The sequence below is a fragment of the Mycobacterium sp. OAS707 genome (assembly GCF_014873705.1).
Classification (GTDB): Bacteria; Actinomycetota; Actinomycetes; order Mycobacteriales; family Mycobacteriaceae; genus Mycobacterium.
The window spans coordinates 1-57671 of the sequence record NZ_JADBDS010000005.1; the positions used below are offsets into that span (position 1 = coordinate 1).

Consider the following 57671-nt stretch of genomic DNA (forward strand, 5'->3'; position numbering starts at 1 on the left):
GACCTGATCCCGTACCGCACGCTGACCACTCAGGGCCCCGTCGGCGTGATGGTCGGCCACATCGAGGTGCCAGGGCTGACCGGCAGCGACCCGGCGAGCCTAAGTCCGGCGGCGTATGCGTTTCTGCGCTCGGGAGACTTCGGCGGCCCGCCGTTTAACGGCCCGGTGTTCACGGACGATCTGTCCAACGTCCAGGCGAGGATGGGGATCGCCGAGGCGGCTCTGCGCGCGCTGCAGGCCGGTGCGGACAACGTCGTGTGGGTGAGCGCCGACGAGCTCCCGGCGGTGCTGGATCGGCTGGAGCGCGCTCTCGCCGCGGGCGAGTTAACAATGCCGCAGGTCGATGCTTCGGTGCTGCGGATGGCGGCGGTGAAGGGACCGAACCCACGCTGTGGTGGCTGACAGTCCTTCCGTCGTGACGTCGACCAACTCCGCTGCCCCACTTCGATTTTCAGACGAATGGAATTGTCGCCAGATCCAAGACACGACATGGCTCAGGCGAGCCTATCCGGCTGTTTGGCAGTCGGGCCCGATATCTCGAGGATTATGAATCGCGGTCATCCCCATATACCGGGTCGTGTTCGCCGGTAGATACTTCGGCGGCGGCAGACTCTGCGGAAACGCCAAGACGATGTCGGTGTAGAAGAGAAGATTGCCGGGGCAACGCGCGTCTGGCGCCGGCTTCGCGTCGGTGGCGTGGACGACGATTGGGTTCTTGATGTATGGCCCGTCTGCACAATCGTTTTCGCACGTGTTGAGGACAGCGGTGCCCGTGCCGTCGGCTCCTTGCGACCCCCACGAACTCCAGGACATGTTTTCCAGTGAAAGGGTGTTCCACATGCAACCCCGGAGCGCCACCTCGGTAGGAGGCTCTGGTTCGCCTGGTCGCCAGCAACCTGGAAGTGCATACGTTGTCTTGGTCAGTGGTTGGGCTGACGTGGGCACGGGCGCCGACGGCGGGGGCTGACTGCTACCTTGCGATGATGCGGCGGTGGATGCCGCTGTCGATAGGGTCACGCTGGCGGTAGGCGCACCTGTTTGGTGTGCGCAGCTCGCGACGATGAGCAGTGATGTCGCGCCTAGGGCGATAGTAATTCGCGAGACCCGTGGGTGGTCGAGCTCGGGCATGATCCTCCTGCCGATGGACTGATCACGAGTGCAGCCCCAAAGTGACTGACGCACAACGCTTGCGACGTGGATGGGCATGAGCACGACCAGACGCGGAATGCACGGCTAACGCGGCCTGTCTACTTCGTAGGTGCCGCTGTAGTCTTGGAAGACAGCAGTGACAACATGTTTCGTGCCGGCGATGACAACTTCACACGTGAAGGTACCGCCGGGCACTATGGGCGGGTTCTGTCCGTTGTTGCACTCGATGTCGTCAATGTCGCTGACGCCGTAGCCGTCCGTGGGGTCTGCTAAGACCGCTTTCACATCCGCCTGCGCCTTGGACACGTCGAGCGTTTTGTCCTCGCGGACGTCCAGTTTGGACACCACCAGCCACAGCGCGGCCAACTCAAATAGAACGACAGCGACGCCCGATGCGATCAGGAATTTCAACAGCGGCCCTCTAGCCTTCGTCGAGGAACGCTGCTGCTCCTGGCCTCGGGGTCTCGTCGCTGGGCGCACTGCGGCCTGACGGGAGTTGCGTGGCGGCGCTGAGGAATCCGCAGCGCGACCCTCGACCGGAGCTGTAGGTGGGGGTCGGCGGGTGAGGCGCCGGGACGGCATCGGCACCTCCTGGTTCACATTTCGCCACCAGGGTTCTTCGTTACGTGCGGGGTCAGAAGTGCGCTGTGCCAGGCCGTCTCGAACTAGTCGCGGTGTGCCCGACGGGGATCTCGACGAGTCGGTCGCCTCGGGATGATCGTTGGTCGGGGTCTGCCAGGTGGCGGACGTGGGGTCTGCGCCTTGCGATCCCCGTGAGGGCCCGGGCGAGAAGGAGGGCGGCGGTGGACCTGTCATGGGGCCATCCCGCGGGGGGTAGCACGGCCTGCCGGCACGTGCGGTGTCGGTGACCCTGCTGCATCGACGGGCCCGCCTAGGCAGCCCGGCGATGTCCTACTCGCCTCGCAACGAGTAGTGCTCATGACTGCCGCACCGGCACTAGGGGAATCGCCTGTAGCAGCCATCGGCATCGCCAAGCAGGCCCGTGCGGAATGCAGTGATTCGGGTGAAGCCTGACGGGACGACGGTTCCATTGGCATCGCTAGCCGCCATGCCATTGGTGAGCAATCCTGAGACGGCTTCGTCAAGGTCGCCGGCTCCGAGGACGAGCTGTCGTCCCGATGGCGTGACGACCGGATCTGCCATTCTGCGCTGAGCGACTCCGGTGAGGCAGGCGGTACGCATCGCGGCCACTGGCGAGTCGACTGGCCGTCCTCGCTCATGTTGTAGCGCAAGCACGTAACGCGATGTCACGACCGATAACGCTGTGTTGTCCCCTTGTAGCAGAACGTTTTGGTGTTCGTCGGCGGGCGTTCCAATCTGCTGCAACAGCGGTACGTTCACAGTGATCGTGTTCGTTGCGGCGCAATAGGCGGCCGGTGGCGGCTGCGCGCTGCCGCCGCACCCCGTGCCTGAGCTCGACAGGGTTGGGGGTTGTGCGGGCGCGAAGATTTGACCGAGCAACTCCAGGAGCGTCGATAAGGTATCGGCGTCGATTGTCATATCGCTTTGCGGGCTCGCCGGATCGAACAACGAATTCGGGAGGTTGCCGCGGCGCTGGGCGATCTCGGAGTCGTCTATGGCGGCGCAACTGGATGCGCCGACATCGAACCCCATCTGAAAGGCGCTGACCCGATCGAGTGCGGTGCCATGCGATGGAACCTCTACTGACAGGTCTGCCAGCGTGGAGATCGGGTCACGTACGGCGATCGCACCGGCGATCACCTGATCGAGTGCGCGGGTGGTGTTGATGGTAAAGCGAGGCGAGTGTCCTTCGGCCACCCACCGCATGTATGTGCCCGCGAAGCAGTCGGCCTGCTGTTCTCGAACCAGCGTGCTCGGGTTGTCTTCACCGACCAGTTTTGCCATCCACTGCACGGCGTGGCCGTACTCATGGGCGAGCAGCCCGTTGATGGCCATGTCGCCGAAGTATTTCTTGGCTACCGGCATTAGATCGGTTCGGTCCCAGGCGATTACGTTATCGGTGCGGCAATAGAGTGCGTTGAAGTCGAATTCTGCTGCCTGTGCGCCGCAGATGTCGGGGCTATCCTGATCGGTCGGGTCCACAGAGATCAGCCAGGAGACGGGCGTGAACTGGCCCGTGAACGAGTTCGAATACTGGTCTTCCCAGAAGTTCTCGATGTCTTGTACGGCTAATAGGGCCGCGCGGTCGATGTCGCCGCCATCAGTATTGCGCACCTTGTTCGCGACGGCTGGTAGTGGCTGGCGCGGTCCGCTGGGACCGTCAGACGCCGGCAAGCCGGCGACTCGCATTGGGTCATAGCGCATGGAAAGGGCGCGTCCGTCGAGCACAGTGTGATGGCTGCATCCAGCGAGCACGATCGCCCAGGAAGCCACGGCGAGCGCCAGCCGAACTGCGTGGGTTATGCCGAACCGCTTGGCGCACAGGCGAGAAGGGTGATGCCTGTCGTTAGCGCCGGTGCCCGGTTGGCAGCCGTGGGTCATTGCACAGCATTCATCAGTTGTACGCGGTACTTCCAGCGACTCCATGGGTGGTGCTGATGAGCTTCGCGAAGCAATGATTCCGGTCGTAGCCCTGCTCCCGACACCATTGCAGCGCGCCGCTGGAATCTGTGAAGAGAAGCGGCGCGATGGTGACCCACCAGTCCCCGTCGCTGAACGTCGACCAGTCCCCTGACCACAGCAACTTAGCGCCGTACTGCTGCCTCAGTCGAAGGTGTTCCTGCAAGGTGCGGACGTTGTCCCACACCACACCTTGATCGAAGACCCCGGGCCGCTTGGAACTCAGTTGCGGGACCCATTGATCATTGGCGTTAGCAAGGATGGAAGCGTGATCGCCGGCGGCTATTTGGCGTAACTGTTCGAGGCTGGCCGCCTCGGGATCGGGCGCGGCTGTATTGGCAGACCGCGGCGGCGGGGATGCTGAGGAGGTCGGCGCGGGAACGGTTTGATAGACGGTCGGTCCGGGCACTGTTACTCCGGTTGTCGGCGCGGCCGTCGGTGCGGCAGTTGTTGTGGTGCCGGAGTTCTTCGATACGAGCAAGCCGATGACAACGCCGATCGCGCCGAGCAGCAGCGCAACCACAAGTCCGACGACCGCCAGCGGTAAGAGCAGCTGGCGCGATCGCCCGTCGGAATCTTGGGGGTTCAGCACCACGGTGGGGCCGGTGAACGGACCCGTGTGCGCCGCGTCTGACGAAGAATCGGCGCCACCTGCAGATGAGGTGTGCGGCCTTTCTCTGGTCTCGGCGTTAGACACTGAGGCAGACGCTCCCAATCGAAGTGCACGTTGCGCGGCGCGCCCCAAGGCGCCGGCGCTGCCGTAGCGGTCGTCGGGCTCCTTGGCCATCCCGCGGGCGATGACCTCGTCTACAGACGCGGGTAGGCGCGGGTTGACGGCACTCGCGCGTGGCGGAGGCGCGGAGATGTGCGAGGCGATGAGACGCTCATAGCTGTTGGTTGCGAAAGGTGTATCACCAGTGAGTGACTCGTAGAGGACGCAAGCCAAAGAATAGATGTCGGCTGCGGGACCGCACGGTTCATCATCGAACCGCTCCGGGGCCATGTAGGCGAATGATCCGATCTGAGTCCCCGCCATGGTCAACCGAGTGTCGCCTTGAGTCTCGGCGATTCCGAAATCCACCAGATAGGCGAAGTCGGCCGGTGTGACGATGATGTTCTGCGGTTTGACGTCTCGGTGGATCAGTCGCTCGGCGTGAGCGGCGTCGAGGGCGTCGGCGATCTGCTGAATGATTGACACAGCGCGTTCTGGTTCCAGGGGCCCGTTCGACAGCATGTCGTGCAGAGTCTGGCCCTGCACCAGACGCATATCGATGAACAGCTTGCCGTCTATCTCGCCCCAGTCGTGGATGGGCACGACGTGGGGCTCCTGCAGAACGGCGGCAGCGCGGGACTCGCGTAGGAAACGAGCCCTGAAACGTTCGTCCTCGGCGTATTGGTCGAGCAGGATTTTGAGCGCGATCGTTCGGCCCTTTTCCTTGTCGTAGGCCTCGTAGACCTCTCCCATCCCGCCCTTGCCGAGGAGGGCGGTCAGTTCGTACTTGCCGAAGCTCGACCCGACGCGCGAGTCGGTTGTGGTCACCCTCGAAGTCCCTGCCTTGCAAAATGTTTGTTCAAAGCGAAGTTGCCGTTGCTGTATCTGTCCTGCGTTGAAGCGCTCACCCCGGGTGAGCAGCATAACTCCTGTGGAGAGCTAGCCACCATCGCTTTGCGAGCATAGCTGAAGCGGCCTTGGGTCTGGAGCCAGATTTGCTGTCCAATTAGCGAATGTCGACGGAGGAAAGGCCACGTCACCGGCGGAGCCACAAGCGAAGTGTCGCCGAATGCCATCTGGGGTGAGCGCCGATGGTTTCAGCGTCGCCACTGACCTGGAGACGCTCAGGCCGTTCATCAACGGAGTAGGCACCACCGTCATGAAACCTGCCGGCAGTTGGTGCCCGGTTCCGGCGGCGGTGGTGGCAGCGCGGTCACGGTAGGCGCGGGTGCAGTCGCCGTCGTGGGGGCCCCCGGCGCAGGAGATTCACCACTGACTTCCGGGATGCCCGGATTGACCGATTCGGCGCTGCCCCACCGCGAGTCCGTTGTAGGGAGTGTGCTGGCGGCGCAGATCGGCAGCACCGAGCTGCGTGCCAGCTCCTCGATCTGAGCGATGCTGTCATCCAGTGAGCCGGAAGGAAGACCCGCGGCCACCTGTGCCCGCTCGGAGGGCCGCATGTCGTTGATCCCCAGCGGGCGGCAGTCCAAGTTGTCCTGCGAAGTTCCGGCGCTGATGAGGGACAACTCATTTCGAGCGTTGAGGCAGCCCAATAAATATGGCTCCTGCAGGGTGACGCCGAGGAAGGACCCCTGAACGCCGCGCATGATCGAAACTATTCCGTCATGTTCGGTGACGTAATAATTACTGCGTACGATCTCCCGGCCGATCGCCAACCCTGCCAGGATTAACAAGACAGGCAACACCGCGGCGATGATGACGGTTCGACGCCGCCAACGTGTTTTCCGGCCGCCGGTATTCCGTGGCAATACCTTCGCCGAACTGCCATGCGCTTCAGACTCTTTCGGAGTGTTGTCGGCAGATCGTCGCCGTTGAGTGGGTTTCGAGGTGAAGGGATCGGGCGTCGGTTGCGGCCGCTCATGGTGGGGCACGGCGGCTGCGGTGCGCGCAGCAGCCGCCTGCTCCGTGGGGGTTTGTCGGGGCGGCTGCGCAGTCACGGCGTCGCGGGCGTCGCGCCCTAACTCCAATGCTGTCGCGTATCGCTTGTCGGGGTTCTTCGCCATCCCCTTGGCGATGACAGGGTCGAGCTCGGCTGGCACACCAGCGCGAATAGTTGACGGTCTTGGCGGTGGAGTCGTCAAGTGTGCTGCCACTTGGCTTTCCAGACTGTCACCCGGAAATGGCCTCTTGCCGGTGAGGCACTCGTGTAAGACGCAAGCCAATGCGTAGATGTCAGAGCGGGCGTCCGCCTCGCGTGCGCTCAACCGCTCGGGCGCCATGTAGTGCCACGTGCCGATGACGCCGCCTGTGCTCGTCAAACTCGTCTGGTCCGCGCCACGAGCGATCCCGAAGTCGATCAGATAGGCGAAGTCGTCCTCGTCGAGCAAGATGTTGGACGGTTTGACGTCGCGATGCACCAACCCAATTCGGTGCGCGGCGTGCAGCGCGTTGGCGACCTGTTCGACGACCCGAACCGACCGCTCCGGTCCTAGCGGTCCGTCGGCCAGCACCTCCTGCAGATCGCGGCCCTCAACGAGTCGCATGTCGACATACAGTCGCCCGTCGATCTCCCCATAGTTGTGGATCGGAATCACATGCGGATTGCTCAGCTGCGCGGCCGCCTCCGCTTCCCGGCGGAACCGCTGCACAAACGTGTCGTCGTGCGCCAGATAGGGCGGAAGCAGTTTAATTGCAACCGTACGGTTGGTCGCCGTGTCGTAAGCACGCCACACCTCGCCCATACCGCCACGGCCCAACAATGTAATGAGTCGGTACCGCCCGAACGAAGTCCCCTCCACCTACCCTCCCCAAGGCCGACCAGCACGGACGGCCAACTCACCATAAACTGCGGCCCGTAAGCGGCGCAGCCACTCGGCCGTCGCTGGGCGGGCTAACTAGCAGCCACTTTCACCGCGCCAGAGACCTGTGAGACCGATTGCTTGAAATGTGATCTTGAGCGAGAAGGTCAATTCCCGCGACTGCAATCTGTAGCCGCTCGAGCTCGCGATCGATGATGGCGACCATAGGCAACCGCCTCGCGCGCTGCTTCTGCGGCCACCACCACTGCGACGACTAACGACGACGGCTACGAAAACCCGACTTATCGCTCATACCCACGATCTCCGCCCGCGCCGACGACACTCGTGCGGCTCACCGACAGAAGAACTCACCGACACTTCGGATGTCTCACCGTTTTGTCTAATTTGATATCAAGTGGACATCTAAGTTTTGCCATTAGCGGTGCCGGTAATAGTCCTCGCACAGGCAGCCAGACGGTGCCATGCATGGCCTGCTGGGTCGCAGCAAAGCGGAATACGTAAACCACTCTGCGATCGCCCGTTGAGCGCGGGTTGACTTCCCGTCCGCGTCATCAATGTGGAGCGCGAAGGCCTTGACAATCGTCCGCGCGAGGTCGGCCTCCTGATGGTCGAACAGGACCCGAGGTGAGGTCCCAGCGCCACCTCGCACCTTCAGCGGCGGCGCCTCCTCGGTTCTAGCCGATGTTGGTGCCGTGTTCCTCGTCGATGCGGGTGGTGACGCCGGTGGCAACGACAGTGCGGTCAGCATCAACGGATGCATAGGTCCAGAAGATGTGCAGTTCTTCGCTGTCGGAGGCATTTTGGAAGAAATGTGGGATTCCGGCAGGAATGAATGAAGTGTCTCCGGTGCTCACCGAGAACGTCTCGCCGTCGATATGCGCTATTGCGGAGCCGTGAAGGACGAGTACTGACTCGTCACAGTTGTGGAAGTGCTCGGGGATGGCCGTACCTGGTCCGAAAATGGTGATGCCGTTGAGGAAGTCCTTGGCGCCGACTCGTTGAGAAACCATCGGAATGGTGCGGGCGCCGCCACCTCGTTGACGGGGCGTGATCTCGGCGGGGCGCAGGATCGCGGCGGTTCGGCCGTCTCGCAACTGTGTCGATCGCTGCGCGGCAGCAAGATTGGTCATGACGAGCTCCTATCGTGGCGGCTGAGTTGTCAATGTCGCCTATTCCGATGCCGGCGGTTGGCGCGGTGGCTCGCTCATCGCCCACCAGGTGCGGACGTTGACGAATTCCCGTATTCCGTGCGCGGCCAATTCACGGCCATATCCGCTGCGTTTCGTCCCTCCGAAGGGCATTCGCGGGTCCGAGGCCACCACCGAGTTGATGAAACACGCGCCCGAGGTGATCCGGCGTCCGACTGCGATTGCGGCTTCGACGTCTCGGCTCCAGACGCTCGCGCCCAGCCCGAATGGGGTGTCGTTTGCTACGTCGACTGCTTCGCCGGCGTCGGCTACGGAGATGATGCTGGCCACGGGGCCGAAGACTTCTTCGTCGTACACACTCATTCCAGGGCGGACGCCGATCAAAACCGTGGGCTCATAGAAGAATCCACCTAGGTCATCGCGCGACCGTCCGCCGCATAAGATGGTTGCACCCGCGTGGGCAGCGGCACGGACCTGCGCGGCGACGCCGTCACGCAGGTCCCGGCGAGCCATCGGGCCGACATCGGTACCGCGTTGTTCGGGGTCGCCGACGGTCAGCGCTACCGTGCGTTCGACAACAAGCTTGGTGAACTCCTCGACCACCGACTCCTCGACGATGAGTCGCTTCGGCGAAATGCAGCTTTGTCCCGCATTGAGGAATCTGCCGTTGACGGCCAGCGCTGCCACTCGAGGCAGATCGGCATCTGCCAGCACTACGAATGGATCCGAACCACCCAATTCGAGCACGGACTTCTTAATCTCTCGCCCGGCGATTGCACCCACAGCACTGCCAGCGCGTTCGCTTCCGGTGATGGTGACCGCACCGATCCGGGAATCTGCTATGAGCCTCTCGGTCGTGGAGGGCACATCGGCCTCGGCGACCAGCAGCGTGGTGAACAACCCGTCCGGCAACCCTGCGGAGGACAACACCTCTTGGCATGCAAGTGCTGATCCAGTGGTGTTCGGCGAGTGCTTGAGCAGCGCCGCATTACCGGCCATTAGGGCGGGGCCTGCGAACCGAAAGACCTGCCATAGTGGGAAATTCCACGGCATTACGGCCAGGACCACCCCGACGGGCTCGTAGCTGACCCAGCTGCGATCGGCCGAGGTTTCGTAGACCTCATCCGCCAGGAAATCACCTGCGTGGTCGGCGTAATACTCCAGGCCACTTGCGCACTTGCGCACCTCGGCGATCGCTTCCGGCAACGGTTTGCCCATCTCCCGTGTGACCAACCGGGCGAGCTCATCGCCGCGGTGGCGCAAGATGTCTGCCGCCGCCCGGAGAACGTCGGAACGCCGCTCGAAATCGTCGTCGGCCCAACGACACTGAGCATCGGCCGCCGCGTCGAGCACTTCATCGATCTGCTGTGGCGACATCGCAGCGTAGGTCGCCAACTGCGCGCCAGTGGCGGGGTTGGTGGTGACGATCGTTGTAGTCATCGCCTCTCCTGTTCCGACGCTCCTTTGACCAGGCGCGGCATTCTTTATAGTATTCCATTAAGTATTCCATACGGTACAACTCGCAATTCGGAACAGGTGCGCACATGCTGCAAGACCGCGTGAAACCCGAAGTCCTCATGGACTATGGGTGCGAGATTCTGCGGGCTCTCGGCGTGCCCCCCGAGCACGCAGATCTGGTTCTGGACAGTCTGGTTCAGGCAGATCTGTGGGGCCACCAGTCCCACGGCGTGCTGCGGCTGCCGTGGTACGCCGCGCGCATAGCCAGTGGCGCGATGACCGCGCGCACCGAGCCCGAAACGATCATCGATGCGGGGGCGCTGTTGCTTCTGGACGGCCGAGCTGGGGTCGGGCAAGTCCTCACCGATCTAGCGCGCCGGGAGGCTGTGACGCGTGCGCGGACGTATGGAGTCGGCGTGGTGGGTGTGCGCAACTCCAACCACTTCGGCACCGCCATGTATTACACGCGGGCCGCCGCACGCGATGGATGTGTGGCCATCTTGACTACCAACGCCAGTCCGGCGATCGCTCCGTGGGGTGGCCGCACAAAGGTTCTTGGCACGAACCCGTGGTCGATCGCAGCCCCCGCGCCAAACGGCGTTGTCGCCGTGGATATCGCGAATACGGCAGTGGCCCGCGGCAAGATCTACCTGGCACGCAACCGCGGTGAATCAATCCCCGATGACTGGGCCATGGACGCCGAAGGGCACACCACCACCGATCCCGATGCGGCCATCGCCGGGGTCATCCTGCCGATGGCAGGCCACAAAGGCTATGCCATCACGTTCATGATGGACGTGGTGTCCGGCGCACTCACCGGCTCTAACACCGCCACTCGCGTCGGTGGCCCATACGAGGCTGATAAGCCAAGCGGCGCAGGACATTTGTTCATTGCTATCAATGTCGCCGCCATGGCCGACGTTGACGATTACCTCGACGCCGTCGGCCAGCTCATCGACGAAGTCAAAACCGCACCATTGGCCGCAGGCAGCACCGAGATCTACTACCCGGGCGAGCTCGAGGACCGCAATGAACAAGCCTGCTTCGATGCCGGCGGCATCCTCTTACCCGATCAGACCCGCGCCGATCTGGAAGCGCTCGGACGCCAGGTCGGCATCGCGTCGAGATTGTGAGGACCGGCTAGCCGCGGCCGCGGATCACGTGCTGACGATGTCTAGCGGTAGCGCGGCGTCGTCGGAATTGAGGACGGCGTCGAGAATGGTTTTCTGGGTGTTGACGAGATGCTCTGCGCAGGCGCCAGCGGCAGCGTCGGGGTCGCGGTTGACGATGGCCCGACACATGGCGAGGTGCTCGTCGAGGGATACCCCAAGACGCTGCGGCGAGTGCGCGATGACGCGTAGTCGCGCGCTGTGCGGTCGCATCTCTGCAATCATTCGCGAGAGGTGCTGATTGCGTGTGTTGGCGATGATCGCTTGATCGTAAGCTTCCGCCAGCTCGTAGAACTTTTCCCGCCGGGCGGGTGAATCTTTCTGTCTCGCAACCTTCTTGAACTGATCCGTGAGGTCGGTGAAGACCTCCCGAATCTTTTCGTCTGAATCTGCCGCCTCGGCGACATGCCGTGTGGCGGCGGTTTCGAGGAGGGTCCGCATCTCGAACAGATCACGCACCCCCCGGAATGTGATTGGTGATACCCGCGCGCCCTGGCGGTCAATGAGCGACACGAGGCCGTCAGATTCCAGACGCACGAACGCATCTCGTACCGGGGTGCGCGAGGCTCCGAAGCGGTCGGCCATCTTGAGGACGCTCAGCGACTGCCCCGGTCGCAGTTGACCGGTCACGATCTCGTCGCGCAGCGCCGTGTAGACCTGGTCGGCTTTGCTATCGCCCGCCATGACATTCATCATAACGCACCACTTGGAATGCGCTAAAGCATGCGCTATGGTATACCATGATGCACATCACCCAGCGGAGGGAAAGCGATGCTCGTCATACTCGGTTTTTCCATGGTCACGGCGTTCATGTACCTGATCATGACCAAACGCGTGACCCCCGTTGCGGCACTGATCTTGGTACCCACCATCTTCGGATTGTTCGCCGGTGCGGGCCTCGGACTCTCGGACATGATCAAGGAGGCATTGCTCAAACTCGCGCCCACCGCGGCCCTGTTGTTCTTCGCGATAACCTTCTTCGGGATCATGATCGACGTCGGGTTGTTCGATCCGCTGATCAGGTTGATCCTGCGCTTCGTCAAGAACGATCCCATGCGGCTCGTCGTGGGCACGGCGCTGCTGACATCCATTGTGTCCCTCGACGGTGACGGTTCGACCACATTCATCATCGTCACGTCCGCGTTTCTGCCGATCTACCTCAAGTTGCGGATGAGCCCGGTCGTGTTGACTGTGGTCACAGCGACGGCCAACGGCGTGCTCAATACGGTGCCCTGGGGCGGCTCTACCGCGCGCGCTGCCGCTGCTCTGAACATCTCGCCCATCGACATCTTCGTGCCGATGATTCCGGCGATTCTTGCCGGCATCGTGGCGGTCTTGGTCTTGGCGTATTTCCTTGGGCGCAGAGAACGTAAACGTGTCGGCCGGCTGTCGTTGAGCGGCACAGAAGCCAAAGGTGTTGAGGTCGAATCGATCCGGATGCAGGCCGAGCAGTTGGCCACCGTCGCGACGACGGCATCGACGGCGTCATCCGCGCCGACTGCTAGCGGCGAGGTGGGCACGGGCGGGAGCAGCGACTCCCATGAGGACAGAGGGGACTTCGCCGAATTGCCGAGTGACGCCCAGGCGGGTCTACACCGCCCCAAGGCGCGACCGAAGCTGGTATGGCTGAACTTCGCGCTGACCGCTGCGGTGATGACCGCGCTGGTGTGGGGCATCGTCGAGCCGCCACTGATTCTCATGCTTGGCGTCGCGATCGCCTTGGTGGTCAACTTTCCCCGGGTAGCCGAACAGGCCGAGCAACTCAAGGCCCACGCCTCGAGCGTCGTGTCGGTGGTGGCCATGGTGTTCGCCGCGTCGGTGCTCACCGGCGTGCTCAACGGCACTGGCATGGTCGACGCCATGGCCGCCTGGATGGTTCACATCATCCCCAGCAGTTTCGGCCCGCATCTCGCCATCGTCGCGGGTCTGCTGAGCCTTCCGCTGACCTTCTTCATGAGCAATGATGCCTTCTTCTTCGGAGTTCTACCGGTGCTGACCGAAGCGGCGTCGCACTATGGCATCAGCTCTGAAGAGATGGCCCGCGCGTCGATCATCGGACAGCCACTGCACACCTCCAGCCCCTTGGTGGCGTCCTTCCTCCTGCTCGTCGGACTAGCCAAAGTCGAATTGGGCGACCATCACAAGAAGGCCATTTGGCGCGCCAGCGTCGTCGGCTTGGTCATGCTCACCGTCGGTGTCCTTACGACCGCGTATCCGTTCTAGGTCGCAGTCGTAAAAGCTTGTCCCTGACCCCAAAAAGATTGGAATGCAATGCGAATCGCTCTGCTGCCCGGTGACGACATCGGTCCCGAGATATGCGACGCCACGCGTCTTGTGCTGGAAGCGGTCGACAGCCGGTTCAGCCTTGGGCTCGACTTCGATGTCCACGAAGTCGGCATGGACCGTCATCACCGCAGCGGGACCACCCTGCCAGAGTCGGTGGTGGCAGCCTGCCTTGCCGCCGACGGAGTCGTTCTGGGACCAGGCGGCATGTCGGCCTATCCCCCTGTCAGCGAGGGTGGCATCAACATTCCTGGAACCATCCGCAAGCGTCTGGACCTCTACGCCAATCTGCGCCCGTCGCGTTACCGCGCTGCGGTACCACTGAGCCGCTCGGGTCTCGATGTGCTGATCGTGCGCGAGAACACCGAGGGGTTCTACGCCGACCGCTCACTGTTCGAAGGCTATGGCGAATTTCGCCCCACTGTCGACAGCGCGCTGTCACTTCGGCTGATCACCGCGGCAGCCTCGCGCCGTATCGCGCGGGTGGCGTTCGAACACGCGCGTATGCGACGGGCAAGCGTCACCGTCGTGGGTAAACGGCACGTCTTGAAGGTCACCGATGGACTGTTCATGTCCGCGGTTGCTGAAGTCGCCGAGCAGTATCCCGACGTTGACGTACGCGAGATGGATGTCGACGCGATGGCCGCCGAGCTCTACCTTCGACCTGAGCGATTCGACGTCTTGTTGACCACCAATATGTTTGGCGACATCTTGTCGAACGAGGCCGCCGCACTGGCCGGCGGCCTGGGCCTGGCCGGGGCACTCAATGTCGGCGACCACCACGCCGCGGCGAATGCCGGGCACGGATCGGCACCCGACATCGCCGGACTCGGGGTCGCCAACCCGGCCAGCCTGATGATCTCCTCCGCCCTACTGCTGGACTGGTGGGGAACCCGCACCGCTGACACGGCGTATTCGATGGCCGCCCAAGCAATCGAGATGGCGATCGACCACACGCTATTGAAATCTGGAACGCGCACCAGAGATCTCGGTGGTTCGGCCACCACGATGCAATTCGCTGCCGCCGTGAGCGACACCGTTTCCCAGGGTGTCATCGAGATTGCCGAGCGCTGACAGCGCCCCACATAGAAAGCGATCCCCGCCGATGTACACCGTCCTTGTCCGTCTCGAGATCCATCCCGACACACTTGACGAATTCACCGCCGGAATCCATGCCAATGCAAAGGCCACCTTGCGCGACGAGCCTGGATGCATCCGCTTCGACGTCCACCAGGACCTAGCCACGCCAACGACCTTCTACTTCTACGAGATATACGCAGACCGGAAGGCATTCGAGGTTGCGCACCGCCAGGCCCCCCATTACACGCGGTGGCGTGAAGTCGTTGCCCGTTGCGTCGTACCAGGCTCGCGACACAACACCTACGCCGAACCTCTGTTCCCGCAGGACATCCCGGAAAATCTGACGCGGTCCAATGCCTAGCAACCGGCCGCTTATCGCACTGATCAGTGCCGTTGCCGCGGCCATCCCGCCGGCTAGGCTCGCGTTCGACGAACTATTCCCCGCAGCCACCGTCTGGAATCTTCTCGACGACCGACTGTTGACTGACGCAGCCGAGAATGGGACGGTCACCGCCGGTCTGGCCGCGCGGATGAATCGGCTGATCGAGCACGCCATCCTTGAAGGCTCCGATGCTGTGTTGCTGACGTGCTCGTTGTATTCACCTGTCGCCCATCGAGTCGCCGCCACTGTCGACATCCCAATTCTCGGACCTGATGACGCCCTATTCGACGCCGCCGCGCAGGCTGGCTACCGTCGCTTGGCCGTCGTCTCGTCGGCCGCCGACCCGCTCGCCGACTCGCTTGCGCGCATCCGCCAGGTCCTGGACCCGGAAGTCGTCGTCACCGGCGTCATCGCCGACGCAGGCGCGGTGGACCGCGGCGACCTAACCGGACTGGCACACTCGGTCGGTCAAGCAGTGGCTGGATTAGATTGCGCGACAGAGGCCGTCGTGCTCGGCCAATACTCATTGGCGGCATCGGCCGCAGCGGTGCAGGACGCGACCGGCCTTCCCACCCTTGCAGGCCCGCAGTTCGCGGTACGCAGCCTGCGCGCGCTCACCACTGGAGGAGCCGCGTGATCGGCGTCATCGCAGACGACTTCACTGGTGCGACCGACTGCGCGGTGGCGTTCCGCCGCGCCGGACTGCGTACGGTGATCCTGTTCCACGCCGATCACACCACCGCACTGCCCGACAACGACGTCACCGTCATCGCCCTCAAAAACCGCACGATCAATCCGGACGCCGCCATCGAGCAGTCGCTGGCCGCGCTGGCCTGGTTGAGCGCCCATGGCGCCACCCAGATCTTCTTCAAGTACTGCTCCACGTTCGACTCTCACGCGCGGGGGAACATCGGGCCAGTCGCTGATGCGCTGCACGCTGCCCTCGGTGCGTCGCGCGCTGTGTTCGTCCCGGCCTCGCCAGAGCATCTGCGCACCCAATACATGGGCCACCTCTTCGTCGACCGGGTGCTGCTATCTGAATCGCCGATGCGGCATCACCCACTGACTCCCATGACGGAGTCATACCTGCCGAAAATTCTCGCCCCCCAGACCCGTCATAACGTCGCTCTTATAGAGCACGTCGATGTGCGACTGGGAGCAGACCGGATCGGCGAGCGGCTCTCCGATGCTGAACAACATGGGGAGCCTTATGTTTTCGTGGACGCGATTTCTAACCACGACCTTGACGCGATTGCCTGTGCCTGCGCTGACGATGTACTCGTCACGGGCGCTGCCGGGTTGGCCGGTGCGCTCGGGGTCGCGCACGCCCGTCGGCTCGGGGTGCGGCCAGTCACCGAGCGTGCCGCCCGTACCGGCCGTTCCGGGTCCTCCAGTGTGGTACTCGCCGGGAGTTGCTCGCGCCGCACTCTCGAGCAGATCGATCACATGAAACGCCGCGGGCATCCCTCGTTTCGGTTGGATGCGCTACAGAGTCCTGATTCGGCGGTGCTCGCCGAGCAGGCGCTGGGCTGGTTCGACCGGCAGCAATTCGAAATGGGGCCGCTCATCTACTCCTCGCTATCGCCACACGAGTTGGGCCACGCCCAGAAGACGCTGGGCAGCGAACACGCTTCGCGGATCCTCGAGTCGGCCATGGGCCGAATTGCATCTGGACTGGTCGAGCGCGGCGTGAACGCCCTCGTAGTGGCCGGCGGCGAAACGTCGGGTGCGGTTGTGACCGCACTGCAGGTGCAAGGCGGAGTCATCGGGGAAGAAGCCGCCCCGGGAGTGCCGTGGATACTGACCACAGGAGCACGCCCCATGGCTCTGCTGCTGAAGTCGGGCAATTTCGGTGACCGCGAGTTACTCAGCGAAGCGGCCATGGGACAGCGATGAGCGCACCATTCGAGGCAACCGCACGCGCACAGGTCGTCGACGTAGCGCGATCGATCTTCACGCGCGGCCTGACTCATGGACGCACCGGCAATGTCAGTCTCCGCATCGGCGACCGCATCCTCGTTACGCCGACCGGCAGCAGCCTAGGAACCGTAGCGCCTGAGGACCTCTCGGTAATCGGGCGGTGCGGAGAACACCTCGATGGTCCGTCTCCGTCCAAGGAGGCGTTCCTGCACGCTGCGATGTTGCGAGCCCGCCCCGACGCTACCGCTGTGGTGCACACACACTCGACGTATTCCGCAGCGGTATCGTGCCTGGCCGGCCTCGACCCGGCGAGCGCCCTTCCCCCGTTGACCGCCTACTTCGTCATGCGTGTCGGCACACTGCCGTTGTTGGCTTACCACGCACCAGGTGACGCCACACTCGAGCCACTCGCCGAAGCGACCGCGCGAAATCATCACGCCATACTGTTGCGCAACCACGGCCCAGTAGTCGCCGGCCCGAACCTCAGCGCCGCCCTGGACGCTCTCGAAGAACTAGAACAGACGGCGAAACTCTTCCTACTTCTCCGCGGTCGCGCAACACAACCACTCGGCCCAGTGGAAGTCCAAGAGCTACAAACCATTTCATGATGGCTGTCAATGTGGACTGTTACGACCACGCAATCTCTCCAACGGAGGCTCGATGAATGGCATCTGGAAGCCAGTCGACCTGATCCTGCCCGAAACACTGTCACCCAGGCAGGTGCTGGACCAGATCCACGCCCAAATACGCATAAACGCAACTGAATCCGGTGATTTCGTACACCAGATCCAGGTCGGGGTCGGGCAAGCGCACTCACACGGGTGGACGAGATGGTGCGCGTCCTACCTTGCTGGCCCTCCAGCACCATTCCCCGTCGACTCGAATTCATGCTGACCAATTGACAGCGAGTGGTGGGCGGACGAGATACGCGTTATCGACACCGGAGAACGAACACCGAACCCGTGGGGCGAGAACGGGATCGTGTCGGTGACCGGCGGCTCGGGGGTATCCAGTCACAAGTTCCGTCAGTCGACCGGCTGTTGGTCGTGAAAGAGTCCACCGCTCGGTCCGTTGCGATCAAGCGTTGCCGCCCATACGATCCCGCGTGCGCTCTCTGCGGCGGTGCGGTCACCGTCATCGTCGCCGCGTTCGGGATGCGTGGCGGTGTCGCCCGGATCGACGGCGTTGACCAGGATGGCAGTGCCGTCGAGTTCACGCGCCAGGATGGTAGTGAGAGCGTTGAGCATGTACTTGCCAACTGAGTAGGCAGGAGCCCGCAACGGCGCGCCCAGGTCGAGCCCGGTGGCGATTTGTTGGGCGGATCTACTGGAAATGTTGACGATGCGGGCGGCCGGAGCCTGCAGGAGAAGTGGAAGCAGGGCCCGGACGAGGCCCCACGGTCCGATGAGGTCGACTTCGAGTTCTGCGCGTACGGTATCCAGGTCGGCATCGAGGGCGGACAAGATCGTGAAATCGGGTCCTGGCGTTGCATTGTTGATGAGGACGTCGAGGTGGCCGAACTTCTGAGCGATATGGGCCGCGGCGTTGTCGAAGGTGATCGGGTCCGTGAGATCGAGCGGTAGTGCGCTGGTTGGGAGGTTGTCACGGCGCAGTCGCTCGGCGAGGCGGTTCGCGCTAGCAGCATCTCTGGCAGAAAGGATCACATGGTGGTCCTTCTCCGCGAGTTGTCGAGCGACGGCGAAGCCGATCCCTTCGGGCCGACTGGCGCCGGTGATGAGTGCAACCTTCGTTGGCATAGTTGATCTTTCAGTGTGTTGGCTCTGGCTCAGTTGTGTGCTTCTCGTGGCTGCCTCGGTAGGAGCCTGACTAGTAGCAGGGTGAAGAAAAACAGTGCCGCCGCGAGCCCGCTGACGAGTACGCCCGCGTAGCCGTAGGACCCGGCTCCGCCGTGGTCAGCTCGGGCGAGGAACACGGTGCCCAGGGCGGCAAAGCCAATCGCCGAGGCGAATTGCTGAACGGCGTTGAGCATCCCCGACCCCGTCCCGGCTTCCTCGGTCGTGGCATCGCCGAGGACGTATTCGAAGAGGGGAACGCCCACCAAGCCGGTCCCGAAACCGATAACAAGCAGCGCCGGGGTCAGCGTCGCCGGGCTGAGATGGGCGCCTGAGCGAATGATGGTCCAGGACAGTGCAACCAAACCGATTGCGGCGCCGCCGAGGCCGAGTTGCAATGTGGCACGACCAAGTTTGGTGACTACTACGGCGGCGGCCAGTCCGACACCGACGGCGCTGCCCAACGCCCAAGGAACCAGGGAAAGGCCGGACTTCAAAGGCGTCCAACCCATTCCAAGTTGCAGTAGCAGATTCAACGCCAACAGAAAGCCGCTTTGGGCCGCAAAGAAGCCGGCGACGATGACTAGACCTACGACAAAGCTGCGCTTGCCAAATAAGGACTGCGCGATAACCGGATGGACGCTGCGGCGCTCGGAGACCACGAACAGCCCCAACGCGGCAACTGAGGCCGCCATCATGGCATAGGTCCACAGCGGCCAACCCAACTCGCGGCCTTCCACAACCGGAATGATGAGCAGCCCAGACGCGAGGGTGAGCAGGGCTACCCCGACGAGATCCAGTCGCGCACTGCGGTCTTCGCCGGTGTGGCGAGGCAGAAATCGCCAGCCCATCACGCCGGCGACAACCCCGATAGGGACGTTGATGAGAAAGATCGAACGCCACTGGCTACCAAAGAGATTCAAGTGCAGCAGCCAGCCGGCCAGGATTGGCCCCCCGACCGATGCCAATCCCATGATCGGACCGAACGGCACGAACGCATGTCGCAGTTTCTCCGGCGGGAAGACCACCGTGAGTAAAGCGAATCCCTGCGGAATCATCAACGCTCCGAAGAGTCCCTGTAACGCGCGGGCGACCACCAGCCACCACACACCGGGAGCCAACCCACAGGCAAGCGACGACACGGTGAAACCTGTCATCCCGATCAGAAACAATCGGCGGCGACCCGCAAGGTCGCCGAGTCGACCGGCGGTGACCAATCCCAACGCGAAGGTCACGGTGTAGGCCGCCAAGACCCATTGCAACGTCGTCTCGTTACCGCCGAGGTCAGCGCGAATGGACGGGCCGGCCAGGTTGGCGATAGTGGAGTCGAGCATGTCCATCAGGTCGGCGATGAACACGACGACTAGTACCTGGTACGCGCGGCTCAGGGGTATCGACGCTGTCTCGGGCACAGCCGGAGAACAAAGATCGTCCTGCACGAACTAAGTTCTAAATAACGAACAGCGTTCGTGTCAAGGTATGCTTGCCCACATGCCCCGTGTAGATCCGAAATCGCGCCGCGCCGCCCGCCACGCGCAGCGCGACGCACCCGCCGCGCCAGCCCAACCGACGAAAGCCCCGATCACTGTCGACCGGATCGTCGACGCGGCGCTTCAAGTCGTGGCGACCCAGGGCTATGACGCTTTGACGATGCGTAGCGTGGCCGCCGTGCTCGGCACTGGACCCGCGTCGCTCTATGCCCACGTCGTCAACAAGGCCGACATCGACGAACTGATCATCGGCCGGCTGTGCTCGGAAATCGATATTCCCGAACCCGACCCAGCGACCTGGCGCGAACAAATTCGCAAGGTGTGCACACAAATGCGCGAGCAATATCTGAAATACCCCGGCATTTCGCGCGCCGCGATCGCCACTGCCTCCACCAACCTTGACACCTTGCGTATCGCCGAAGGCATGCTGGCAATCCTGCTCGCCGGAGGGGTGAAACCTCAGGAAGCGGCCTGGGCTATCGACTCACTATCGCTTTACATCAACGCTTACACCCTCGAGATCTCCCTGGTCGAGGCACAGCGCGAGGGACATGACGAAGGCTGGGTCGTCAGTCGTGAAGAGCTGATGCGGCGCTTCAAGGCGCTGCCCGCCAACGCTTTTCCTCAAATTCGCCGATACGCGGCCGAACTGACCGCAGGCACCGGTCACGAAAGATTCGACTTCACCATCGGCCTCATCACCAACCACTTATCACCTTGACGTCAATGGGCGGAGACCGCGCGGTTCAGATGCTGGCGATGCGTTTATGCGGCTGGTGGAGGCGGGATGGGGCGCCGAGGTCTCAGGGTCGCCACCGAAGGGGATAAGTCCAACAGCCACCACAACCCTTTCAGCCCAACCTATTTCGGAGGACCATGACCACACCAATGACCCTCAATCGTCCGCAGCGCCTCGAACGACGACGTCGACTTCGGCATCGTGTGGGGCGACGAGCGCAACAACTACTGGAGAATCGACGAGTACAAGGGCACGTTCGATCCGTCGAACGGAACGCTACGTGGCACCGTGGACGGCAGCGACGGCAGTTCCACGGACTGGAGCGTCACCGAGTTCTTCACCTGCAAGTAGCCTCGACGGGGTGACCGAACCCGGCGACGGGCCACCCCGCGGCGTGCTGATCGCGGCGATCACTGTGGCGGTGAGCGTCGCTTGGCGGTGTGTTGGCCCTTGCCGCGCAGTGGGGAATGCCTCGGGGCCATGGATGTTTCGGCTAACTGAGGTGAGAGTTATCGTGTGGATGTCCCGCGACGCCGCAGGGCTGACCACGCCGCGAGTGCCGTACCGTACTGGTTTGCCTAGAGCTCCCTCCAAAACGTCTCATTGTCACCGGAGGTGGAATCGGTGCGACTGGGCGAGGAAGCCGGACATCGAAATGGACAGTCCGCGTTTGCTTTCCGCACCGCTGACGCCACTAAGAGGCGAAAGGTCATACTTATTCTGAGTTTGATGTCGCAAATGACATCCTGACGACATTTAAAATGAGAAGACCTACACCGATTGCACTGTGCCACAGCGTGATTCCTATCAGCTTGTAACCCCCGGTCCTGCCGAGGGCCTGCTGCTCATCGCGCCGCTGCTTCCATCCAAAAATCGAGCTCTAGTTCGCTGTCATTCAGTCCGTTCTGATATGCCGCGAAGTCGGACAGTCCAGCAGAGCTGAGTACCTCGTCGTCGATGTGACAGCGACCGGTTCCGTCATGGAAGGTCGACGTCAAGATGAGGTGTGCAGCATCGCTCATGATGGTCGCGCTGCGACTTCTGGCCACCAGTTCCTTGCCGAGAATGTTGCGGACGGCAGCAGTGTCAATGGTGGTACGAGGCCACAGCGAGTTGACTGCGATAGCGTCGCGACTCAACTCTGCTGCAAGACCGATCGTGACTAGCGTCATCGCGAATTTCGAGATTGTATACGCCGTGCCAATGCGCTCGAAATGCTTATTTTCCAATGTGATTGGCGGCGATAAGGTGAGAATATGTGCGTTCGAGGACTTGCGCAGGTGGGGAATGGCTACTTTCGAGAGTAGGAACGCTCCGCGCGCGTTGATGTCCTGCATGAGGTCGTACTTCTTCATGTCGATCTGCTCGGTGTGAGTGATGTCGAGCGCACTCGCGTTGTTGACGACGATGTCGATGCCGCCGAACTGCTCGACCGCGGCGGCCACGGCCGCTTCCACCGCCTGATCGTCGCGCACGTCTCCGACGATCGGAAGGGCGTTCCCGCCCTCTGCCTCGATGGCTTTTGCGGCGGAGTAGACCGTGCCGGGAAGTTTAGGGTGCGGGCTGGCGGTCTTCGCGATCAACGCTATGTTGGCGCCGTCTCTCGCGGCGCGAACTGCAATCGCCTCGCCGATTCCCCGGCTGCCACCGGAGATGATAAGCGTACGGCCGGCAAGGGATCGACGGTTCACTTCAGTCATGGGGCGGTTTCTCTTACTTTCTGTGCGTTGCATGGTCACTAGGGCATGCACCATGCGATCTATTTGTGACGATCTGTTCGTTCAGTTTTTTTGTGAGGGCTCTTCCTCTGTGAAGTGCTTTCGGATATGGCGACTGCTGATCTGCACGACAATGAATTGGGCTCAGATGTCAGCGCATCAACGCGCGTGACATGACGATGCGCTGGATCTGGTTGGTGCCCTCGTAGATTTGGGTAATCTTGGCGTCGCGCATGAATCGCTCGACCGGGAAGTCCGCGGTGTAGCCGTAGCCGCCGAACAGCTGGACGGCGTTGGTGGTGACTTCCATGGCCATATCGGAGGCGAAGCACTTCGACGCCGACGAGATGAAGCCCAAGTTGGGCTCACCGCGTTCGGCACGCGCAGCGGCGGAGTACACCATGAGCCGCGCGGCTTCGATCTTCATCGCCATGTCGGCGAGCATGAACTGGGTGTTCTGGAAGTCGCTGATCGACTTGCCGAACTGCTTGCGCTCCTTGGTGTAAGCGATCGACGCCTCGAGCGCGCCCTGCGCGATGCCGACGGCCTGTGCACCGATCGTGGGCCGGGTGTGATCCAGCGTCGCGAGCGCGGTCTTGAACCCGGTACCCGGGTCGCCGATGATGCGATCACCCGGAATCCGGCAGTCCTCGAAGTACAGATCGGTGGTCGGCGAACCCTTGATGCCGAGCTTGCGCTCTTTCGGTCCCACCGTGAAGCCGGGATCGTCCTTGTGCACCACGAACGCCGAGATACCGGTGGCTCCCTTGTCGGGATCGGTCACCGCCATGACCGTGTACCACTGCGAGTGACCGCCGTTGGAGATCCAGCACTTCGACCCGTTGAGCACCCAGTCCTCACCGTCGGCCTTCGCACGGGTCCGCATCGACGCCGCGTCACTGCCCGCCTCGCGCTCACTCAACGCGTACGACGCGGTGGCCTCCCCCGCACCGATGGACGGCAGCACCTGCTTCTTGAGCTCCTCGGAGCCGTTCATCAGCAGGCCCATCGTGCCGAGCTTGTTACAGATCGGGATCAGCGACGACGAGGCGCACACCCGTGCCACCTCTTCGATGACGATGCAGGCGGTGATCGAGTCGCCGCCCTGTCCTCCGTATTCCTCGGGGATGTGGATCGCCGAGAAACCCGACGAGTTCAGCGCCGCCAGCGCCTCATCGGTGTAGCGCGCCTTCTCATCGACGTCGGCTGAGTAGGGTGCGATCTCTTTGTGGCAGAGATCGCGCAGCACTGCGCGCAGTTCGTCGTGCTCCTCGGAGAGTTTGTAAAAATCGAACGACGGGTTACCGAACATGTGGTCTAAGCGTTCCTTAATTCAACGGGCCTCGGAGAGGCTCCGACTGGGTCAGCGCCGACGGGCAACAGATGATCGCCGACGAAATCTGCGGCGTCTGAGGACTTTTCGGCGGTCATGGCGGGGGACGATAGCCTGCAGCCGTGTTTCGCAGCTGCCAGATCTGGGCGGGACACAGGATGCCAATCGCGTACGAGACGACGTAGTTGGCTGATTGCTCATCGCTGGGCGTGACGTCGCGCTTGGTGTCGGCCATCAGATCGGCGTACGGGACCCCTCGAGTCGCCTTGTCGCACAGTTCGAAACCGTAGGCGAGGGCGTCATTGTTGGGAAAGTCGAAGTGCCGCCGCACGATCACGTTGTAGGTGTACTCGACTTCCGGTGCAGGTACGGCATTCGCCGTGGCCGATTCCGGCACCATCGCCAGCGCCAATATCAGAACCGCTGCCGCACCGATGATTCCAAGGCGCGTTCCCGCCGACTGAACGTGCCAGATCTGCCAGCACCCGAAACAGTTCAACGGTGACCTCCGATCGCATCCAAGACCGCGGCACTTGAGTCTTTCGTGCGTGGCCGCCGCTGGGTCAGTGCCTGTATTCATAACTACCGAATCGAAGCGACAAGGTCGTTCGCCATCGCCTTGAGTTGGGGTGCCCAGGTTGACCATCCGTGTTCGCCTATGGCAGGAAAGTCGAAGTGTCCGTTTGTGCCACCGACCGATCGGTACTGCGCGTAGAACGTTCGATTACTTCCTTGCGCTTGGTCGGCGTAGCCGATCATCGCCGCAGGGTCAGAGGCCGTCGATGTTCCGGGACTGAAGATCCAGAGGCGTGTCTTGTTGTTGACAAGCAGGCCGGCGTGGAAGTTTGGGTCGTGCCACTTCCACCGCCCCAGTTGCGCGGCGCCCCACATCGCCTGCGTATCGACGCCGCCGTATCGCTGCATCCCTGCAGTGATTGCTCCATTGAGAGCGGTCTGCGATGGGCTCAGGAAGCCCGACATCGATCCCGCGTAGCGGAAGCGGTCGGGGTGAAATGCTGCGAGCGCGAGTGCTGCGTATCCGCCCTGCGCGGTTCCGACAACGGCGTTGCCGTCCGCCGCGACTCCCTTATGCGCTGCAAGCCAGTCGGGCAGTTCGTGTGCGAGGAATGTTTCCCATTGCTTACTGCTGTCCTGCTCCCAGTCGGTGTACATGCTGTATGCGCCGCCAGCAGGTGCGACAACTGAGATGCCCCTGCCCGCAAGGGTGTTCATTGCGTCGCCCTGCGTTACCCAGTTGCTGACCTGGTCTCCAGCATTGAACGCATCCAGCAGGAACACCGCATGCGGCCCCCCGGTGAGGAAGTCGACCGGGATATCGCGACCCATCGCGGCCGACGGAACCATCAGTCGTTCCGCGGTGGAGGCTCTCGACTCACCGATTGCGAACCACAGAGATGCCATCGACACTACGACGAGCACCGCCCGCAGGAGCCCGATCCGCATTGTGCTCACGGTTCCTCCTCGTAGTGCTCTGGGTGACGTCGAGCCTCGTTACCTACATCCCGACCTCTGCCTTCGATGCAGATTGAGGCGTCCCATGAACAGATGATCTGTGCGAACCGTCGGTGGAACTCCCTCGCGCGCATACCGAATGCCGGGAAGATGTCCTCGTCGTAGCGCACGCCGTGTGGCGTCCAGAGCCGCATGTGCGTCATGACGTCGCGTTCGAACTGATCGAGTCGTGGGTGCATCTCATCTGCTGTCGCGCCCGGTCGGTTCACCGGGGACGCCCGTACACTGCGACGACAACCGTGCGGTCGAGACTGTTCGCCGACCAGACCCCCACCTGGTGGTAGGAACAGTCGCGCATGATCGTGAGATAGGCCGGGTTCGAATACCACTGGTTCAACAACTCGATTCCACTGATGGCCAGGGCGGGATTGATGGCGACCGTCTCGGCGACCGCACCGGCGTATCCCGCCGCGTCTGCGCGATCCTGCGCGGTGGAGCCGTCTGACCCCAGGTCGCCGTCGAGTGTCCGGTTGTTGAGTACGTCGTTGGTGTGCCACTCGGCAGCGAGACGCAGTGTCGGGTTCACTGTGACGTCATCGGCACAGTGTTGTTGCCGGTGAATCGTGTAGATGTTCGTTGCGACACTGTTGTTCAATCGGCTGTTATCGGCCGCAGCGGTGGGTATGGCAGCTTGACTGCCCGCCAGCATTAGCGACAGCAGCATTGCCGCACGGCCGCACCGTAAGTGGGTTCGTCGGTGGGTCATCGCGGCTCGAATCCCGAGATAAGCCAATGCCCGTCAACCTTTTCGAGGCTTATTTCGACGACCGAGGCGGTATCGGTGGGGACGTCGTTGCCGACCGTCACCGTCTGGTTCACGAAGACCATGACCTTCGCCTTGTCCGCCGATGCCGACACCGACGAGCCGGCGGGCACGGTGGCGTTGGCGGAAATTCGCTTCTGTTTGGCGCCGGGTATCACGACGTCGTGGACGAGTGAGAGATAGGAGTCGCGAAAGGAGCCGGTGAGACGGTCACTTGCGGCGTTTAGCTTCGTTTCGGCAGTGTCGGGGGTGTAGGAAAGCAAGTCAATCGTGGCTTCGGTTGCCATCTGCACTGATTGCGCGCGAACTCGTTCAGTCTCTGCCGCGACGGCGTGCTGATATTTGAAGTATCCGGCTGCACCGGTCAGGGCCAGGCTCAATATCGATAGCGCTGCATAGCCGGCCAGTCGCGATAGACGGCGCCGCGGCTGATTAACCTCGTCGAGCGCTGCGGCGTTCGTGCTTTGCGGCCCGTCAGTCGACACTTCGCCGGGATCGACATCCTCCGCCGGGTCGACAACTCCGGTCGGGTCGGAGTCGTGGCCGGTCATGGAACGAACTCCACGTTCGAGACTTTCATCTCATCTCCTTGTTTCTTCACCGTGATCCGCATCCGCCACGAGCGCGGCGCCGCCTCAGGCGACCCTTGAAGCGTCGTCTTGACGTTCACTGCGACGAGAATCTGCGCTTGGTCACCGGATGTGGACTCGAGGCCGGCCTCAGAAATTGTTCCGACCGACTTGGATTTGGTTTGCTTGACGACTTCGATGAAGGGCTGCGATCGGCGCGCGAAGTCGTCGTAGAACGTTCCCGACGCTGACGCCAGGATGCGCTCGACGTCGGCATCGGCGTGCTGCCAGTCGATTGTGGTGAGGTTGAGCGCTCCTTGTCGGGCGACCTCGACGAATTGGGCCGTCTGTGCGGCCGCCCGCCGCGATTCGGTTGCCTGGTACCCCAGCCACCCGACCAGACAGGACAGCGCGATCACGATTGCCACGCCCGCCGCGATGAGCTGTTTACGTACGGTCCAGCTGCTCCGAAATGGCGGCCGGTCTTCAGAGGCGGAGGCGGTCGTGTTCCTCGCTTCATCGCTGGGCTCGACATCGGGGGCGTCATCGTCGGCTGCCGGGATGCTCTCGGCGGCGTCGCCGGCGCGCGGCTGATCTGCCGGAAGGTCATGTGGCCCGGTTGGCGCGGCCAGCGTGTTCCCTGGCGCGTTTCGAATGACGGCCATCAGTGGTCAGTGTCCTTTCGGCGGTACGAGGAGGTCTTGCCATGTGCCGGGTGATTTGGCTGTTCCGGCGAGATTCGCTTGCGTGTACTGGCGTCCGTCTGGGCCGGTGTAAGTGCCGGTGGCCGGGTCGTACTGAGCAACGGCTATCGGCGCCGGTGGCGGTTCCGCCGGCCCCGCCGGTATCGGTGGGATGCCGGGGAGCGTGGGCGGTACCGGCTGCCCCGATAACGTGGCGTTCGGATCGCCCTTCCAATTGAATCCGTCGTTCAGCGGGACGTACTGCTCGTCGCTCTCGCACATCTCGACGGTCGGTGCTCGCTTGCCCGGACGGGTCTCACATGGAAGGTTCCGCACGCCGCGCACATTGAACATCGAGTCCTGCGGGATTCGGCAGTAACGGTCGCCTGCGGGCCGCTCCGGGTAGTCAACCTCGCTCATCGACCGCATCTGTTGGGCCGGAAGGTATCCCGTCGTACACGGCGGCGGCAGATTCACATTGAGATTGAAGGACAGGTATGTACCGCGGTAGGCGGGCGGTGCGTCGCGGTTGGCCAAACCGGACCCTTGCAGCATTTCCATCGCCGGGGTGACGAGGACAAGTAGCTGCTCGAGGTTGTTTCGGTACACGACCGCGACGTTGGTGAGGCTGGTCAAGTTGGCCAGCACGATTGGCAGGCTGGGTTGGAGTCGATCGAGAAGCTGGCGGGCGGCATCGGCGGCCGCCGGCCCATTGTCGAGGAGGCCTCGGACGGCGTTGTCGTTACGTGCGAGGGATCCGGTGACCGTGGCTAGGTGGGAGGCCCACGCCTGGATCGAGTCGGCCGTGTCGGTCTGTGTGTCGAGGAGCGGCTTCGATTGGTCGACCACCGTCGTCAAAGCGTCGAGATTCGTACGTGCATCTATCGCCAGATCCGAAGTCCCCTTGACGATTCGGGAGAGTTCGGGACCGAGCCCGCCGACCGCGGTGTACGCCTCGTCGATCGCGGTCTTGAGTTCGCCGTGTGGGATCGCTTGCAGGCCTGCGTTGGTGGTGTCGAGCAGTGAGTTGATGTCGGCAGGCACGGTAGTGCGATCGACGGGGATCACATCACCGTTCTTCAGCATCGGGCCTGCCCCGCTTTGAGGCACTAATTCGATGAACTGCTCACCGATCGCATTCGTGCTATGCACCTGAGCTTGCAGGTCGGCCGGAATTTTGACGTCGGAGTCCAAGGAGAGTACGGCGTCCACTCCGGTCGGACTGAGGCGAACTGTTGCGATTCTGCCCACCTCGGTTCCGCGGTATGTGACATTGCCGCTGGCGTACAGCCCCGCCGCGGCAGGCAGGTTTACCGTCACCTCGTATCGTCCGGCGCCGAACAGCAGTGCGGGAAGCCCGATGAACTTGAAAGCCATTACGCCGCCGGCGATGAGTGTGATCGCCGCGAAGAACGCGAGTTGGCGTTGGACCCGTTTGGTCAGATGCATGTCTAGGGTCCTTGATCGGTCCGGTAGGGCGCAAGCAGCGGGTTGCTCGACGTGTACGGGCTGGGGAGCTGTCCGATGGTTCGACCCCAGCGCAATTCGGCCTCGGTTAGTTTTCCTTCGAAGCGGGTGCCGGTGAGCAGGCTCATGTCGATACGACTCAACGTCAAGTCCGCGATGACAGTGATGTTGGCGTAGTCACCGCGGAAGTAGTTCGACAGTGTGTCCTTGACCAACGGGAAGGTTGTCAAGACACTCAACGAGTGAGTCAAGGCCGGACCAGCATTGGCCAAAGACTGCAGTACCGGTCCTAGATCCCGCAGTTCCTGGACGAGATTCCCTTTTGTCTGGTCTACCGAATCCGCTGCCAGGGCACTGAATTTCCCGAGTTGGTCGACGGCCTCGATCAGATTGTCGCGTTGTTCGTTGACCACTTTCAGCGCGGCGGGGATGGTGTCGAGCGCCTTGTCGACGATCGGCTTTTGAGCTGCGAACTTGCCTGTCAGGCGGTTGAGGCTGTCGGTGGCTGCGATGATGTCGTCGGTCTGTTCGTTGACTTGGCTGGTGAACACGTCGAGCTGTGTCAGCAGGCTGCGCACATCGTTTTCGCGGCCCCCGAAGGCGGTGGTCAATGCCCGGGTGATGTCCTCGACGCGCCCGAGGCCACCACCGTTGAGCAGTAGCGACGCCGATGCCAGCGTTTGCTCGGTGGACGGGTAGGCACCGCCGGCGGACAGTGGAATCAACGAGCCGTTGTGTAGCCTGCCGTGTGGCGCCGCGTCCTTGGGCGGCGACAGTTCTATGTGCAGCGAGCCCAGCAAACTGGTCTGCCCGATCGAGATCGTCGAATTTTCGGGAAGCTCAACGTCGCCGTTGAGTTTGATCGTCAGCAGTGCGTGCCAGTCTTGACGCTCGATCTTCGTGACGGTACCGACGTTGACGTCGCCGACGCGGACGCGCGAGTTCTGTTGAATGTTGTTGACGTCGGGCATTTGAGCCTGGATGGTGAATGAACCTCTTTCGTCGCCTTGTGTGCCCGGTAACGGCAGCGAGTTCATCCCCCGCCACCCGCAGCCTGATGTCAGCACAAGGATCAGCCCGACCGTGGCCACGGTTCGGCGTGCTGTACGCCAGCAACGTACGTTCACGATCCACCTCCGGGCGGCAGCATGAGTCCGGGCAACCCGGTGGCTGGGTCAGTGCTCTGGGTGGTCGGCGGGTCGCCCGGCGCGGGTTCGGCTTCTGCCGGTAGTACAGGTCCTGCGCCCATGGGTGTTTGCGACGAGCCGTCAGCGGGTGCCGCTGTCGGTGCAGGGGTCTGCGGCGGTATGAAGTCCGGGCGCAAACGATCCTCGCTGTAGGTGACTTCGTTGGGCCGTGCGCTGGCTCCGACGAAGGGGTTGAGTCCGAACGGGAGAAAGTTGTACTGCCGGTTCTTGATGATGGGCGCAAGGTATTGCACGCACAGCTTCGACGACTGTTCGGCGCCTTGGCGCGACGCCGCCTCAATGGCGCCGCATAGAAACGTGATTGGGTTGCTGAAGTTGTTCATGGCCAACGCCCCGCTGAGGGTGCCTTGGGCCGGTTGATAGACGTTGACGGCATTGGAGAGCACCGTGGGGCCGGCGTGCAGCAGCTGTTTGAGGTCGCCGAGCTTCTCGTTGAGTGCCGTCGATACTGACGCGAGTTTGTCGGTGGTGGTTCCGAGCGCGTCGCGATTCTCGTTTACGAATGCGCTGACATCGGCTACGACGTCGTTGAGGTCGTTGACGGCATTGCCGACCTCGTCTGGATCGTCGGCGAGCAGGCCGCTGACTGAGGCGAGATTCTGATTCAGCTGTCGGATCAGATCAGTGCTGTCCTGCAGGGCGGTGACGAGCGTCGCGAGGTTCTTGACACTGGTGAAGGTGTCGGCACTGTGGTCGCCGAGCGCCGAAACCGTTTGGGACAGTTTGATGATCGCGTCGTGGATGGCCGGACCTTGGCCGCGCAGGTTGTTGGCAGTTGTGCTGACGAACTCGCCGAGAGTACTCACGCCGCCGGGCTCTGTGGGTTTGAGCGTGTCCGAGAGGCGTTGCAGCTGGCCGCGGAAATCGTCCCATTCCATCGGGACAGCGGTTCGGTTCTCGTCGATGACCGCGTTGTCCTTCAGCGCGGGACCGCTGCGGTATGGGGGCGTCAGTTGGATGGCCCTGGCCGTCACCAGCGTGGGCGACAGGATCACCGCCTTGACGTCGGCTGGGACTTTGATGGAGTCGTCGATCCAGAATGAGATTTTGACGCGGTCGGGTTCGGGCTGAATCTTGTCTATGGTGCCGACGTTGACGCCCCTGATGCGTACATCGTCGCCCACGAAGACTCCGTTGCTGTTGGCGAAGTAGGCGACAATGTGGGTGCGGCCGATTTGGTGGACTGTGCCGATCAGTAGGTAGCTCGCCGCGGCCAGTATCACCACCAGGATCGCCGCGAGGCCGATACGGGCATATCGCTGTGGTCTCATCGATTTCCATCCGTGCTGTGGGGTACCGGCTCGCCGGGAGCGGGAACGAACACCGGGCTGGGCGTCGGCAGGGCTGTCTCAGGCGGCCCCGGGGGTAGCTCGGCGGGGGGTCCAGGCGGTGGACCGCCCGGCGCCGGTGCCGGTTGCGGCTCCCGGTACGGGTAGCAGCCCGGTCCTGGCAGGGGAATGCCGGGTGGGCCGCATTGCTGGTCGGCCGGATTTCCGGTGATGGCATCGGGCAGCGTCATTCGCGGATCGCCAGCTTGACCGGTACGAGGGAAGGGCACCGGCAATGGGGGGGTGCCGGGTTGTCCCACCTGCGGGTCGGTGCGCTGGGAAGGCGACAAGGTGTTGGGGTCCAGACCGAGGTCGGAGAAGGCCGCGTCGATGAACGGCTGCAGAAACTGGCCGGGCAGCAGATTGGCGAGATAGGCCTTGAAGAAGGGGCCCGAGGACACCGCTTCGCCCAGCCCCATCACGTAATTGCGGAATCCGGTGATGGATTGCTTGAGTTGGTCGCGTCGGTTGTCGACGATCGTGAGGACCTCGTTTAATTTGTCGAGCGCCGGTTTCAACGTCGTGCGGTTGTCACCGATGAATCCGCGGACCTGTTGCGCGAGTGCGGAAACGTTTCCCGATATCTCATCGAGGGCTGCGCTCTGGCTGCGGAGTTGGGTTAGCAGAGCGTTGGTGTCGTGAATCAATCGGACGATGGTGTCGGTGCGGTCGGCCAGCACGGTGGTGGCTGTGCGGGCGTTCTCGAGCAGACCGCGGAGTTGGTCGTCGCGTTGATTGATCGTCTGGGAGAAGCGCGCTATCCCTTCCACGGCGAGTTTGAGCTGTGGGGGCGTATCGCGCAGGGTGTCGCTCAGCGTGGATAAGGAGGCCGACAGGCCCTTGGTGTCCAGGCCGCTGATCGTGGTGGTGAGATCACCGACGGCATCGGGCAGTTGGTAAGGCGATACGGTGCGCGTGAGCGGAATGGGTTCGTGTAGTTGCCCTGCGCCGCGTGGGGTCACGTCGACGACCTTGTTGCCGAGCAGGCTGATGGTCTTGATGGCGGCCTCGCTGTTCTCGCCGAGGCGGATATCTCCCGATATTCTGAACGTGACCAGGACACCCTCGGGCCGCAGTTGGATGTCGGTGACTTGTCCGGATTTGAAGCCCGACACCTGCACCGGCGCCCCCGACGTGAGGCCGCCGAGCTCGGCGAAATACGCCGAATACGTTGTGCCGGAATTGATCAGCGGCAGCTTGTTGAAATTCAGGGCACCGGCACTGAGCAATCCGATCACTGCGATACCGACGACACCGATCATCACGAGTTTGCGGTCACTGAGCGGCTTCATCGTGGAGTGCACCTCCCCGAGTCCTGGCCGGCCACCTTGATGTACACCGGTTGTCCGCCCTTTCCGTTCACCTTCAAAAGGAGGTCGCAGAGGTAAAAACTGAAGAAGTCGCCGTAGAGGGCTTGACGATTGAGCATCCGGTAGGCGTCGGGAAGCGTGTTGAGCAAGTTGTCGAAGTAGTCTTTCTCGCCGAGTATCGCCGAGGAAGTGCGGTCGGCTTCGTTGATCGTGGTCTGCAGCGGCGGCCGGGCCTGGGTGAGCAGATCGGCGATGGAGCCGGCCGCTGCATTGGCGTAGGCCACGCCGTTGCTCAGGTCCTGTTTGCGGGCTTCCAGGCCGTGCACCAGGTCCGACAACGAATCGATTGCAGTGCCGAATTGGTCAGCGCGGTCACCGAATGACCCGAGCACGGTGTTGAGGTTGACGATCACCTGGCCGATGAGTTCGTCTCGGTCCGCCAGTGTGTTGGTAAGTGCGGCAGTCTGAGTGAGGACCGACCCGATGGTTGCGCCTTGGCCTTGGAAAGCCGCGACCAGTTGACTTGTCAAGGCATTGACCTGATCGGGTTGCAGCGCCCGGAACAGTGGCCGGAATCCGCCGATGAGCGCGTCGAGATCGAGTGCAGGAGCCGTTCTTTCGACCGGAATGGTGCCACCGACCGGAAGTTTCTTTACACCTCCGGTGCCTTCTTCGATCGCCATGTAGCGACCACCGATGAGGTTGTCGTAACGGATGACCGCCCTGGTGCCCTCGGTGAGGACGACCGAGTCGTCGGTTCCGAACGTGACGGAGACTGAACCATCCCCTCGCACAACGATTTTCTTTACCTTGCCGACCTCGACGCCGGCGATGCGAACGAAGTCGCCATTACCCAGCCCGCTGACCGAGGTGAACACCGCGTTGTAGAAACGTTCGTCTTGAAAGCGGAGCTGTGCAAACACTGCAACGAGCACGAAGGCTCCGAACAGACTCACCGCTAAAAAGGCCCCGATTCTCAGCAGCAGCCCGGATAGCTTGTGGTGCAACGTAGTACTCCTTCGGACTGATTAGGGCGAGCTCGAGCGCAGCGTGAGCGAAGGTCATGGAGTGGGAGGCGGCGCCGGCGGGACGCCGGGGTATAGCGGGCTGCCGTCCAGTCCGTACTGAGGTGCGCCGTAGGGCGGTGCACCGGGGTAGGGAGCCGGTCCGGGCGCGGGCGAGCCTGGGTAGCGGATTCTCGGTGGTTCGGGGATGGCCTTCGTGACCGGGAAGTAGTTGGCGATGCCCGGGAAACCGATTCCTGGATTCGGTCGTAGGTCCAAACCGGTGCCGAAGCCCGTGTCAGTGACCAGCGCTCGCACGGGCCAGTTGTCGGCCACGTCAGGTAGTGAGCCGCAACTCGGCTTGCCGCCGGCACCGCCCTTGGCGTTGTTGACCGGCAGGTTGTCGGGGTACCGGTAGGGGTCATCACCCAACAGCAAGCCTGCGTCCATGATGAACGACTTACCGTTGCCACCCAACGCGTATCCGTCGTCGACGACCTTCTTCGCGCCGACGAGGGTGCATGTGAGCGCCGGGTTGTATTTCATCAGCAGGCTCGTCGTGGACTGCAACGCATTGATCGTCGCCACAAGGTTGTCCTTCGTCGGCCCCAGAAGCCTCACGCCGCTACGGGAAAACCCGGCAACGTTGAGCAACAACGAATCCAGTTGCGGCGCTTTGTCGGTGACCGTCTTGCCGGTGATGGCCGCCGCGTCAAGGGTTTTCAGAATGTCATCAGCGGCCGCGCTGTAGACATCGCTCACCTCCTTGAGCGCCCGCCAGTCATCGCGGATCGTGTCGGAGCGCGAGTTGAGCGCCAGCAGCACCTCATTGGCGTCGGAGATCGCCTCCCCCAGCCGCTCTCCGCGCCCGTTTACTCCGTCGGCGATCGCCGACAGCACGGCGTTCAGCTTCGACACGTCGATTTGCTTGAGAAGTTCAACGAGGTTCTCAAACACCGTGTTCGCCTCGACGGTGACGTTCTCGGACCTCAGTACCGCACCGTTGGCCAACCGTTGGGTGGAGGGATTCTTGGGATAGATGAGTTCGACGAACTTAGCGCCGAAGAGCGACGTGGCGCTGATCCGGGCCTCGACATTGGCTGGAATGTATTTGATTTGGTCAGGGTCGATCTCAAGTCGAAGACTGATCTGGTCAAGACCGCCGTTGACGGTGACGACGTGGCCGACCTGCACGCCGCGCATCTTGACCTTCGAATACGGCTCCATCACCAATCCGCTGCGTTTGGCCGTCAGGGTCACCGGCACACCGCGGGTAAAGCTTCCGTTGAACGCACCAATGGCAACCGCGATGACACCGATCAACGCCACAACCACCAACAGCGCTAACCAGCCCGACGAGATTCTCGGCTTCGAATTGGATGCGGACATCTCGCTCATCCCGCGTACTTGAAGTTGCCGGTTTGGCCGAAGATCGCCAGTGTCACGAACAGGATCACGATGGTCGCCGCCACGAGTGACGCGCGGGTGGCACGTCCCACCGCTTCGCCGACCCCGGCCGGTCCGCCGGATGCGTTGTATCCGTAGTAGGTGTGGACGAGCATGATGACCACGACCTCGACGGCGGTCACGATGAAGGAGCGGATCAGATCGGCGGGGATCAGGAACGTGTTGAAGTAGTGCTGATACACCCCTCCGGATTGGCCGTAGAACGCGGTGGTGATGACTTGTCCCGAGAGGTAGCCCATGATGAGAGCCACGCAGTACAAGGGAACTACGACGATCAAGCCGGCGGCGACGCGCGTGGAGACCAAATAGGCCACCGACCGGATGCCCATCACTTCCAGAGCGTCGATCTCCTCATTGATCCGCATTGCGCCCAACTGGGCGGTCGCGCCCGCCCCAATAGTGGCTGCGAAAGCGACCGCCGCTGTCACGGGCGCTACCAAGCGGGTGTTCACGAACGCAGAGACGAATCCGGCCAACGCCTCGGTCCCGACTTGAGATAGCTGGTTGTAACCCTGGCTAGCCAACGACCCACCGGTCGATATGGTCAGGAAGGCAACCACAGCGACCGTGCCACCAATGACGGCCAGAGATCCGGTACCCAGACTGATCGCCGCGACCTGGCGCAGCAACTCCCCTTTGTAGTGGATAGCTACGTCTCGGAGACCTCGTAGGGCAGTGCCGTAGAACCGGGTTTGATCACCGATCTGCCGCCACGCCGCCACGGTTGTCCGCGCTGCGCGCACCACGCGCGGAAACCGCTGGCCCGCAAGAACGTTCACGCTCATTTGGCGACCTCGAATCCGACCGCCGTGATCACGACGTTGATGATGAAGAGCACGATGAAGGAGAACACGACAGTTTCGTTCACTGCGTTACCGACGCCAGCTGGGCCACCGTCGACATTGATCCCCTGAAAACAAGCAACGAGCCCGGCGACCAGACCAAAGACGGTGGCCTTGACCATCGAGACGACCACGTCCGTCAGCCCCGTGATGAACGTCAATCCAGTCACGAAGGCGCCCGGGGTCACGTGTTGGAAAAAGACGGCGAAGAAGAATCCGCCGATGAGGCCGGCCACCGTGACGAGCGATGACAGCAGCAGAGCCACGACCGTCGCGGCCAGTACGCGGGGAACGACAAGCGCTTGGATCGGATCGATTCCCATGACTCGCAACGCATCCAGTTCCTCACGGATCGTGCGCGCTCCGAGATCAGCGCACATCGCCGTCGCTCCGGCGCCGGCCACCACAAGGACGGTGACTATTGGTCCGATCTGATTCACTGCGCCGAGCGCGGCACCCGTACCCGAGAAGTCAGCCGCACCGAACTCGATAAGCAGAACGTTGAAAGTGAAGACATTCAAGACAACGAATGGGATCGACACCATGAGCGCGGGGAACATGGACACCCGCGCTACGAACCAGATCTGCTGCAGCAACTCGATCACGGCGAGCCGAGTCGTGAACAGAGTGACCAAGGTTTCCAACGCGAACGCGATGAACTGCCCGACCGTACGGAACGGCTTCAGTACGACGGCGTTCGACCACATCTGTTGGCCGCGCCCGGACTCCTCAATCCGTGAGATCACGAAACCGCACCAATTGCCGATGTGGGCCATTGATACTGCGCCCCACCGATGGCAGCCAGCGATGTCACGAGATTGAAAACCGGTGCGATCGCGCCGACACCAACTGTGCCAGCGGGAGATCTCAACTGGCTGCACACGCTGCGTCGCATGGCGTTTCACCCCTCGTGGTCTCGGTATGTCCTGCGCAGTTTTCTGCGTCGTCAGTCACATTTGCGGCGGAGTTTCCGCGCGCGGAACCGTGGATCCGAATCGGATCAGCGCGTCCACAGCAAGTAGGACCGCCTGAGCCGGCGACGCCGCACTCAGGCCAGCGATGTAGCGATTTCGCTTCCCGACGGGTAGGCGTCCCACCTTGCCGGCAACGAACGCCACCGAGACCCTGTCTCTGTTCACCGCACGAGTGTCGCCGCCAAACGGCAGGCCCCCTAGTGCGGCGTTTCTGTCAGCGAAACGGGTGCGGTAGACGCCTTCATCGCGCCCTTCAATGCGTACCCGCAGGCATAGCGGCAACGATTTGACCGCCAGTCAACTTTGTCTTGACTCGCGGTCAAATTCTGTGTCATGGTCCTCAGAACAGGCCACCCCTGGCGTGGCGAACCTGCGGACAAGGAGGTCGCAGCGACGATGTCTTCTGCCACCCGACAACCACCGAATCGACCTGACCTAGGCCGCCCACTTGAGGGTCTGCGCGTAGTGGACTTCGGCCAATGGCTTGCCGCACCGCTGGTGGCGGCGTGGTTCGCCGACGCTGGCGCCGACGTCATCCGGGTCGACCCGCCCAGTGGGCCACGGTGGGTTCATCCCGCTAACGCGATGTTGCAACGTGGCAAGCGCAGCATTGTCCTAGACCTGAAATCAAGTGCGGATCGGACCACCGCACAGCAGCTCGTTGCGCGCGCTGACATCGTGCTTGAAAGCTTTCGCCCTGGCGTCATGGATCGACTCGGCCTGGGTCCGGAAGCGATGATCTCCGCGCACTCGAGATTGATCTACTGCTCCATGCCCGGCTTTTCTGCCGATGATCCCCGCGCGGGGCTTCCAGGCTGGGAAGGCGTGGTGGAGGCGGCGGCGGGTCTCTACCTGTTCCCGGGCTGCATCCCGATGAACTACGTCGGCGACCGAAGCGGCGAGCCGATTTTCGATGCCCTGCCGTTGGCGTCGTCCTACGGGGCATTCGTCGCCGCGCATTCCATCGTGGCGGCGCTGATCGTGCGAGAGCGGACCGGTCGTGGACAGCGCGTCGAGGTGCCGCTTTTCGACGCGACGTTCGAACTCATCGGGGCCAACGTGATGAAGACCGAGCGGCCCAGGCCTGCGCCGACAGCTCCGAAGGTCGGGCTCCAACATCCCCAGTTGGGTCACTATCGCTGCGCGGACGGCAAATGGCTTGAGCTGTGCCTATTCCAGGACAAGCATCTTCGCTGGTTCGCTGACGCGTTCTTGCCGCAGGAGTACATCGATGACGGCATGGGTGACGCCGATCGCATGCTCACCGATCCCGACCTGCAGGTCCGAGCGAGGGAACGCTATGCCCGCCTTTTGGCCAGCCGCCCCGCGCGGGAGTGGGAGATCGCAATCAATGAGGAGAGCGGCGCCTCGGCCGCGCTGTGTCAGTCTGTCGAGGAGTGGCTGACCATCGACACCCACGCCCGTGATTCGGGCGCGGTGATCGATTTAGACGATTACGAGTATGGGCCCACCGCGCAGGCGGGATTCCCGATCAGGATGTCGAGGACGCCGTGGCAGGTCTCGTTCCCCCGAAGGCCCCTAGATGCCGACCGGGACGCCATCCTCGCCGAACTCAGGACCCCACAGGACGAATCCTCACCGCTGCCATCCGTCGCCGTCGACGATCCGAAGCAGGCGCTCGCCGGCTTCCACGTGTTGGACGTTGCCCAAGTGCTCGCCGGTCCGACGGTCGCACGCATCCTTGCCGAGTACGGCGCTGAAGTCGTCAAGGTCCACAGCCTCGTGGATCGCCAGCTGGCGATGCACCTGTATACCAACAGCGGCAAGAGGTCAATCATGTTGGATCTCAAGACCTCCGAGGGGATGGAGGTCTTCCGTAAGCTGAGCAACGACGTCGATGTCATCGTGCAAAACTTCACGCGCGGCGTCGCTGATCGCATGGGTATCGGCGAGGCGGCAGTTCGCGAATACAACCCCGGTGTCGTGTACGTTTCGATCAGCGCTTTCGGACACGAGGGTTATCGCGGAGGTTGGCGGGGGCGCGAACAGCTGGGGCAGGGTCCGACCGGAATCCAGCTCCGAGTGGGCGGCGACGGTGAACCCATCATGTCGCCCTACCCCCTCAACGACTATGGGTCAGCCAATCTGGCCGCGTTCGGTGCGCTCCTGGCGCTGTATCACCGGATGCGCGGCGGTGAGGCGCAGCATGTCCAGTCCTCTTTGACCCACAGCGCAACGTTTCTGCAGATTCCGTTCATGGTCGCCTTCCCCGGCCGGGTGTGGGATGAGCCCGCGGGGCCGCAGGCGAAGGGATGGGGTCCTTGGGACCGGCTCTACGCCGGCTCCGATGATTGGTTCTACCTATGTGCGCCAAACGGTTTGGACGCCGTCCCGGACCTTGCAGGACTCGACGAAGACCAGCTCGCCAAGCTGTTCAGATCGGCTCCCGCTAGACAGTGGGTCGATCGGCTCGTCGCTGCGGGAGTGGGGGCGCATGTTCTGGTCGACCAGTCCGACCTGATGGATGATCCGCTGGCACTGGCTCGAGGCTTGGTCATCGACCGCGAACACCCCGGTGAGGGCCGGATCCGAATGGCGGGCCCATCCGCGCGCCTCAGCCGCACACCCGCGCGTGCGACTCGACCGGCGGGCCGGCCGGGATCAGAGACGACGTCTGTGCTCGAAAGCCTCGGCTTCGACAGCCAAGACCTCATCGCGCGCGACATCGCTCGTGACGGTCTGCCCGAAGGCACCGAATTCATCGGATTGTTCCGCTGACACGCCTGCACGGACACCAGGCACAATCCGCCCCTCGAACCCACCATCTCCACCCACCAACACCACTGAAAGGCTCTCCGATGACCGCAAACCCGCGCTTCGAGTTGGCTCATATGGCACATGCCGAGCTCTACACCCCCGACCTTGATGGCAGTTTGTGGTTCTTCACCCAGCTTCTCGGCATGCGCGAGACAGGCCGCGATCGCGGCTCGGTCTATCTGCGGTGCTACGAAGATCCCTACCACCACAGCCTCAAGCTCACCGAACGCGACCAGCCCGGTCTTGGCGTCGTCGGATGGCGTGCCACCTCATCTGAGGCCCTTGAACGGCGCGCGGCTGCCCTCGACGCTGCTGGACTCGGTCACGGCTGGACGAAAGGCGACCTCGGAGTGGGTCGCACATTCGCGTTCCAGAGCCCCGACGGGCACCCTATGGAGCTGGTGTGGGACATCGAGAAGTACACCGCCCCAGACGATCTGCGCAGCCGCATACTTACCCGTAAATCCAAGCGCCCACTGCAGGGATTGCCTCCTCGACGTCTCGATCACATCAATCTGATGGCCTCCGACGTGACGGCCCAGAAGGAACTGTTCGAGCAGACGCTGGGGTTCGAAACTCGCGAACGCGTCATCGACGGAGCCAGCGGCGGCACCGAAATCGGCGCCTGGATGAGTGTCAACGTGCTCGGCCACGAAATGGCGATCATGCGTGATCAGACCGGAGCCAAGGGCAGGCTGCACCACCTGGCATTCTGGTACGGCGTCCCGCAACACAACACCGATGCCGCCGAGCTCTGCCGCGAGTACGGCATCCAGATCGAGGCCGGACCCGACGTGCATGGCATCACCCAAGGTGCCTTCCTTTATGTCTTCGAACCCGGCGGGAATCGCATCGAGCTCTTCGGCAATTCCGGCATTCTGCAATTTGAGCCCGACTACGAGACGGTCACGTGGGACCTTGCCGACTTCGACACCGGCCTAGCCATTGGCGGCGCCGCCCTACCGGCAGAGACCTACTTCGTCTACGGCACACCGGCACTCGACAACCAGGCCAAGCTGCTCGACGGCTGGAAAGACCGTGCCCTCGTCCACACCGCACGGTAATCGGATGGCTTCGCGTTCCATCGTCTGGACAGATGCGGGGATCGTCAGTGTTGAGACCACTGAAATACCTGAACCCGGCCCCGCACAGGTGCTCATCGACGTCGCATACTCTGTGGTCAGCCCGGGAACCGAAAGGGAATGGCTGGGCAGCGACCAGTCCCACGTTGTGCTGGGTACAACGTTCCCGTTCGTGCCCGGTTACAGCTTGGCCGGCACGGTGAACTCGGTGGGTGCAGGCGTGACCCGGTTTCGACCCGGAGATCGAGTTGTGGGCTCTCCGCTCTTTGGTGCTCACGCATCCCACACGCTGGTCGCAGAGGACCTGACGTTCGAGATTCCCGATGGCGTCTCATTGCGGCAGGCGGTCTATTTCAACCTGGGACGCAGTGCCGCACATACCTTGTGGCTGTCGGGCGTTCGTCTGGGAGAGTCGATCACCATCGTCGGCCAGGGGCCGATCGGGACGTTGGCGACGCAGATCGCCGCAAGCTATGGCGCCCATCCCATCATTGCAGTCGAACTCGACGAGAACCGTCGAAGTAGAGCGCTTTCCGCCGGCGCCACGTGTGCAGTGGCCCCGGCAAGCCCCGAGTTCGCCGAGATCATGGCCTCTATTGGCGGATCGCAATACGCAGTGGATCTCTCGGGCTCGCCCAACGGCCTTGCAACCGCCATCCACGCGACTGCGCCCCTGGGCAACGTCGTCCTATCCACGGGCATGAACGTCGACCTGACCATCCCCTACGGTGAGGTCTTCCTCAAGGGCCTGACCCTGGTAGGCGCCTTCGTCAACGCACGCACGGAGCGCTCCGCTGCCGACATCGCCACCTTCCTCGATCTGGTGCACCGTGGATCAGTCCACGTGCCAGATGGATCAGACGAAACCTTCGCACCGGAGCAGGCCGCTGAGGTGTATAGACGCGTCCTCGTCGGCGACCGCACTTTGACTGCTCCCGTTTTCGACTGGACGTGCAGCACCAGTTGAGAATACGCACGGTGTTACTGCGCTGGACCGCCCGAGTAGCCGATGATGTGTTGAACATCATTGCACCGCTGCATATTCGGTGCGATCCGTGCGGCAGGATTCATCGGCCCGGCGGCGAGCAGGGGTGCCTTCGGGACTGCGGCGATGCCTCTCGTTCCGCTGAGGGAAACGCGTGCCCTGACTTCGCCAGAATCCTGCGCGACGATAACCGCGACCTCAACTAGGAGAATCGATTGTGGACCCGACAGATGCGCGCGCCAAGGCTCAAGCGCTCTACGACGCTCGCCAGGCCCGAACAGCGATAGCGCCGTTCACCGACGCCGAACCGGACCTCGGCATGAGCGACGGATACGCCGTACAAAAGGAACTCGTCGATCTCCTTATCGCAGAAGGGGATTCCATCGTCGGCTATAAAGTTGGCCTGACGTCGGAGCCCATGCAGCGCATGATCGGCGTCAGCTCGCCCGACTACGGCCCGGTCATGGCGTCCACGTTGTACCGCGACGGCGACACAGTGTCGCTCAGCCGGCTCATCGCCCCCAGGGTCGAAGGTGAGATCGTGTTTGTCCTAGGCGAGCGGCTGGCCGGCCCCGGCGTCACCCTCACTCAGGCCAGGGCCGCGATCGCCGGCGCGGTGGCAGGCATCGAGATCGTCGACTCGCGGATCGCCGATTGGCGAGTCCAGCTCGCCGACACCGTAGCCGACCTGGCCTCGAACGGGGCGGCCGCGGTGTCGAGCAGGATCGTCGCGTTGCGCGACACCGAGGCCAGACTGATCGGCATGTCGCTCACCCGCAATGGTGAGTTGATCGATACCGGGGCGGGCGCCGCGGCGCTTGGCGATCCCGTGGCAGTGGTTGCATGGCTCGCAAACGTGCTGGGGGCGAACGGAATCGCCCTCGAGGCCGGACACCTGGTGATGACCGGTGCACTTCACGCGGCGGTCCCGATGGCCCCCGGCGACGTTTTCCGGGCCGAGTTCGACCGGCTGGGGCCGGTCACCTTGGCGGTGTCGGAATGACCACACAGACCAACGTCCGTGAGTTGGCAGCTCGGCTGACCAAGGCGGCCGCGGACCGCACGTCGATTACACGCCTCACCGACGACCATCCTGAACTGGACCTGGCGACCGCCTACCGGGTTCAGGACGAATTGCGTTGCGGGACAGGGCCGATCGTCGGCTGGAAGCTCGGCGTGACCTCGCGGGCCAAACAGGCTCAGGTAGGTGTGGACTCCCCTGTCTACGGGTTCCTCGCGGCTACGGCGATGCTTGATGTGGGTGAGCCGCTGGACACCTCCCGACACATCCAGCCGCGTTGCGAGCCCGAGATCGTCTTCGTTCTGGGTCGTGACCTGGCAGGTGAGCACGTCAGCGCCGTCGACGTGCTCGCAGCGAGTGCTGGGGTGGCTGTCGGCATCGAAGTGCTCGATTCCCGGTACGCAGGCTACGACTTCACCATGGCCGACGTCGTCGCCGACAACACTTCGGCAGCCAGATTCGTGGTCGGTGCGCCAGTCCCTCCGACTGGAATCGACCTGCGACTGGTCGGGGTCGTTCTGGAGAAAAACGGCAAGGTCGCCGCGACCGCCTCGGGCGCGGCGTCGCTCGGGCACCCCGCTGCCGCCACCGCGTGGTTGGTCCGGCAGCTCGCTGCAGCGGGCGGCGGCTTGCGCGCCGGCGACGTCGTGCTCTCCGGCGGGCTCACCGCGGCTGTTCCAGTGGCGCCGGGCGACGTGGTGGTGGCGTCGGTGGACCGCTTGGGCTCAGTCGAACTGGGTTGCCGATAGCCGTCGCAACGGCCGCGTACATCAGGTTGGAAATCATGGAGAGGACGACGACATGCCGCTCATTCAAGTGACCCTGGCCAAGGGCCGCACACCCGAACAACTCGACGCGCTGGGCAAGACCCTCACCGCCGCCGCCGTGCAGGCGATCGGCGCCCGCCGCGAGTCGATCAGGGTCGTACTCACCGAGTGTGAACCCGAGCACTGGTTCGCCGGCGGAGAATCGCTCGCTGCGCTACGCGCCTCCGGGCAGCGCTGAAACGGCGCCGCGGCGCTCAATCAATCTGGCGCACGTCGCGTTTCGCAATGCGCCGCACGCAGTGCCTTTTTGTCGATCTTTCCGACCGATGTCTTCGGCAGCTCATCGGTCAGATGAATCACCTTGGGCGCGTAGTGTGGCCCCTTGCGTCGCCGAACAAGGGCGATCAGGTCGTCGACGTCGACACCGCTGACGCGTGGCACGACGTAGGCCGTGACCTGCTCTCCCCACTTCGGGTGCGGCACACCGATTACCGCCGCCGATACAACCGCCGGGTGGCTGGTCAGGACATCCTCGACTTCCTTCGGGTAGACATTGAACCCGCCCGAGATGACGAGATCTTTGAGTCGATCCACGACGTAGTAGAAGCCGTCGGCGTCGCGGTAGCCGACGTCCCCCGTGTGCAACCAACCGCCGGCCAACGCCTGTTCGGTGAGCGCAGGTTGCTTCCAGTAGCCGGACATGACCGCCGCTGAGCGCGTGCAGATCTCGCCGATTTCTCCATCGGGCACCGGTTCTCCGGCGTCGTCCAGCACGGCGCAGACGAAGCCGACCGCAGGGCGTCCGCAGGAGCCCTTCAGCCGCTCCAGCGCGGCACCGTCCTGCTCGTGCTGGCGCAATGTCATCATCACCCCGCCGCTTTCAGTCTGCGCATAGCCCTGAAGTAACACCGGACCCAACCGCTTCCGCGCCTCGACCACGCGGGCGGGTGCCATTGGCGCCGCGCCGTAGGCCAGCGTCTCCAGGCTCGACAGGTCGTAGGTCGCCGTTTCCAGGTGGCGGAGCAGTTCGTAGAGCATCGTCGGGACGGCGAGCGTGTAATTCACGCGGTGCTCGTCGATCGCCGAGGCGTACGCCGCGGGTGAGAACGACTCCTGCAGGATCACGGTGCCGCCCCGCACGAGAGTCGGCAGCAGCGGCAACACTGCCGCATGGGTGATCGGTGAGGCCGCCAGATAGCGCGGATAGTGGGGCATCCCGGCGGAGGCCAGCCATGACTGCACCTGCTGGACCATTGCCCGCTGCGACAGCATGACGCCCTTCGGCACGCCGGTCGTGCCGCCGGTGTATTGCAGCCATGCGATGTCCTCGGCTTCGACACCGTGTCCAGTCAGGGGCGCGGGTTCAAGCCGTTCGATCAGGCTGGTGAGATCTCGGCCGACAGACGCAGGCCCGAGGGTGAACAGGTGCTCCGCGGCGCTGCAGCGGCTGATGAGCTCTGCGCCAGTCTCGGCGTGGGAAGGACTCACCACCAGGACCGTCGCCTCGGAATCCTCGATGACGTGCACGTGATCGTCGCGCGAACCTAGGGCGTGCAACCCGGTGAACCGGGCTCCCATCAGATAGCACGCCGCCTGCAGGAGCCAAATCTCGGGTGAGTTAGGACCGAGTGCTACGACCCCGCCTCCCCTGCCGACACCGTGGTCGGCCAGCGCTCGGATCAGTCGCCCGGTCACGTCCGCGGCATGCGAGTAGGTCATCTGTCGCTCGCCGGCAACGAAGGCGACCCGGTCGCCGTGGCGTTGAAGCGCCTCCGCGATCACGTCGGCGTAGGTGCACTCCTGCCGAGCATGACCATTCACCGATGCGCCTCCTCATGTCGTGTTCGGTTCCGGACGCCGCGCCCCATCTGACGTCCCAAGACAATGAAAACCCCAAGTTTGACCACGAGTCAAGAAATTTCTTGACTCGTGGTCTAATTCTGGGCAATGCTCGATCGGACGAGGTCGCCAAGGCGGCGAAATCCGGGACGAGGAGGTCCTCTTGAAGTTCGGAGTCATCTACGACTTGCGGAATCCGCCGCGCGAGGATTGGTATCAACCGTGGCCGGAGTTCTACGGCGCGGCCTTCGAACACATGCAAGAGGTCGAAGGGCTCGGCTATCACTCCATCAGCCTGGCCGAACACCACGGGGATCCGGACGGCTTCAACCCCGGCCTGCCGGTGACGCTGACCGCCGCGGTCCACCACACGAACAGCATCCGAATCGGGACCAACATCATCCAGATGCCCTTCTACCACCCGGTGATGCTGGCCGAGCAACTCGCGGTGATCGACATCTTGTCGGGCGGACGGCTGGACGTCGGCCTCGGTCAGGGCGGTCAGACGTTCGACATGGAATTCGCCATGTTCGGGGTGAACCCCCGGTTACGACCCAGCCTCCTTGAGGAGGGTATCGACATCATGCAGCGGTGCTGGCGCGATCCGGAGCCGTTCGATTTCCACGGTAAGCGGTGGGATCTCGAGGGCGTCTGGCTGAACCCTAAGCCGCTGCAAACTCCGCTGCCGCTATGGGTAGTCGCGGCGTTTTCCGAGAAGGCCATGGATCGGGTGGCCAGTCGTGGACTCGACGTGGGTGCGGTTGGCGGAATGATCCTGAACCTCACCCCTGGCAGCGAGGTGTGGCAGAACTGGTTGTCGAGTTGGCGCGAGTGTTGCGTTCGCAACGGGCGCGACCCGAACTACGCGCGGATCAACACCTTCGGAACGTGCTTCGTCACCGACGATCCGGAGCGGGCGTGGGCGAAACACCGGGAGGGCCTGTTCCACAGCTTCAACTATCGGCGCCAGGGCATTCACCCCTACAGCGAGGTGTTCATGGACGCAGTCCCCCAGACGCCGGAAGAGATGCCGGGGTGGGAGCGGGTGTTTCAGACCCCGGAGCAGGCCATCGCGGAGTTGCGCGGCACCTACTCCGAGGGCGCACCCAGCGAGCTCCATCTGGTGGCGACGAAGGCCGGCATGAGTTTCGCCGAGTCCGCGGAGTACCTGCGTAACTTCGCCGAGCAGGTGATGCCAGCGGTTCAGGATCTCTAGCGTGATCAGATCCCACTGCCGGAGTCCAGGCGGGCTGCGAAAACGCCCGCCTATTCACGCACACCAGGTTGCAGCATCGAGCCTAGCCAGGGAGAACCAAACGTGGGCATCGACCAGCACGAAGTGCAGTCTTTTCTCGACGGCGGACACAGCCTGCCCTGGGCGCTCGACTCGGATCACTGTGATTGGCAAGCGGTGGTGCGGACATTCGCGCGCGAGGTCGTCGAGCCCGGTGCCGCCCAGCGCGCGGCCGAACGTACCTTCGACCCGGACCTGTGTCGTGAAGCCGGCAAGCTCGGCGTCTTCGGGCTTCTGGCGCCCACCGAATATGGCGGCTCGAATGCTGACCTGCGGACGCTGTGCGTCACCGTCGAGGAGGCAGCCGCCGTGGACGTCTCGTTCGCGGCGACGATCCACGTACAAGCGATGAGCGTCGCCCTGCTGGCCCATCTCGCCGCCGATCGGCCGGACCTTCTAGCCGAGGTTATGCCGGAAGCAGCCCGAGGTGACGCGTTCATCGCCTTTGGGTTGACCGAGTCGTCCGGTGGATCGGACACGCGCAACCTGCACACCCAGGCCTGGCGCGACGGCTCCGACTGGATCATCTCAGGATCGAAGGAGTTCATCAGCAACTCTGGAACGCCCTTCTCCCGGTACGTGATCGTCTTCGCGGTCACCGGCGAGAACCCGGACGGGCGTAACGAGATCTCCACGTTCCTGGTCCCCCTCGACGCGAAAGGCGTTACCGTCGGCAGCGACTACGACAAACTGGGGTGGCGGTCCGCCGACACCCACCCGGTCTACCTCGACGAGGTCCGAGTCCCAGAATTGGCGGCGCTGGGTCGACCAGGACAGGGGCTGCGCGCCGCGTTGTCGTTCGTCACCTGGGCCCGGATAGCCATCGCGGCGGTCGGAACCGGCGTGACGCGAGGCTGTCTTCGCCACGCACTCGAACTCGTCGGACACCGCGAGGTGTTTGGTCGGCCGCTGACTGACTTCCAGAACACCGGCTTTCGGCTGGCCGACCTCGTCTCACTCGCCTCCGTGGCTCGCCTGCTGACTTACGACGCGGCGTGGAAACGTGATCGCGGCCTGCCGATCGAGCGAGAGGCCGCGACCGCCAAACTCGTCTCCTCGGAGGCGGCCAACGACGCTGCAGCGATCGCGACACAGCTGGGCGGCGCACGGGGCGTCGTGGGCGGCGGCATTGCCGCACGCGCCCATCAGGACGCGCGGATCCTCACCGTGGTCGAAGGCACCTCCGAGATACAGCGACTGTTGATCGCCCGTTCGCTCGGGCTGACAGCCCGCGACGGGAGCTGATCTTTGCCCGGACAAGCCCCATGACGAGGTCAGGAGCGACTTCAAAGGGCAACGACAAGCATCGGCGGCTGATTGAAGCAGGGATTGAGCTGATGGAGGAACAGCCCTATGCGGAGATCACCGTCGCGATGGTCGCCGAGAGGGCGAGGATGGCGCGCAGCCTCGTCTTCTACTACTTCACCGATAAGGAGGCGTTGTTCCGTACCGTCGTGCGCGACTTCCTCGACCGGGTGCGCCAGCTGTTCGAGGTGAACGATCTGTCGGACGTGGCAGATCCGACGGTGTGGCTGCGCCGTGAGGTGGACATCTTCCTCGACTTCATGACAACTCATCCGCAGGCCATGGCGACCATTGTGAGTCAGGGGTGGGAGGTAGAGCCAGACAGCGCGGGCTCAACGATGATGGACTTCACCGCGGGCCGCGTGCAGCAGGCATTCGGCTTGCCTACCCAAGATGAGCTGCTGGATGCCGCCTTGCGCAGCTGGGCCTATCACTGTGTGGACCTCGCGATCCGAACGCAGAAGTCGTCTCTGCAGTCGGAGCGAGCAGTCATCGCCGCCCTCCTCGTCGACCAACTCGAGGCGGTCTTCAGCACCCTCCACGCCGCCGAGCGAGCTAGTTGACGAGTTCCTAAAATTTTTTGACTATGAGTCAAAAAAGTCTTGACTCACGGTCAAATTCTGTGTCATCGTCAAGGACAGGCCGCGTAGCGGCGGTGAACCCTGGACAAGGAGGTCCAAGTGAAGTTTGCAGTGGTTCAGGGTCGCTATACGCTCCCGAGGTTCGGACACTCTTCGGCGAACAGCCCGAACTCGACAGGAATCATTGGAAGATCACGGCCGCGCGGGTGCGACGTGAGCGCCGCGCAAGCACTGGCGACCGTTGCGGGCCCCGACACCGCTGCCCAGCGCCGCGTGTGTCAGAGCTCCATTACCGCTGGCGACGGCGTACGGCTGGCTTACACCGATCATGGCGACGCCACCGCGCGGTGCACCGTTACTTTCCTGCACGGGCTTTGCCTGTCCCGAGGGTCGCGGACGCGCCACATCTCCTATCTGGCCCGCCGTTACAGCGGTGCGGTGCGAGTCGTCAGTTATGACCACCGCGGCCACGAGACGCCGAGCCGTCCTTGGCCAGCGCGATGCGCCGCCCGAACGGCAGAAGCAAACCTGCGTGAAAAGCTTGGTTGGGAAACGGAAAGAGGACGCCGTTCGCCGTGCGATCACGATCTGCGCGCGTGCCGATATAGGGCTGCGCCGCGTGTGGGTGTACACGGTATTGAGCCGCAGGCGTGGCTATGCAGGCTGCGACACTGACCAAGCCGCTCACCTTTGCCGGATTGGTGAGTCGGTCATCGTGCGACGAACGCCAGCAATCAGACGACGCGTCGATCGGAAACTGGCTTTGAGCACTCTGGGGACAGTCGTATAGCGGAGGGCATACGCAGCGCGACGGAGTGCGACAACGGATCAGCGGCAGTCGATCGACGGCGGGCATCAACCTGACGGCCGGATCGGCAATACACACCACTTTGAAAGGAAATGTAAACGGTGACAACAAATATAGCGCTAAAGATGAGCTCGAGCCGGCACGGTCATGAGTTTCGAGATTTCGCGGCGTCTATTGGCGGCGGGCTTTCGTCGGCACTCGGGGCGGGCCGGCGAGTGGACCCCCAGACGATGTAAGGCTATAGCGATGTGGATCCTCATCAGCAGTGACGGTCAACGGCTGGCAAACATCCGGTCGGAGGAAGATGCTCGCCGTACCGCCCACACTCTGGGCATGACGCAGATGCGCGGCCCCTATTCCTGGGACGTGGTCGATCACGTCGGGCATCGCTTCGTTGTCGAGATCAGGCACCGACCAGATAGCAGTCAGTCATGATTGTCGGACGCCATCCGCGCCTTCCAGTGATCGGCGACACCGTTCTGTCGCGAATGAGCTATCGACGCGGCACCGGAATCATCGTTGACACAGACGCGATTAGATACAAGGTCTACTGGCGCGACGGCAGGGACACCCTGTGCTGGCACACACGCGGTGAATTAGCAGTTCCACGAATCGATTACGGGCGGCGATGGCCGTGACAATCTACGTAGCGCGCTGCGCTCGGTAGCACGCCTTCGGAAGGTTTGGAGGGCAGCAAGATGCGATTCTCGATAGGCGACCAGGTCCGCGAAGGTACTCGCGTCGGCACTGTGACTGACGTGGGAACCGTGCTCGTTCAAGTGAGGACAAGCATGGGCACTTCGCGGATGGTATGTCCGTGGGAATTGGTCAGAGTGCCGCCTACACATGAGGGACCCGCGACCCGCCACCCCACGCGGTGAGCTAGAGGCGAAGCGGTCCTTGATGTGAGGCACGAACAAGAAACCAACCTGGCATGGACGCTCATCGATGTTGCTAGACCACACATGAGTATCGGTGCATGCAATTACGCCGTCGTCGCGGTCGGCGCCGGCGACGCGTTTGCGGCGATTCGCCAACTCCTCAAACTGGTTGCTGCGAGGCGCATCCCGCTTAGGCCGCATCTAGTACAGTCGTGCACGACATGGCTTGACGCGTATGTGTTTCATGAGGAATACGACCATCTTCGCGGTCTCATCGAAGGCTTCTTGATGCCGCAAACGATACAGGCCTCTATAGCGATCAGCCGACTGTCGACGTCGTCAAGATATGGTCCCCCGGCTCGCCGGCAGGAGAGGCAGAGAGCGGCGTCCGGTTCCGTCCAATAGGCGAAGTGCTCAGTGGGTCTACATTCGACGCTGCAACTGATCCGGGGTCGATAACACCTCAGTGGCGCAACTGGAGAAGTTGGCGCCCGCGATGCTGTAAGTGTGAGCGAACGACCGTGGCGGCTGAGTAGATCGAATCCTGAAAGCGCAAGGCTCACAAAGGGCATCCGACTACCAGCGGTTTCAGATCTTCGCAAAAATGACACGAGCGTGAGACGATCCGGATGTCATTGAACCGCCGGGATTTGATGCCGGCTTCATGGTTGAGGCGCCGCCGGCTGGGACGCATCAAACCGGGAATGGCTCAGTGGCCCCATCCGACGGTCAACGCCAGGGTCCACGGGCAACGCACGTGATTGCACCGCGTTCATCGAACTACGACATTCTCACGCGCAGACAGATCGAGGTCATCGAGCTGATTGCGCACGCCGACACGAGCAAGTAAATCGGCGCGCGAATTATCTTGTTAGGAGGGACGGCGAAATCTGGCGTGCATGCGATTCTGCGCAAGGCCAAGGCAGCTAACAGGGGCGAAGCCGTATTTCACTACATCCGCATGTCGGGCGACTGATGATGGCGTTCCAATGCCAACTGGTCGGCACCGTCGGGGCCTGGTCGCACCTGAACGGGAACCAAAACCACGCCATCGGCGATGCCGAGGGAATTAATGTCGGAGAGCAGGCCGGCCAGACCCGTCGGGGTACCAACGTAGTGCAGCTTGCTGCTGAGATTCGCGCGTGACCGAGAATCGATTTCGTCGTATGTGCGCAGGGCCTCACCAGCGTCGTCGTCCAGGATGACGTCGATATCGATGAGCACCGCTTGCGGTCCCGGCACGGTCTCGCGGTATCGTGCCGACTTCCTCGCGGCGTCGCGCAGATCGCTGGCGCGGATGCGTCTGAGACGACTCTCATCGCAGATTCGACTTTCAGTGACGTCGGCGGTCGGCCCAAACCACACAGTGGCGGGCCCCGCGCCCTGCACGGTCGAGCTACGGATGTTTGCGCCGATGGTCATCGTCGTCCCCCTTCGATTGCTGGTCTGACGAGACTTCCGTGTCGATATGCGCGCGAACTGCGCCGCCTTGGTCGACCCAGCCGTGGGAGCTGGCGTAGGCGATCATGTCGTCGAAAGCCGTTCGCCAGTCCGCATTTCGGGCACTTTCGCCCGCCAGAGTGCGTAGGGCATCGACTTGGATGTACGCGTGGTGATCGTCGTTGAGACGCCCCCATGCGGCGAGGGTGGCGCGCAGCCGGTCCATATCTCGTTCACCTGTGATCCGGATCGACAGTTCGCCGAAGTTCTCTCGGTCGCGAAGCTCAACGGCCGCCGGGGTGGGGACCATGTCGACGTGCAAGTACACGGTGGACTCTGCTTTCAGGTTCGTTGAAGGCGTTGTGGGGAAGCTTGTTCGAGATGCCAGTCCAGCGTTCGCCGGAAGTAGACCATAGGGGCGCTGGCGCCGATTTCCACGAACTCGACGTCGCCGATCACGATTGTGTGATCGTGATGCTCAAACGAGGCGCTGCGGCGGCACCGCAGGTAACCGAGCACCGAATGCAATTGGGGCACATCGCGATCCCACTCCCAGCTCAAGGTGGTGAACTTGTCGTCAGAGCTTCCGGCGAGTGCCACGGCCACATCGGTCTGTTCGCGTCCGAGCAGGTGGACACCGAACGTGTCGGTCCTTAGTAACGGATCGCGGGTACGTGACGTGTGCGCCAATGACACCAGAATCGATGGTGGTCGATCCGAGTAGGAGCTGATGGACGTTGCGAGCATTCCGCGCGCCATACCGTCTTCACTCACGGTGATCGCCGCCACGCCTGCCACGAGTTCGCTCATTGCCGAACGGAACTGGTGCATTGCCTCGGCTGCCCCATCGACGAAGGAGTGATCGCCGTCGGCGGACACGGCAGCCGAGGACGGGGTTTCCTCTCTGGCACAGGACAATTCGGTCACTTCACGGAATATCCGGCGTCGACTGGCATGGCGACCCCGGTGATGTAGCGGCCCTCGTCAGAAGCGAGGAAGAGAACAGCGTTGGTTACGTCGTCGGCCACGAGGTAGGGGACGGGAAGAGCGTTCAATGCTTGGAAAACCGGCAAGACATCCGCCTCGGTCGGATCGTCGAGGTCCGGACGGAACAGCTTGTAGCTGACCGGGTTCAGCACCATCGGGGTCGCCACCGTGGTGGGGTTGATCGTGTTGACGCGAATGCTGTACTCGGCAAGCTCGAGCGCCAGGGTCCGCATCAGACCGGTGAGACCGGCTTTCGCGGCGCCGTAGGCCGCCATGTTGGGCACAGACTTCAGGCCGATGGACGAACTCATGATGACGATCGCGCCCCCGCCGCGGTCGACCAGGTGTGGAATTGCCGGCCGGATGGTGTGGAAGGCGCCGGTGAGGTTGGTGTCGATGACCGCGGCCCAGTTGTCCGGGGTGATGTGCGCGGCAGGTCCCGGAAGTCCCGAGATTCCCGCGTTCGCCACGACCACGTCCAGCCCGCCGAATTCTCGGGCGCCGCGGTCGACGAGGTCGGCTACCGCGTCGGCATCTCGGACGTCCGCCACGGTGGCGACTATTCGCCGGTCGAACTTCTCGACTAGCCGAACGGTCTCGGCGAGATCCTCCGGGCTTGCCGCGGGGGTTCCTTGTGCCGGCACCGGTCCGGCCACGTCGAACGCGATGATGTCCGCGCCCTCCGCCGCCAGCCGGACAGCCTGGTTTCGGCCCTGACCGCGTGCGGCGCCGGAGACGAGGGCGACCTTATTGGCGAAACGTTCTGTCAATGTCTTCCTCCCTGCGGTCACGTCAGTTGACGAGTGGCTTCGGCTGCGGCCGATTGGACTGCGTGGACCGCTCGTCCGTGCCAGATGTCATGGGTCCTGGCCGTGACGGAGAGCGCAGCTATGGGCCGTCGGTTTCGGTCGAAGACTGGGGCGGCGACGCAGCTGATCCCGACTGCGCACTCCTCGTCGTCTCGGGCGAACCCGGACCGCCGCACGGCCTCGAGCTGACCGAGGAACAGCCCGGGAACGACAACGGTTCTGGGTGATCTCCTGTGCAGTCCCCGCGTCAGTACCGCGCGGACGGAGTCTGATGGCGTGTGCGCGAGGACCGCCTTACCGACCGCCGTGCAATGGGCGGGTAGCCGACCGCCCACACGTGACGCAATCGGCGGTTCACCGGGTGCGGCGAGTTTCTCGAGGTAGACGATGTCGGTCGCGTCGAGGACGGCGAGGTGCACCGTCAGCCCGGTGCTCTTCTGGAGTCGACGCAGGACCGGGCCCACTGTCGGCCCGATGCGGTGGTGCTGGGGGACGAGTTGCCCCAGTTCGAATAACCGCATCCCGAGTCGATAGCCGTCGTGATGACGTTCGACGAGTCCCCATCCCGCAAGTTGATTCAGCAGCCGGTAGGCGGTTGGTTTCGGCATGCGGGTTCGGGCGTGGATCTCCGCGAGGGTCAGTGCACCGTCGCCGGCCTCGAATGCGTCCAGCAATCCGACAGCGCGCCCGAGCACGGTGTTCGGATCGGGTGCAGGCCCGGTCACAGTGAACTCACGATCGGGAGGTCGATCCCGTCCAGTTGCTGCTTACGCCATGCCTGATGTTCCGCCTCGCGCTCGCGGAACTCGGGAATTACTTCGGTCGCCCAGATCTCCAGTGATTCCATCTGGTGCTCGTGCTGCGTCCACCCGAACTGTTGGCTGAGGAGTAGACCGTCGGCGTGCGTCGCCTCGATCTGCCGGGCGAACTCGCGAGCGCGTTCCGGTCCGCACATCATCGTTCCGGGGAGGTCGGCGAAGTTGTTGCCCAGTTCAATCAAATAGGACGGCAAGCCGGAGTCTGGACGGATATCGCCGCGACCCGCTTTGAAATCCTGGAATGAATTCCAGAGGTGGTGAGAGGGGTCGCCGATGCGGGCCATGGCGCCGCCGGTGAGTCCGAAGCCGTAGTACTCGAGGCCTTCGCGGGCGCGCTCGACGGCCAGTGCGTCGGTCGGCGCCAGCAGTCCCAGGGTGAAAGTGAAGATGGCGGGGTTGATTCCCCTGCCCATCGGCGTCACGGCGCCCGATCGCAATGTGTCCCAATACAACTGGACCTCCTTGGCGACGGCCTCGGGCCCCGCCAGGGTCAGCATGAGCTGTCCTAGTCCGCGTGCCGCGACCCCTGGTGCCATATTCGGCACCGCGGTCGACGTCCACAGGGGTGGATGGGGTGACTGGAAAGATTTCGGTACAACGTTTCCCGCCGGGAATCGGAAGAACTCGTTGTCTACACCCGGCCACACGCCGGTCGAACAGAGCACGTCGATCGAGATCTGTGCGGAGGCGTCGGATCGCTCCTGCTTGCGGGAGATGTCGCCTTTGAGCCAGTGTCCGATTTCAGAAGTCGTGCCTGGGCCGAACCCGAATTCGACACGGCCGCCCGAGAGTTGGTCCAGCGTGGCGATGCGCTCTGCGGTGCGGATGGGGTCGTTGTGCGAGGCGTGCACGATCCCGGTGGCGATCCGGATCCGGCTGGTCGACTCGGCGAGCGCGCCGAGTATCACCTCGGTGGCCGAGTTGTGGGCGTACTCCGGCATGAAGTGGTGTTCGCCGAGGAATGCGTAGTCGAACCCGAGGCTATCCGCGAACCGGATCTGTTCGAGCATGTCGGTCAGGACCTTGCGCTCCTGTCCGGGCTCCCAGTCGTCCCGGCCGGGCGCCTTGGGCACCATCGGGTTGTAGAAGACGCCGAACTTCACTGGGACCTCCTCGTCCACGAGCCCGCCGACGCTAGCGGCCTGTCTCTAGAGGACGATGACACAGAATTTGACCGCGAGTCAAGAACTTTTTGACTCGCGGTCAAACTTAGCGGTTCAAACCGCTCGCTCAGCGGTGTCGAGGGTGCGCAACACCGCTTCCAGTTGATCGACGAGTAGGGCGGCGATGACTGCTCGCTCCGACTGCAGGGACGACTTCTGCGTTCGGATCGCGAGGTCCACGCAGTGATAGGCCCAGCTGTGCAAGGCGGCATCCATGAGCTCGTCCTGCGGAGGAAGGCCGAAAGCTTGCTGCACGCGGCCCGCAGTGAAGTCCATCATCGTGGACCCTGTGTCGTCCGGCACAATTTCCCACCCCTGACTCATGATGGTCGCCATGGCCTGGGGGTGATCAGTCATGAAGTCGAGGAAGATGTCCACCTCGCGGCGCAGCCACACCTTCGGATCCGCCACATCGGAGAGATCGTTCACCTCGAAGAGCCGGCGGACCCGGTCGAGGAAGTCGTGGACGACGCTGCGGAAGAGCGCCTCCTTGTCCTCGAAGTAGTAGAAGACAAGGCTTCGAGCCATTCCTGCCTTCTCGGCGACCAGGGCGACGGTGATGTCGGCGTAGGGCAGGTCTTCCATCAGCTCAAGCCCCGCCTCTACCAATCGCCGGCGCTTGTCGTCCGCCTTCGAACTCGCTACCGCCCTCGTCATGAGGTCAGGTTATTGCTTCGTTCGAGAATCCGGCAGCAGCCGCGCTGACTACGCCGAACGCGGGGTCGTACGGCGAAAAGTGGCTGGTTGCTTATCGCGTTTCGCTGACAGATACGGCGCGCTAGGAGCGTCCGCACCTGGCAGCGACACTCGTGCCATGAAGACAGGCAAGGTACCGGCGGCCATCGTCGGGCCGGGCAACATCGGGACGGATCTGCTGGCCAAGCTGCAGCGAAGCGACTCACTGGAGGTGCGGTACGTCGTCGGAGTCGTGGAGTCGGAGGGCTTGGCGCGAGCGCGGGCGCAGGGTATCGACGCGAGTGCGGAAGGGGTCGACTGGTTGCTGCGGCAGGACCCGCTGCCCGAGATCGTGTTCGAGGCGACGTCGGCAAAGGCACACCAGGACAACGCCCCTCGCTACGCCGAGGCGAGCATTCAGGCGGTGGATCTCACCCCCGCACACCTAGGACCCATGGTGTGCCCGCCGGTCAACCTATCCGACCACATCGCTGCACCGAACGTCTCAATGATCACCTGCGGCGGGCAGGCCACCATCCCGATGGTCCGCGCCGTCTCCCGTGTTACTCCTGTGCCGTACGCCGAGATCGTCGCCTCGGTGGCGTCGCGAAGCGCGGGTCCTGGCACCCGAGCAAATATCGACGAGTTCACCGAGATCACCGGGCAAGCAGTCGCCGATGTCGGCGGCGCGGAGCGGGGTAAAGCGATCATCATCCTCAACCCGGTGGAGCCGCCAATGATCATGCGGGACACCGTGTTCTGCATGATCGCCGCCGAAGCGGACAGAGCGGCGATTGCGGCCTCGGTTCACGAAATGGTGGCCGACGTTCAGCAGTACGTGCCGGGGTACACGCTGCGAGCCGAACCCCAGTTCGACGAGCCGCGCCAGTCCTGGGGAGGGCACGCTCGCGTGGCGCTGCTGCTCGAGGTGAAGGGCAACGGCGACTACCTGCCGCCCTACGCCGGCAATCTGGACATCATGACCGCCGCGGCCGCCCGTGTGGGCGAGTTGATGGCGAGGGTGAAGTTGGAGAAGGCCGCATGAGGCCGGACCTGAGCCGTGACGTGCGCATCGTGGACACGACCTTGCGCGACGGCAGTCACGCCGTGGCCCATCAGTTCGCCGAGACCGAGATTCGCGACACCGTACGAGCGCTCGACGCCGCGGGGGTCGAGGTCATCGAGGTGGCGCATGGGGACGGGCTGGGTGGGTCCTCGTTCAACTACGGGTTCTCTCACACCGATGAACTCAACTTGATCGCTGCTGCCCGCGAGGAGGCCACCCAGGCCAAGATCGCCGTGCTGCTGGTACCGGGAATCGGAACCGTGAAGCACCTCAAGCGCGCCCGCGACGCCGGTGCCGACATGGTGCGCATCGCGACGCACTGCACCGAGGCAGATGTCTCGCCTCAGCACTTCGCAGCGGCGCGGGACCTGGGCATGGAGACTGCGGGATTTCTGATGATGGCGCACCGGTCGTCGCCAGAAGATCTCGCCAAGCAGGCACGGATCATGGTCGACGCGGGCTGCCAGGTCCCTTACGTCACGGACTCGGCAGGCGCACTTCTGATGCA

55 protein-coding genes (1 of these 55 running past the window's edge) are annotated in these 57671 nt (G+C 63.1%); 22 read left to right on the forward strand and 33 right to left on the reverse strand.

Features of this window, described 5'->3' with window-relative positions; all coding sequences use genetic code 11:
* Positions 1–402, forward strand: a 402-nt coding sequence (locus tag GGC64_RS28610) for a glycoside hydrolase family 3 N-terminal domain-containing protein (RefSeq protein WP_304611131.1), incomplete at its 5' end; no start/stop codon positions are given.
* Positions 403–1233: 831 nt separating this feature from the next.
* Here GGC64_RS28610 and GGC64_RS28615 read toward each other — a convergent pair.
* The 6 genes from GGC64_RS28615 to GGC64_RS28640 form a co-directional block, all read right to left on the reverse strand.
* Positions 1234–1560 carry a DUF4333 domain-containing protein gene (locus GGC64_RS28615; protein WP_192725984.1) on the reverse strand — a complete coding sequence of 109 codons (327 nt, stop codon included), beginning with the start codon at positions 1558–1560 and terminating at the stop codon, positions 1234–1236.
* 546 nt (positions 1561–2106) lie between these two features.
* A complete protein-coding gene (locus GGC64_RS28620) occupies positions 2107–3633 on the reverse strand; it encodes a neutral zinc metallopeptidase (RefSeq protein ID WP_192726445.1) in 1527 nt (508 codons plus the stop codon).
* A 13-nt stretch (positions 3634–3646) separates the two neighbouring features.
* Positions 3647–5251: a serine/threonine-protein kinase gene (locus tag GGC64_RS28625; protein ID WP_370582382.1), complete on the reverse strand. Its 1605-nt coding sequence runs from the start codon at positions 5249–5251 to the stop codon at positions 3647–3649.
* A gap of 329 nt (positions 5252–5580) precedes the next feature.
* Positions 5581–7182 (reverse strand): serine/threonine-protein kinase, encoded by a 1602-nt coding sequence (locus GGC64_RS28630; protein WP_192725986.1) that lies wholly within the window; start codon positions 7180–7182, stop codon positions 5581–5583.
* 695 nt (positions 7183–7877) lie between these two features.
* The gene (locus tag GGC64_RS28635; protein WP_192725987.1) at positions 7878–8333 is read right to left on the reverse strand and encodes a dimethylsulfonioproprionate lyase family protein; all 456 of its coding nucleotides are present in this window, start codon (positions 8331–8333) and stop codon (positions 7878–7880) included.
* A 39-nt stretch (positions 8334–8372) separates the two neighbouring features.
* Complete coding sequence (locus GGC64_RS28640; RefSeq protein WP_192725988.1) at positions 8373–9791, reverse strand: NAD-dependent succinate-semialdehyde dehydrogenase; 1419 nt, start codon at positions 9789–9791, stop codon at positions 8373–8375.
* Positions 9792–9895: 104 nt separating this feature from the next.
* On the opposite strand from GGC64_RS28640, the gene GGC64_RS28645 reads away from it, so the two are divergent.
* Entirely contained in the window at positions 9896–10942 is a 1047-nt protein-coding gene (locus tag GGC64_RS28645; RefSeq protein WP_192725989.1) for an Ldh family oxidoreductase, read from the forward strand.
* Positions 10943–10966: 24 nt separating this feature from the next.
* Here GGC64_RS28645 and GGC64_RS28650 read toward each other — a convergent pair whose 3' ends face one another.
* On the reverse strand, positions 10967–11662 hold the full coding sequence (locus tag GGC64_RS28650) for a GntR family transcriptional regulator (RefSeq protein ID WP_192725990.1): 696 nt from the start codon (positions 11660–11662) through the stop codon (positions 10967–10969).
* Positions 11663–11749: 87 nt separating this feature from the next.
* Between GGC64_RS28650 and GGC64_RS28655 the strand changes: the two genes are divergently transcribed.
* From GGC64_RS28655 to otnC, 6 genes are read left to right on the forward strand one after another with little or no spacing between them, the layout of a single operon-like run.
* Entirely contained in the window at positions 11750–13201 is a 1452-nt protein-coding gene (locus GGC64_RS28655; protein WP_192725991.1) for a CitMHS family transporter, read from the forward strand.
* 48 nt (positions 13202–13249) lie between these two features.
* Positions 13250–14335 (forward strand): isocitrate/isopropylmalate dehydrogenase family protein, encoded by a 1086-nt coding sequence (locus tag GGC64_RS28660; RefSeq protein WP_192725992.1) that lies wholly within the window; start codon positions 13250–13252, stop codon positions 14333–14335.
* A gap of 31 nt (positions 14336–14366) precedes the next feature.
* A complete protein-coding gene (locus GGC64_RS28665) occupies positions 14367–14702 on the forward strand; it encodes a putative quinol monooxygenase (protein WP_192725993.1) in 336 nt (111 codons plus the stop codon).
* Positions 14695–15360 carry an aspartate/glutamate racemase family protein gene (locus GGC64_RS28670; protein WP_192725994.1) on the forward strand — a complete coding sequence of 222 codons (666 nt, stop codon included), beginning with the start codon at positions 14695–14697 and terminating at the stop codon, positions 15358–15360. The genes GGC64_RS28665 and GGC64_RS28670 overlap by 8 nt, the downstream gene beginning before the upstream one ends.
* On the forward strand, positions 15357–16619 hold the full coding sequence (otnK, locus tag GGC64_RS35370) for a 3-oxo-tetronate kinase (RefSeq protein ID WP_192725995.1): 1263 nt from the start codon (positions 15357–15359) through the stop codon (positions 16617–16619). Before GGC64_RS28670 ends, otnK begins: the two co-directional genes overlap by 4 nt.
* Positions 16616–17251: a 3-oxo-tetronate 4-phosphate decarboxylase gene (gene otnC, locus GGC64_RS28680; RefSeq protein ID WP_192725996.1), complete on the forward strand. Its 636-nt coding sequence runs from the start codon at positions 16616–16618 to the stop codon at positions 17249–17251. Before otnK ends, otnC begins: the two co-directional genes overlap by 4 nt.
* A 417-nt stretch (positions 17252–17668) precedes the next feature.
* On the opposite strand, the gene GGC64_RS28685 is transcribed toward otnC, so the two are convergent.
* Together GGC64_RS28685 and GGC64_RS28690 are read right to left on the reverse strand one after the other, a co-directional pair.
* Positions 17669–18400, reverse strand: a complete 732-nt coding sequence (locus tag GGC64_RS28685) for an SDR family NAD(P)-dependent oxidoreductase (protein WP_192725997.1) — start codon at positions 18398–18400, stop codon at positions 17669–17671.
* A 29-nt stretch (positions 18401–18429) separates the two neighbouring features.
* Positions 18430–19848, reverse strand: a complete 1419-nt coding sequence (locus GGC64_RS28690) for a DHA2 family efflux MFS transporter permease subunit (RefSeq protein WP_370582384.1) — start codon at positions 19846–19848, stop codon at positions 18430–18432.
* Positions 19849–19915: 67 nt separating this feature from the next.
* On the opposite strand from GGC64_RS28690, the gene GGC64_RS28695 reads away from it, so the two are divergent.
* Positions 19916–20647, forward strand: coding sequence for a TetR/AcrR family transcriptional regulator (locus tag GGC64_RS28695; RefSeq protein ID WP_225952619.1), 732 nt, complete (start codon positions 19916–19918; stop codon positions 20645–20647).
* Positions 20648–20866: 219 nt separating this feature from the next.
* A complete protein-coding gene (locus GGC64_RS28700; RefSeq protein ID WP_192725998.1) occupies positions 20867–21016 on the forward strand; it encodes a hypothetical protein in 150 nt (49 codons plus the stop codon).
* A gap of 494 nt (positions 21017–21510) precedes the next feature.
* Here the strand turns inward: GGC64_RS28700 and GGC64_RS28705 are convergent, their stop codons facing one another.
* The 16 genes from GGC64_RS28705 to GGC64_RS28780 form a co-directional block, all read right to left on the reverse strand.
* Entirely contained in the window at positions 21511–22365 is an 855-nt protein-coding gene (locus tag GGC64_RS28705) for an SDR family oxidoreductase (protein ID WP_192725999.1), read from the reverse strand.
* Between the two features lie 169 nt (positions 22366–22534).
* A complete protein-coding gene (locus GGC64_RS28710; RefSeq protein WP_192726000.1) occupies positions 22535–23695 on the reverse strand; it encodes an acyl-CoA dehydrogenase in 1161 nt (386 codons plus the stop codon).
* A gap of 115 nt (positions 23696–23810) precedes the next feature.
* Positions 23811–24215 (reverse strand): DUF732 domain-containing protein, encoded by a 405-nt coding sequence (locus tag GGC64_RS28715; protein ID WP_225952620.1) that lies wholly within the window; start codon positions 24213–24215, stop codon positions 23811–23813.
* Between the two features lie 83 nt (positions 24216–24298).
* Positions 24299–25180, reverse strand: coding sequence for an alpha/beta hydrolase-fold protein (locus GGC64_RS28720; protein WP_192726448.1), 882 nt, complete (start codon positions 25178–25180; stop codon positions 24299–24301).
* A 5-nt stretch (positions 25181–25185) separates the two neighbouring features.
* Positions 25186–25428 (reverse strand): hypothetical protein, encoded by a 243-nt coding sequence (locus tag GGC64_RS28725; RefSeq protein ID WP_192726002.1) that lies wholly within the window; start codon positions 25426–25428, stop codon positions 25186–25188.
* A gap of 26 nt (positions 25429–25454) precedes the next feature.
* The gene (locus GGC64_RS28730) at positions 25455–25913 is read right to left on the reverse strand and encodes a CAP domain-containing protein (protein ID WP_225952621.1); all 459 of its coding nucleotides are present in this window, start codon (positions 25911–25913) and stop codon (positions 25455–25457) included.
* A gap of 38 nt (positions 25914–25951) precedes the next feature.
* Positions 25952–26563, reverse strand: a complete 612-nt coding sequence (locus GGC64_RS28735; protein WP_225952622.1) for a hypothetical protein — start codon at positions 26561–26563, stop codon at positions 25952–25954.
* Positions 26560–27246: an Mce protein gene (locus GGC64_RS28740; RefSeq protein WP_225952623.1), complete on the reverse strand. Its 687-nt coding sequence runs from the start codon at positions 27244–27246 to the stop codon at positions 26560–26562. Before GGC64_RS28740 ends, GGC64_RS28735 begins: the two co-directional genes overlap by 4 nt.
* A 6-nt stretch (positions 27247–27252) precedes the next feature.
* Positions 27253–28713, reverse strand: coding sequence for an MCE family protein (locus tag GGC64_RS28745; protein ID WP_192726003.1), 1461 nt, complete (start codon positions 28711–28713; stop codon positions 27253–27255).
* A gap of 2 nt (positions 28714–28715) precedes the next feature.
* Entirely contained in the window at positions 28716–29822 is a 1107-nt protein-coding gene (locus tag GGC64_RS28750) for an MCE family protein (protein WP_370582385.1), read from the reverse strand.
* 32 nt (positions 29823–29854) lie between these two features.
* Positions 29855–31210 (reverse strand): MCE family protein, encoded by a 1356-nt coding sequence (locus GGC64_RS28755; protein ID WP_192726005.1) that lies wholly within the window; start codon positions 31208–31210, stop codon positions 29855–29857.
* Positions 31207–32559, reverse strand: a complete 1353-nt coding sequence (locus tag GGC64_RS28760) for an MCE family protein (protein WP_192726006.1) — start codon at positions 32557–32559, stop codon at positions 31207–31209. Before GGC64_RS28760 ends, GGC64_RS28755 begins: the two co-directional genes overlap by 4 nt.
* Complete coding sequence (locus GGC64_RS28765; protein WP_192726007.1) at positions 32556–33584, reverse strand: MCE family protein; 1029 nt, start codon at positions 33582–33584, stop codon at positions 32556–32558. The genes GGC64_RS28760 and GGC64_RS28765 overlap by 4 nt, the downstream gene beginning before the upstream one ends.
* Positions 33585–33638: 54 nt before the next feature.
* Positions 33639–34970: an MCE family protein gene (locus tag GGC64_RS28770; RefSeq protein WP_192726008.1), complete on the reverse strand. Its 1332-nt coding sequence runs from the start codon at positions 34968–34970 to the stop codon at positions 33639–33641.
* A 5-nt stretch (positions 34971–34975) separates the two neighbouring features.
* Entirely contained in the window at positions 34976–35833 is an 858-nt protein-coding gene (locus GGC64_RS28775) for an ABC transporter permease (RefSeq protein ID WP_192726009.1), read from the reverse strand.
* Positions 35830–36597: an ABC transporter permease gene (locus tag GGC64_RS28780; protein WP_192726452.1), complete on the reverse strand. Its 768-nt coding sequence runs from the start codon at positions 36595–36597 to the stop codon at positions 35830–35832. The genes GGC64_RS28775 and GGC64_RS28780 overlap by 4 nt, the downstream gene beginning before the upstream one ends.
* Positions 36598–37260: 663 nt before the next feature.
* Between GGC64_RS28780 and GGC64_RS28785 the strand changes: the two genes are divergently transcribed.
* The 6 genes from GGC64_RS28785 to GGC64_RS34855 all read left to right on the forward strand — a co-directional run bounded on the left by GGC64_RS28785 (position 37261) and on the right by GGC64_RS34855 (position 43735).
* Positions 37261–39603 carry a CoA transferase gene (locus GGC64_RS28785; protein ID WP_225952665.1) on the forward strand — a complete coding sequence of 781 codons (2343 nt, stop codon included), beginning with the start codon at positions 37261–37263 and terminating at the stop codon, positions 39601–39603.
* A gap of 80 nt (positions 39604–39683) precedes the next feature.
* Positions 39684–40706 carry a VOC family protein gene (locus GGC64_RS28790; RefSeq protein ID WP_192726011.1) on the forward strand — a complete coding sequence of 341 codons (1023 nt, stop codon included), beginning with the start codon at positions 39684–39686 and terminating at the stop codon, positions 40704–40706.
* A 4-nt stretch (positions 40707–40710) separates the two neighbouring features.
* Positions 40711–41691, forward strand: coding sequence for a zinc-binding dehydrogenase (locus tag GGC64_RS28795; protein ID WP_192726012.1), 981 nt, complete (start codon positions 40711–40713; stop codon positions 41689–41691).
* A 235-nt stretch (positions 41692–41926) separates the two neighbouring features.
* Positions 41927–42712, forward strand: a complete 786-nt coding sequence (locus GGC64_RS28800) for a fumarylacetoacetate hydrolase family protein (protein WP_192726013.1) — start codon at positions 41927–41929, stop codon at positions 42710–42712.
* Complete coding sequence (locus GGC64_RS28805) at positions 42709–43479, forward strand: 2-keto-4-pentenoate hydratase (RefSeq protein WP_192726014.1); 771 nt, start codon at positions 42709–42711, stop codon at positions 43477–43479. The genes GGC64_RS28800 and GGC64_RS28805 overlap by 4 nt, the downstream gene beginning before the upstream one ends.
* A complete protein-coding gene (locus GGC64_RS34855) occupies positions 43403–43735 on the forward strand; it encodes a 4-oxalocrotonate tautomerase family protein (RefSeq protein WP_225952667.1) in 333 nt (110 codons plus the stop codon). Before GGC64_RS28805 ends, GGC64_RS34855 begins: the two co-directional genes overlap by 77 nt.
* Before the next feature lie 20 nt (positions 43736–43755).
* Here GGC64_RS34855 and GGC64_RS28815 read toward each other — a convergent pair whose 3' ends face one another.
* Positions 43756–45318 (reverse strand): AMP-binding protein, encoded by a 1563-nt coding sequence (locus GGC64_RS28815; protein WP_192726016.1) that lies wholly within the window; start codon positions 45316–45318, stop codon positions 43756–43758.
* Positions 45319–45499: 181 nt separating this feature from the next.
* Here GGC64_RS28815 and GGC64_RS28820 point away from each other — a divergent pair, with 181 nt between their 5' ends.
* The 4 genes from GGC64_RS28820 (at position 45500) to GGC64_RS35375 (ending at position 50205) form a co-directional block, all read left to right on the forward strand.
* A complete protein-coding gene (locus GGC64_RS28820; protein ID WP_192726017.1) occupies positions 45500–46552 on the forward strand; it encodes an LLM class flavin-dependent oxidoreductase in 1053 nt (350 codons plus the stop codon).
* A gap of 102 nt (positions 46553–46654) precedes the next feature.
* A complete protein-coding gene (locus tag GGC64_RS28825; RefSeq protein ID WP_370582387.1) occupies positions 46655–47875 on the forward strand; it encodes an acyl-CoA dehydrogenase family protein in 1221 nt (406 codons plus the stop codon).
* Between the two features lie 20 nt (positions 47876–47895).
* Positions 47896–48498: a TetR/AcrR family transcriptional regulator gene (locus tag GGC64_RS28830; protein WP_225952624.1), complete on the forward strand. Its 603-nt coding sequence runs from the start codon at positions 47896–47898 to the stop codon at positions 48496–48498.
* Between the two features lie 1524 nt (positions 48499–50022).
* A complete protein-coding gene (locus GGC64_RS35375) occupies positions 50023–50205 on the forward strand; it encodes a mechanosensitive ion channel domain-containing protein (protein ID WP_370582388.1) in 183 nt (60 codons plus the stop codon).
* Between the two features lie 951 nt (positions 50206–51156).
* On the opposite strand, the gene GGC64_RS28835 is transcribed toward GGC64_RS35375, so the two are convergent.
* From GGC64_RS28835 to GGC64_RS28865, 7 genes are all read right to left on the reverse strand, one after another.
* Entirely contained in the window at positions 51157–51627 is a 471-nt protein-coding gene (locus GGC64_RS28835) for a hypothetical protein (protein ID WP_192726019.1), read from the reverse strand.
* The gene (locus tag GGC64_RS28840; protein WP_192726020.1) at positions 51602–51973 is read right to left on the reverse strand and encodes a hypothetical protein; all 372 of its coding nucleotides are present in this window, start codon (positions 51971–51973) and stop codon (positions 51602–51604) included. Before GGC64_RS28840 ends, GGC64_RS28835 begins: the two co-directional genes overlap by 26 nt.
* A 14-nt stretch (positions 51974–51987) precedes the next feature.
* The gene (locus GGC64_RS28845; RefSeq protein ID WP_192726021.1) at positions 51988–52572 is read right to left on the reverse strand and encodes a flavin reductase family protein; all 585 of its coding nucleotides are present in this window, start codon (positions 52570–52572) and stop codon (positions 51988–51990) included.
* Entirely contained in the window at positions 52569–53402 is an 834-nt protein-coding gene (locus GGC64_RS28850) for a mycofactocin-coupled SDR family oxidoreductase (protein WP_192726022.1), read from the reverse strand. Before GGC64_RS28850 ends, GGC64_RS28845 begins: the two co-directional genes overlap by 4 nt.
* A 17-nt stretch (positions 53403–53419) precedes the next feature.
* A complete protein-coding gene (locus tag GGC64_RS28855) occupies positions 53420–54166 on the reverse strand; it encodes an IclR family transcriptional regulator (RefSeq protein WP_192726023.1) in 747 nt (248 codons plus the stop codon).
* Positions 54163–55362, reverse strand: coding sequence for an LLM class flavin-dependent oxidoreductase (locus tag GGC64_RS28860; RefSeq protein ID WP_192726024.1), 1200 nt, complete (start codon positions 55360–55362; stop codon positions 54163–54165). The genes GGC64_RS28855 and GGC64_RS28860 overlap by 4 nt, the downstream gene beginning before the upstream one ends.
* A 114-nt stretch (positions 55363–55476) precedes the next feature.
* On the reverse strand, positions 55477–56079 hold the full coding sequence (locus GGC64_RS28865) for a TetR/AcrR family transcriptional regulator (RefSeq protein WP_192726025.1): 603 nt from the start codon (positions 56077–56079) through the stop codon (positions 55477–55479).
* 157 nt (positions 56080–56236) lie between these two features.
* Here GGC64_RS28865 and GGC64_RS28870 point away from each other — a divergent pair, with 157 nt between their 5' ends.
* Positions 56237–57142 (forward strand): acetaldehyde dehydrogenase (acetylating), encoded by a 906-nt coding sequence (locus tag GGC64_RS28870; RefSeq protein ID WP_192726026.1) that lies wholly within the window; start codon positions 56237–56239, stop codon positions 57140–57142.
* On the forward strand, positions 57139–57671 hold the 5' portion of the coding sequence (gene dmpG, locus GGC64_RS28875) for a 4-hydroxy-2-oxovalerate aldolase (RefSeq protein WP_192726027.1). It continues 493 nt past the right edge of the window; only the first 533 of its 1026 coding nucleotides appear in the window; it begins with the start codon at positions 57139–57141; its stop codon lies off the right edge, out of view. The genes GGC64_RS28870 and dmpG overlap by 4 nt, the downstream gene beginning before the upstream one ends.

Coding starts and splice junctions, on each gene's coding strand:
- GGC64_RS28620 (WP_192726445.1), bottom strand. CDS start 3,633: ATGACCCACGGCTGCCAACCGGGCACCGGCGCTAACGACAGGCATCAC.
- GGC64_RS28635 (WP_192725987.1), bottom strand. CDS start 8,333: ATGACCAATCTTGCTGCCGCGCAGCGATCGACACAGTTGCGAGACGGC.
- GGC64_RS28640 (WP_192725988.1), bottom strand. CDS start 9,791: ATGACTACAACGATCGTCACCACCAACCCCGCCACTGGCGCGCAGTTG.
- GGC64_RS28645 (WP_192725989.1), top strand. CDS start 9,896: ATGCTGCAAGACCGCGTGAAACCCGAAGTCCTCATGGACTATGGGTGC.
- GGC64_RS28650 (WP_192725990.1), bottom strand. CDS start 11,662: ATGGCGGGCGATAGCAAAGCCGACCAGGTCTACACGGCGCTGCGCGAC.
- GGC64_RS28655 (WP_192725991.1), top strand. CDS start 11,750: ATGCTCGTCATACTCGGTTTTTCCATGGTCACGGCGTTCATGTACCTG.
- GGC64_RS28660 (WP_192725992.1), top strand. CDS start 13,250: ATGCGAATCGCTCTGCTGCCCGGTGACGACATCGGTCCCGAGATATGC.
- GGC64_RS28665 (WP_192725993.1), top strand. CDS start 14,367: ATGTACACCGTCCTTGTCCGTCTCGAGATCCATCCCGACACACTTGAC.
- GGC64_RS28670 (WP_192725994.1), top strand. CDS start 14,695: ATGCCTAGCAACCGGCCGCTTATCGCACTGATCAGTGCCGTTGCCGCG.
- otnC (WP_192725996.1), top strand. CDS start 16,616: ATGAGCGCACCATTCGAGGCAACCGCACGCGCACAGGTCGTCGACGTA.
- GGC64_RS28685 (WP_192725997.1), bottom strand. CDS start 18,400: ATGCCAACGAAGGTTGCACTCATCACCGGCGCCAGTCGGCCCGAAGGG.
- GGC64_RS28695 (WP_225952619.1), top strand. CDS start 19,916: ATGCTTGCCCACATGCCCCGTGTAGATCCGAAATCGCGCCGCGCCGCC.
- GGC64_RS28705 (WP_192725999.1), bottom strand. CDS start 22,365: ATGACTGAAGTGAACCGTCGATCCCTTGCCGGCCGTACGCTTATCATC.
- GGC64_RS28710 (WP_192726000.1), bottom strand. CDS start 23,695: ATGTTCGGTAACCCGTCGTTCGATTTTTACAAACTCTCCGAGGAGCAC.
- GGC64_RS28720 (WP_192726448.1), bottom strand. CDS start 25,180: ATGCGGATCGGGCTCCTGCGGGCGGTGCTCGTCGTAGTGTCGATGGCA.
- GGC64_RS28725 (WP_192726002.1), bottom strand. CDS start 25,428: ATGCACCCACGACTCGATCAGTTCGAACGCGACGTCATGACGCACATG.
- GGC64_RS28730 (WP_225952621.1), bottom strand. CDS start 25,913: ATGCTGCTGTCGCTAATGCTGGCGGGCAGTCAAGCTGCCATACCCACC.
- GGC64_RS28735 (WP_225952622.1), bottom strand. CDS start 26,563: ATGACCGGCCACGACTCCGACCCGACCGGAGTTGTCGACCCGGCGGAG.
- GGC64_RS28740 (WP_225952623.1), bottom strand. CDS start 27,246: ATGGCCGTCATTCGAAACGCGCCAGGGAACACGCTGGCCGCGCCAACC.
- GGC64_RS28745 (WP_192726003.1), bottom strand. CDS start 28,713: ATGCATCTGACCAAACGGGTCCAACGCCAACTCGCGTTCTTCGCGGCG.
- GGC64_RS28755 (WP_192726005.1), bottom strand. CDS start 31,210: ATGAGACCACAGCGATATGCCCGTATCGGCCTCGCGGCGATCCTGGTG.
- GGC64_RS28760 (WP_192726006.1), bottom strand. CDS start 32,559: ATGAAGCCGCTCAGTGACCGCAAACTCGTGATGATCGGTGTCGTCGGT.
- GGC64_RS28770 (WP_192726008.1), bottom strand. CDS start 34,970: ATGTCCGCATCCAATTCGAAGCCGAGAATCTCGTCGGGCTGGTTAGCG.
- GGC64_RS28775 (WP_192726009.1), bottom strand. CDS start 35,833: ATGAGCGTGAACGTTCTTGCGGGCCAGCGGTTTCCGCGCGTGGTGCGC.
- GGC64_RS28780 (WP_192726452.1), bottom strand. CDS start 36,597: ATGTGGTCGAACGCCGTCGTACTGAAGCCGTTCCGTACGGTCGGGCAG.
- GGC64_RS28785 (WP_225952665.1), top strand. CDS start 37,261: ATGTCTTCTGCCACCCGACAACCACCGAATCGACCTGACCTAGGCCGC.
- GGC64_RS28790 (WP_192726011.1), top strand. CDS start 39,684: ATGACCGCAAACCCGCGCTTCGAGTTGGCTCATATGGCACATGCCGAG.
- GGC64_RS28795 (WP_192726012.1), top strand. CDS start 40,711: ATGGCTTCGCGTTCCATCGTCTGGACAGATGCGGGGATCGTCAGTGTT.
- GGC64_RS28805 (WP_192726014.1), top strand. CDS start 42,709: ATGACCACACAGACCAACGTCCGTGAGTTGGCAGCTCGGCTGACCAAG.
- GGC64_RS28830 (WP_225952624.1), top strand. CDS start 47,896: ATGACGAGGTCAGGAGCGACTTCAAAGGGCAACGACAAGCATCGGCGG.
- GGC64_RS35375 (WP_370582388.1), top strand. CDS start 50,023: ATGCGATTCTCGATAGGCGACCAGGTCCGCGAAGGTACTCGCGTCGGC.
- GGC64_RS28835 (WP_192726019.1), bottom strand. CDS start 51,627: ATGACCATCGGCGCAAACATCCGTAGCTCGACCGTGCAGGGCGCGGGG.
- GGC64_RS28865 (WP_192726025.1), bottom strand. CDS start 56,079: ATGACGAGGGCGGTAGCGAGTTCGAAGGCGGACGACAAGCGCCGGCGA.
- GGC64_RS28870 (WP_192726026.1), top strand. CDS start 56,237: ATGAAGACAGGCAAGGTACCGGCGGCCATCGTCGGGCCGGGCAACATC.